At 64.2% G+C, this 56,148-nt stretch carries 57 protein-coding genes, 1 tRNA gene and 1 pseudogene (1 of these 59 only partly in view); 25 read left to right on the top strand and 34 right to left on the bottom strand.

Going from position 1 to position 56,148, the window contains the following annotated elements; all coding sequences use genetic code 11:
- A pseudogene (locus SJH88_RS05015) lies at positions 1–438 on the top strand (DEAD/DEAH box helicase); its annotated part reaches 1,331 nt to the left of the window's first position; the annotation flags it as partial.
- A 367-nt stretch (positions 439–805) separates the two neighbouring features.
- Positions 806–2,587 carry a M14 family zinc carboxypeptidase gene (locus tag SJH88_RS05010; protein ID WP_274753767.1) on the top strand — a complete coding sequence of 594 codons (1,782 nt, stop codon included), beginning with the start codon at positions 806–808 and terminating at the stop codon, positions 2,585–2,587.
- A 176-nt stretch (positions 2,588–2,763) separates the two neighbouring features.
- Here SJH88_RS05010 and SJH88_RS05005 read toward each other — a convergent pair whose 3' ends face one another.
- Positions 2,764–3,144 carry a GGDEF domain-containing protein gene (locus SJH88_RS05005; protein WP_274753783.1) on the bottom strand — a complete coding sequence of 127 codons (381 nt, stop codon included), beginning with the start codon at positions 3,142–3,144 and terminating at the stop codon, positions 2,764–2,766.
- Positions 3,145–4,463: 1,319 nt separating this feature from the next.
- Between SJH88_RS05005 and SJH88_RS05000 the strand changes: the two genes are divergently transcribed.
- The 5 genes from SJH88_RS05000 (at position 4,464) to SJH88_RS04980 (ending at position 7,371) form a co-directional block, all read left to right on the top strand.
- On the top strand, positions 4,464–4,682 hold the full coding sequence (locus tag SJH88_RS05000; RefSeq protein WP_042413326.1) for a hypothetical protein: 219 nt from the start codon (positions 4,464–4,466) through the stop codon (positions 4,680–4,682).
- Between the two features lie 30 nt (positions 4,683–4,712).
- Positions 4,713–4,973: a translation initiation factor IF-1 gene (gene infA / locus SJH88_RS04995; protein ID WP_183301389.1), complete on the top strand. Its 261-nt coding sequence runs from the start codon at positions 4,713–4,715 to the stop codon at positions 4,971–4,973.
- A gap of 279 nt (positions 4,974–5,252) precedes the next feature.
- Positions 5,253–6,038: a YoaK family protein gene (locus SJH88_RS04990; RefSeq protein ID WP_274753766.1), complete on the top strand. Its 786-nt coding sequence runs from the start codon at positions 5,253–5,255 to the stop codon at positions 6,036–6,038.
- A 165-nt stretch (positions 6,039–6,203) separates the two neighbouring features.
- Positions 6,204–6,280: transfer RNA gene (locus SJH88_RS04985), tRNA-Arg, on the top strand.
- 83 nt (positions 6,281–6,363) lie between these two features.
- Entirely contained in the window at positions 6,364–7,371 is a 1,008-nt protein-coding gene (locus SJH88_RS04980; protein WP_274753765.1) for an NAD(P)H-quinone oxidoreductase, read from the top strand.
- Between the two features lie 135 nt (positions 7,372–7,506).
- Here the strand turns inward: SJH88_RS04980 and pbpG are convergent, their stop codons facing one another.
- From pbpG to SJH88_RS04950, 6 genes are all read right to left on the bottom strand, one after another.
- Positions 7,507–8,634 (bottom strand): D-alanyl-D-alanine endopeptidase, encoded by a 1,128-nt coding sequence (gene pbpG, locus SJH88_RS04975; RefSeq protein ID WP_042413339.1) that lies wholly within the window; start codon positions 8,632–8,634, stop codon positions 7,507–7,509.
- A 293-nt stretch (positions 8,635–8,927) separates the two neighbouring features.
- Positions 8,928–10,595 (bottom strand): 2-isopropylmalate synthase, encoded by a 1,668-nt coding sequence (gene leuA / locus SJH88_RS04970; RefSeq protein WP_274753782.1) that lies wholly within the window; start codon positions 10,593–10,595, stop codon positions 8,928–8,930.
- A gap of 228 nt (positions 10,596–10,823) precedes the next feature.
- Positions 10,824–11,660, bottom strand: coding sequence for a CDP-diacylglycerol--serine O-phosphatidyltransferase (gene pssA, locus SJH88_RS04965; protein ID WP_042413346.1), 837 nt, complete (start codon positions 11,658–11,660; stop codon positions 10,824–10,826).
- A gap of 197 nt (positions 11,661–11,857) precedes the next feature.
- Positions 11,858–12,874, bottom strand: a complete 1,017-nt coding sequence (gene ilvC / locus SJH88_RS04960) for a ketol-acid reductoisomerase (RefSeq protein WP_043382180.1) — start codon at positions 12,872–12,874, stop codon at positions 11,858–11,860.
- Positions 12,875–12,956: 82 nt separating this feature from the next.
- Complete coding sequence (ilvN, locus tag SJH88_RS04955) at positions 12,957–13,448, bottom strand: acetolactate synthase small subunit (protein ID WP_042413352.1); 492 nt, start codon at positions 13,446–13,448, stop codon at positions 12,957–12,959.
- Between the two features lie 177 nt (positions 13,449–13,625).
- On the bottom strand, positions 13,626–15,413 hold the full coding sequence (locus SJH88_RS04950; protein ID WP_274753764.1) for an acetolactate synthase 3 catalytic subunit: 1,788 nt from the start codon (positions 15,411–15,413) through the stop codon (positions 13,626–13,628).
- A gap of 296 nt (positions 15,414–15,709) precedes the next feature.
- On the opposite strand from SJH88_RS04950, the gene SJH88_RS04945 reads away from it, so the two are divergent.
- The 5 genes from SJH88_RS04945 to SJH88_RS04925 all read left to right on the top strand — a co-directional run bounded on the left by SJH88_RS04945 (position 15,710) and on the right by SJH88_RS04925 (position 18,944).
- A complete protein-coding gene (locus tag SJH88_RS04945) occupies positions 15,710–16,282 on the top strand; it encodes an RNA polymerase sigma factor (protein ID WP_042413356.1) in 573 nt (190 codons plus the stop codon).
- Positions 16,279–16,749 (top strand): DUF3619 family protein, encoded by a 471-nt coding sequence (locus tag SJH88_RS04940; RefSeq protein WP_274753763.1) that lies wholly within the window; start codon positions 16,279–16,281, stop codon positions 16,747–16,749. Before SJH88_RS04945 ends, SJH88_RS04940 begins: the two co-directional genes overlap by 4 nt.
- 129 nt (positions 16,750–16,878) lie before the next feature.
- Positions 16,879–17,733, top strand: coding sequence for a DUF3106 domain-containing protein (locus tag SJH88_RS04935; RefSeq protein WP_274753781.1), 855 nt, complete (start codon positions 16,879–16,881; stop codon positions 17,731–17,733).
- Between the two features lie 35 nt (positions 17,734–17,768).
- Complete coding sequence (locus tag SJH88_RS04930; protein ID WP_274753762.1) at positions 17,769–18,308, top strand: RDD family protein; 540 nt, start codon at positions 17,769–17,771, stop codon at positions 18,306–18,308.
- A 39-nt stretch (positions 18,309–18,347) separates the two neighbouring features.
- Complete coding sequence (locus SJH88_RS04925; protein ID WP_274753761.1) at positions 18,348–18,944, top strand: LOG family protein; 597 nt, start codon at positions 18,348–18,350, stop codon at positions 18,942–18,944.
- A gap of 77 nt (positions 18,945–19,021) precedes the next feature.
- Here the strand turns inward: SJH88_RS04925 and SJH88_RS04920 are convergent, their stop codons facing one another.
- The 5 genes from SJH88_RS04920 to SJH88_RS04900 form a co-directional block, all read right to left on the bottom strand.
- Positions 19,022–19,360: a P-II family nitrogen regulator gene (locus tag SJH88_RS04920; RefSeq protein ID WP_042413359.1), complete on the bottom strand. Its 339-nt coding sequence runs from the start codon at positions 19,358–19,360 to the stop codon at positions 19,022–19,024.
- Positions 19,361–19,415: 55 nt separating this feature from the next.
- Positions 19,416–21,062 (bottom strand): NAD+ synthase, encoded by a 1,647-nt coding sequence (locus SJH88_RS04915; protein WP_274753760.1) that lies wholly within the window; start codon positions 21,060–21,062, stop codon positions 19,416–19,418.
- A 245-nt stretch (positions 21,063–21,307) separates the two neighbouring features.
- Positions 21,308–23,092, bottom strand: a complete 1,785-nt coding sequence (locus tag SJH88_RS04910; protein ID WP_274753759.1) for a methyl-accepting chemotaxis protein — start codon at positions 23,090–23,092, stop codon at positions 21,308–21,310.
- Between the two features lie 133 nt (positions 23,093–23,225).
- A complete protein-coding gene (gene ppa / locus SJH88_RS04905) occupies positions 23,226–23,756 on the bottom strand; it encodes an inorganic diphosphatase (protein ID WP_042413367.1) in 531 nt (176 codons plus the stop codon).
- A gap of 120 nt (positions 23,757–23,876) precedes the next feature.
- Positions 23,877–24,407 (bottom strand): Mpo1 family 2-hydroxy fatty acid dioxygenase, encoded by a 531-nt coding sequence (locus SJH88_RS04900; RefSeq protein WP_274753758.1) that lies wholly within the window; start codon positions 24,405–24,407, stop codon positions 23,877–23,879.
- Positions 24,408–24,682: 275 nt separating this feature from the next.
- Here SJH88_RS04900 and SJH88_RS04895 point away from each other — a divergent pair, with 275 nt between their 5' ends.
- The 6 genes from SJH88_RS04895 (at position 24,683) to SJH88_RS04870 (ending at position 28,962) form a co-directional block, all read left to right on the top strand.
- The gene (locus SJH88_RS04895; protein WP_274753757.1) at positions 24,683–25,291 is read left to right on the top strand and encodes a DUF2889 domain-containing protein; all 609 of its coding nucleotides are present in this window, start codon (positions 24,683–24,685) and stop codon (positions 25,289–25,291) included.
- 26 nt (positions 25,292–25,317) lie between these two features.
- On the top strand, positions 25,318–26,454 hold the full coding sequence (moaA, locus tag SJH88_RS04890) for a GTP 3',8-cyclase MoaA (protein ID WP_239223359.1): 1,137 nt from the start codon (positions 25,318–25,320) through the stop codon (positions 26,452–26,454).
- A gap of 13 nt (positions 26,455–26,467) precedes the next feature.
- Positions 26,468–27,127: a molybdenum cofactor guanylyltransferase MobA gene (gene mobA, locus SJH88_RS04885; RefSeq protein WP_274753756.1), complete on the top strand. Its 660-nt coding sequence runs from the start codon at positions 26,468–26,470 to the stop codon at positions 27,125–27,127.
- 548 nt (positions 27,128–27,675) lie between these two features.
- Positions 27,676–27,999 carry a thioredoxin family protein gene (locus SJH88_RS04880; RefSeq protein WP_045266519.1) on the top strand — a complete coding sequence of 108 codons (324 nt, stop codon included), beginning with the start codon at positions 27,676–27,678 and terminating at the stop codon, positions 27,997–27,999.
- Positions 28,000–28,162: 163 nt separating this feature from the next.
- Positions 28,163–28,375, top strand: coding sequence for a hypothetical protein (locus tag SJH88_RS04875; protein ID WP_042413400.1), 213 nt, complete (start codon positions 28,163–28,165; stop codon positions 28,373–28,375).
- Positions 28,372–28,962: a cell division protein ZapA gene (locus SJH88_RS04870; protein ID WP_274753755.1), complete on the top strand. Its 591-nt coding sequence runs from the start codon at positions 28,372–28,374 to the stop codon at positions 28,960–28,962. The genes SJH88_RS04875 and SJH88_RS04870 overlap by 4 nt, the downstream gene beginning before the upstream one ends.
- A 330-nt stretch (positions 28,963–29,292) precedes the next feature.
- Here SJH88_RS04870 and SJH88_RS04865 read toward each other — a convergent pair whose 3' ends face one another.
- Together SJH88_RS04865 and hemN are read right to left on the bottom strand one after the other, a co-directional pair.
- Positions 29,293–30,012, bottom strand: a complete 720-nt coding sequence (locus tag SJH88_RS04865; protein WP_274753754.1) for a sulfite exporter TauE/SafE family protein — start codon at positions 30,010–30,012, stop codon at positions 29,293–29,295.
- 5 nt (positions 30,013–30,017) lie between these two features.
- Positions 30,018–31,397: an oxygen-independent coproporphyrinogen III oxidase gene (gene hemN / locus SJH88_RS04860; protein WP_274753753.1), complete on the bottom strand. Its 1,380-nt coding sequence runs from the start codon at positions 31,395–31,397 to the stop codon at positions 30,018–30,020.
- A gap of 205 nt (positions 31,398–31,602) precedes the next feature.
- Here hemN and fnr point away from each other — a divergent pair, with 205 nt between their 5' ends.
- Positions 31,603–32,328 carry a fumarate/nitrate reduction transcriptional regulator Fnr gene (gene fnr, locus SJH88_RS04855; protein ID WP_274753752.1) on the top strand — a complete coding sequence of 242 codons (726 nt, stop codon included), beginning with the start codon at positions 31,603–31,605 and terminating at the stop codon, positions 32,326–32,328.
- A gap of 69 nt (positions 32,329–32,397) precedes the next feature.
- Here the strand turns inward: fnr and SJH88_RS04850 are convergent, their stop codons facing one another.
- From SJH88_RS04850 to SJH88_RS04810, 9 genes are all read right to left on the bottom strand, one after another.
- On the bottom strand, positions 32,398–32,703 hold the full coding sequence (locus SJH88_RS04850; protein WP_274753751.1) for a hypothetical protein: 306 nt from the start codon (positions 32,701–32,703) through the stop codon (positions 32,398–32,400).
- Positions 32,704–32,948: 245 nt separating this feature from the next.
- Positions 32,949–33,236: a FixH family protein gene (locus SJH88_RS04845; protein ID WP_042413412.1), complete on the bottom strand. Its 288-nt coding sequence runs from the start codon at positions 33,234–33,236 to the stop codon at positions 32,949–32,951.
- Between the two features lie 75 nt (positions 33,237–33,311).
- Positions 33,312–34,742, bottom strand: a complete 1,431-nt coding sequence (ccoG, locus tag SJH88_RS04840) for a cytochrome c oxidase accessory protein CcoG (protein WP_183301374.1) — start codon at positions 34,740–34,742, stop codon at positions 33,312–33,314.
- A 71-nt stretch (positions 34,743–34,813) separates the two neighbouring features.
- A complete protein-coding gene (gene ccoP, locus SJH88_RS04835; RefSeq protein WP_045266514.1) occupies positions 34,814–35,728 on the bottom strand; it encodes a cytochrome-c oxidase, cbb3-type subunit III in 915 nt (304 codons plus the stop codon).
- A 27-nt stretch (positions 35,729–35,755) separates the two neighbouring features.
- Positions 35,756–35,893, bottom strand: coding sequence for a cbb3-type cytochrome oxidase subunit 3 (locus tag SJH88_RS04830; RefSeq protein WP_081770684.1), 138 nt, complete (start codon positions 35,891–35,893; stop codon positions 35,756–35,758).
- 13 nt (positions 35,894–35,906) lie between these two features.
- Complete coding sequence (gene ccoO, locus SJH88_RS04825) at positions 35,907–36,539, bottom strand: cytochrome-c oxidase, cbb3-type subunit II (RefSeq protein WP_043382217.1); 633 nt, start codon at positions 36,537–36,539, stop codon at positions 35,907–35,909.
- 16 nt (positions 36,540–36,555) lie between these two features.
- Entirely contained in the window at positions 36,556–37,995 is a 1,440-nt protein-coding gene (gene ccoN / locus SJH88_RS04820) for a cytochrome-c oxidase, cbb3-type subunit I (protein ID WP_274753750.1), read from the bottom strand.
- Positions 37,996–38,059: 64 nt separating this feature from the next.
- A complete protein-coding gene (gene ccoS / locus SJH88_RS04815) occupies positions 38,060–38,197 on the bottom strand; it encodes a cbb3-type cytochrome oxidase assembly protein CcoS (protein ID WP_042413423.1) in 138 nt (45 codons plus the stop codon).
- A 12-nt stretch (positions 38,198–38,209) separates the two neighbouring features.
- Complete coding sequence (locus SJH88_RS04810; protein WP_274753749.1) at positions 38,210–40,618, bottom strand: heavy metal translocating P-type ATPase; 2,409 nt, start codon at positions 40,616–40,618, stop codon at positions 38,210–38,212.
- 109 nt (positions 40,619–40,727) lie between these two features.
- Here SJH88_RS04810 and SJH88_RS04805 point away from each other — a divergent pair, with 109 nt between their 5' ends.
- Positions 40,728–41,171, top strand: coding sequence for a universal stress protein (locus SJH88_RS04805; RefSeq protein ID WP_042413426.1), 444 nt, complete (start codon positions 40,728–40,730; stop codon positions 41,169–41,171).
- A 72-nt stretch (positions 41,172–41,243) separates the two neighbouring features.
- On the opposite strand, the gene SJH88_RS04800 is transcribed toward SJH88_RS04805, so the two are convergent.
- The 4 genes from SJH88_RS04800 to lgt all read right to left on the bottom strand — a co-directional run bounded on the left by SJH88_RS04800 (position 41,244) and on the right by lgt (position 44,336).
- Positions 41,244–41,582, bottom strand: a complete 339-nt coding sequence (locus tag SJH88_RS04800; RefSeq protein WP_274753785.1) for a hypothetical protein — start codon at positions 41,580–41,582, stop codon at positions 41,244–41,246.
- A gap of 84 nt (positions 41,583–41,666) precedes the next feature.
- Positions 41,667–42,347, bottom strand: coding sequence for an enoyl-CoA hydratase/isomerase family protein (locus SJH88_RS04795; protein ID WP_420921717.1), 681 nt, complete (start codon positions 42,345–42,347; stop codon positions 41,667–41,669).
- A gap of 28 nt (positions 42,348–42,375) precedes the next feature.
- A complete protein-coding gene (locus tag SJH88_RS04790; RefSeq protein ID WP_274753748.1) occupies positions 42,376–43,458 on the bottom strand; it encodes a Bug family tripartite tricarboxylate transporter substrate binding protein in 1,083 nt (360 codons plus the stop codon).
- A 62-nt stretch (positions 43,459–43,520) separates the two neighbouring features.
- Entirely contained in the window at positions 43,521–44,336 is an 816-nt protein-coding gene (gene lgt / locus SJH88_RS04785; protein ID WP_274753747.1) for a prolipoprotein diacylglyceryl transferase, read from the bottom strand.
- 187 nt (positions 44,337–44,523) lie between these two features.
- Between lgt and bfr the strand changes: the two genes are divergently transcribed.
- Entirely contained in the window at positions 44,524–45,000 is a 477-nt protein-coding gene (gene bfr, locus SJH88_RS04780; RefSeq protein ID WP_042413438.1) for a bacterioferritin, read from the top strand.
- An 80-nt stretch (positions 45,001–45,080) separates the two neighbouring features.
- Here the strand turns inward: bfr and SJH88_RS04775 are convergent, their stop codons facing one another.
- The 3 genes from SJH88_RS04775 to SJH88_RS04765 form a co-directional block, all read right to left on the bottom strand.
- On the bottom strand, positions 45,081–46,034 hold the full coding sequence (locus SJH88_RS04775) for a Bug family tripartite tricarboxylate transporter substrate binding protein (protein ID WP_274753746.1): 954 nt from the start codon (positions 46,032–46,034) through the stop codon (positions 45,081–45,083).
- A 313-nt stretch (positions 46,035–46,347) separates the two neighbouring features.
- The gene (gene ilvD / locus SJH88_RS04770) at positions 46,348–48,207 is read right to left on the bottom strand and encodes a dihydroxy-acid dehydratase (RefSeq protein WP_274753745.1); all 1,860 of its coding nucleotides are present in this window, start codon (positions 48,205–48,207) and stop codon (positions 46,348–46,350) included.
- 138 nt (positions 48,208–48,345) lie between these two features.
- Positions 48,346–48,606, bottom strand: coding sequence for a TIGR04438 family Trp-rich protein (locus tag SJH88_RS04765; RefSeq protein ID WP_042413447.1), 261 nt, complete (start codon positions 48,604–48,606; stop codon positions 48,346–48,348).
- A 104-nt stretch (positions 48,607–48,710) separates the two neighbouring features.
- Here SJH88_RS04765 and SJH88_RS04760 point away from each other — a divergent pair, with 104 nt between their 5' ends.
- Positions 48,711–49,016, top strand: coding sequence for a c-type cytochrome (locus SJH88_RS04760; protein ID WP_043382243.1), 306 nt, complete (start codon positions 48,711–48,713; stop codon positions 49,014–49,016).
- A 47-nt stretch (positions 49,017–49,063) separates the two neighbouring features.
- Here SJH88_RS04760 and SJH88_RS04755 read toward each other — a convergent pair whose 3' ends face one another.
- Positions 49,064–50,581 (bottom strand): tripartite tricarboxylate transporter permease, encoded by a 1,518-nt coding sequence (locus tag SJH88_RS04755; RefSeq protein ID WP_274753744.1) that lies wholly within the window; start codon positions 50,579–50,581, stop codon positions 49,064–49,066.
- A complete protein-coding gene (locus tag SJH88_RS04750) occupies positions 50,572–51,138 on the bottom strand; it encodes a tripartite tricarboxylate transporter TctB family protein (RefSeq protein WP_274753743.1) in 567 nt (188 codons plus the stop codon). Before SJH88_RS04750 ends, SJH88_RS04755 begins: the two co-directional genes overlap by 10 nt.
- A 214-nt stretch (positions 51,139–51,352) precedes the next feature.
- Between SJH88_RS04750 and SJH88_RS04745 the strand changes: the two genes are divergently transcribed.
- Together SJH88_RS04745 and SJH88_RS04740 are read left to right on the top strand one after the other, a co-directional pair.
- Positions 51,353–51,787: an RNA-binding S4 domain-containing protein gene (locus tag SJH88_RS04745; RefSeq protein WP_274753742.1), complete on the top strand. Its 435-nt coding sequence runs from the start codon at positions 51,353–51,355 to the stop codon at positions 51,785–51,787.
- A gap of 181 nt (positions 51,788–51,968) precedes the next feature.
- The gene (locus SJH88_RS04740) at positions 51,969–52,730 is read left to right on the top strand and encodes a DNA/RNA non-specific endonuclease (RefSeq protein ID WP_420921718.1); all 762 of its coding nucleotides are present in this window, start codon (positions 51,969–51,971) and stop codon (positions 52,728–52,730) included.
- 928 nt (positions 52,731–53,658) lie between these two features.
- On the opposite strand, the gene murI is transcribed toward SJH88_RS04740, so the two are convergent.
- Entirely contained in the window at positions 53,659–54,552 is an 894-nt protein-coding gene (murI, locus tag SJH88_RS04735) for a glutamate racemase (protein WP_274753778.1), read from the bottom strand.
- Between the two features lie 132 nt (positions 54,553–54,684).
- Positions 54,685–55,296, bottom strand: a complete 612-nt coding sequence (locus SJH88_RS04730) for a c-type cytochrome (RefSeq protein ID WP_274753741.1) — start codon at positions 55,294–55,296, stop codon at positions 54,685–54,687.
- 450 nt (positions 55,297–55,746) lie between these two features.
- On the opposite strand from SJH88_RS04730, the gene SJH88_RS04725 reads away from it, so the two are divergent.
- A partial coding sequence (locus tag SJH88_RS04725; RefSeq protein ID WP_479680500.1) for an MCP four helix bundle domain-containing protein occupies positions 55,747–56,148 on the top strand: 402 nt, incomplete at its 3' end.

Here is a 56,148-nt window from a genome sequence, read left to right as displayed (position 1 = left end):
CCAGCCAGCCGATGGCGAGGCCGGTGCCTCGCAAGGCGCACGCCGTGGCGGCGCGCGCCGCCCGGCACGCCAGGGCTTTGCCCCCCGCGCAACGCCGGCACCAACTTCGAAGGCCGTGCCGATGGCAACGCCGAGCGCGCGCCCCGTGCCGAAGCCTTGGACCAGGACGGCCAGCCACGCCGCAGCGGCCAGGGTTACAACCGTTCGCGCCAGCGTCCCTCGCGCGACAACCCACGCGGCGCCGAAGCCCCACGCGGCCCGGCCAGCCACGCCAGTGCCGGTGGCCAACCCCGCACAGCCCGCCAGCCTGGCGGCGACAACTACGGCAACAGCCGCTTCGAAGACCAACCCCCGCGCCCCAATGCCCACCTGGGCACGCAGCTGGGCAACCCTGTCTCGCGCGGCCCCCGCGCCGGTGGCTCGGCCCAGCCCGACCCCACCCGCACCAGCATCGACCTGATGATGGAACGCCCACGCCGCGCCGGTGGCGGTGGCTTCCGCGGCAACAATGGCGGCGGCATGGGTGGTGGCGGCAATCGCCGCCGCAGCGGCGGCGGTGGCTTCAACCGCTAAGCCCAGTGGTCCAGCGCTGCGCCGCTGGACACTGCTTGCCCGGCTCCGCCTGCACACACCGGTGCGCACGGCGGCCCGCCACACGGCAAGCGCCTTGCACTGACACGGCAACAGAAAACCTGGGCGTTAACATGCGCCCAGCTTCGGTTTTCACCCTCACGCTGTGCCCCCGGCGGCTGCCACAGCCCGGCGGGCACACACCTCCACTTGGATTTCTGAGGTTCACAGCACTATGACAAAGCCCTTCGCCCCTGTCTTCGCGCCGTACCAGGAACGCCCAGGCACCGCCTTCGCCACCCACGCCGCGCGCGTGGCCCTGGCAGGCACCGCACTCGCCCTGGCAGCCTGCTCCAGCACGCCGCTGCCACCCTGGCCCTCGACCGGCAGCCGCCCGCAGCCTCCTGCAGTGGCCCCAGCTGCCGCGCCGGCTCCGGCAGCCAGCACCCATACTGGCAGCCCCCGTCCTGCAGCCACCAGCGTCACCCCGGTGGCGCCCAGCAACATGCTGGAGGCCCTGCCCTACAGCGCCGCGATTGCCGAGCTGTTCCCCGACCCCGCCGAGCGTTACAGCACCCCGGGCCTGTCCGACGGACGCCGCAGCCTGACCACCAACAGCGAGCTGACCGAGCTGCTGCGCGAGCTGAGCCAGGCCAGCACCAGTGGCGGCCCACGGCTGGGCGTGCTCAACAGCGGCAGCGCGCAAAGTGGCGCCCCCATCCTGGCGCTGATTGCCACGCAGAGCCCCAGCATCTCGCCCCTGGCCCTGGAAGAAAGCGGGCGCCCCAGCGTCATGATCGTGGCCGGCCAGCAAGGCACCGACACCGCCGCCACCGAGGCCGCCCTGGTCCTGGCCAAAGAGCTGGGCACCGGCGGTCTGCTGGCGCCACTGCTGGACAAGATCAACATCATCCTGGTGCCACGCGCCAACCCCGACGGCTTTGACCAGGGCCGCGCCACCACCGCCGATGGCACGGACCTGCGTTTTGACCACCTGCTGCTCAAGACACCGGAAGCGCGCTTCTTGGCCAAGCTGGCGCGCGACTACCGCCCGGCCATCGTGCTGGATGCCGGCGAATTCGCCGCCATCGAACCCACGCTGCAGCGCTTTGCTGCCGTGCGCGCCAACGACATGGGCCTGCAGTACGGCATCACGCCGAATGCCCACGAGTTCGTGACCAAGGCCGCGCGCGAGTGGCTGCACGAACCCGTGGTGCAAGCCCTCAGCCAGGCGCGGCTGCGTGCCGACTGGGCGTTCACGGCCACCGGCAGCGATGCCGCCGCCGGCTTTGCCATGGGCGGCCTGGCCCCCACCACGCTGCGCAACGCCTCCAGCCTGAAGAACATGGCCAGCATGGAAACCCTGAGCCGCGGCAGCGACCTGGGCCGCACCCACATCCAGCGCCGCGTGCACAGCCAGGTCAAGGCGATGATGGCGGTGCTGCAGAACGCCGCCCAACGCGCCGACAACCTGCGCCAGGTGAGCGCCTTCGTGGCGCGCGATGTCGCCTCCAAGGCCTGCCGCAGCACGCTGACCGTGCAGGCGCAGCCGCGCCAGGAACAGCGCGAAGTGACGCTGGTGGACGCCCAGACCGCCCAGTTGGTGCAAAAGCCCGTGGCCTGGACCAGCGGCATGAGCATGGTGCAGCCACGCCAGCGCCACCAGGCCTGCGGCTACTGGCTGTCGCCGAATGCCGTGCAGGCCACCGAGCGCCTGAGCATGCTGGGCGTGATCGTGCAACGCGTGGGCGAACTCTCGCCCATGCAGGTAGAGACCTACCAGGCCGCCACACCCGGCACCAGCACGCCCACGGCGAATGTCACGCTGGCCCGCACGGCCATGGAGGCCACGCCCGGCAGCTACTACGTCAGCATGAACCAGCCTCTGGCCTACCTGGCGGCGGCAGCCCTGGAGCCCGACACCCCGTACAGCTACATGAGCCACGGCGTGCTGGGCGGTCTGGGCGACGTGGCGCGGGTGGTGACACGGCCCAACATCGTGTTCGACGAGGATTGAGCCCCCGCGCGACAAGGTCCGCCATGCCGCACCCGCAGCGGCGCTCAACAAAAAGCCCCGTACTGGTATCCAGTGCGGGGCTTTTTTACACTACATCAACGATAGCAATCAGCGCTCACTGCACCTGGGCTGCAGCCACTTTGGACTCATAGACGGCCACCACAGCGCCCGATGGTTCAACCCTGCACCACGGCCGGTGCCACAGTGGCGGGCGACAGCGCCGCCATGCTGCTGACCACGCGGTTGCGCCCGGCCCGCTTGGCCTCGTACAACAGGGTATCCGCATGCCGCAGCAGCGTCTGCAGCGAAGCCATGGCATCGCACATCACCACCCCGAAGCTGGCGGTCAACGGCTGGGGCAGCAGGCGCAGCGACTCCAGGGCCAGCTGCTCGCGCATGCGCTGCACCACCGCCACCGCGCCCTCCAGGTCCGTGCAGCGCAGCATCAGCACAAACTCCTCGCCCCCGAAGCGCACCACCAGATCGTCCTGGCGCACATGGTGCACCAGCACCTGTGCCACCAGCTTCAGCACCTCGTCGCCCATGCCATGGCCCAGGCTGGCGCATGCGCGACGGGGCCTGCTCGAAGAAGGCGCGGCGGTTGAGCAGTTGGGTCAGCGCATCGCGGTCCCGCTCGTGCTTCAGGATCACAAACATCTCGCGCACACTGACGGCCAGCAGCACGGCGATGAACCACAGGCTCAGCAGCAGGTTGACCGCCAGCATCAGCAGCCACAGGGGCGAGCTCGACAGCTCCGGCAGCGGACCCTCCCAGAGGAACACAGCCACGATCGCCGGGCGCAGCACCGAATACGCCACGAATACCAGGTAGGAGGCACGCAGCAGGCGCTCCAGCCCATGCACCGGCCGGCGCTGCCGGCACACGGCCATCACCCCCAGCAACAACAGCAGCACCATGGCCAAGTTCAGCACCAGGATGCGGATGCGCAACTGGTCGGTGACCTGCGAGAAGTAATACAGCAGCCCCAGCGCCAGCACGCCCACGACCGCCGCCAGCCTGGGGTGGGCCGCGCCCCCGTACTTGAGCGCCATGCCCTGGGCCATGGCCCACAGGCCGGACAGGTAAAACGCCCCCAGCAGCACGGCCGTGCGTGCCAGATGCTCGTTGCTCATCAGGGTCTGCGCCGCCAGCGGCACTGCGGGCAGGATGTAAGCCGCCGCCAGCCACAGCAGGTAGCGATGCTGACGCAGCACTGTCCAGCAGGCGACCAAGGCCAAGCCGAGCAGCACCCCACACACAGGCACGATCAATGAGAAATACAGGCTGGCTTGCAAAAATGGCTCTCGAATATCAAGGGCAATCGCAAAGTCTAACGCTGGCCTCATTTGGCAAGCAGTTTTCCTGCATGAACGGGAGGATTCTCCGCATCAGGTACCCCGTGCTCTGGAGGCGGTGGTGTGCCGGGGTTGGGGCGCACACGCCAGGATTGCTCTTTTTTCATGAGCATCCATCGGATTATGGGTAAGCGCTACATCCATTTTCAGCATCCATCAAACTTCCTTCCAACCCCAAGCCTGCATCCCCTCCCAAGTCATTCCTTCTTCCGACGGAAAACCCGCAGGCACCTGCCTTCCACCTGCACCACCCAAGCGGCGCGGCATTTTATGCGACTTGCATATAAAGCAAGTTTCTTTTATAATCCATGGTTTTCAGGAGCTGGGCTTGTGGCTCCTGGGCAGCGCCTCCGCACCGCGCTGCCGCACCCAAGGCTTCGCCCCAGCAAGACATTGCCATCCCCACAAGCCGCCGCCCGCCCCCGGGCCGTTGCCCTTCGCCGACTCCGAAGGGATATTTTTTAACCATTCTTTTCTGCCTGGCTGCCACCCGCTCAGGGTCTGCGCCAGCTTCGACACCATGCACCATGCTTCGATCACCGAGCGTGTTGGCCACTATGTGGTCACCCCGCTCACCCACACCACCGCCAGCGGCAAAGTGTCTGCGGCGGTCTCCATCCGCCGCGGCGTCTATGACCGCGTCTTCCGTTTCATCGACCAGTTCGACTCGCGCGCCAGCGCCACCCGCTACGCCTTGCAAGAAGGCCGCAGCATGGTGCTGTGCAACCAGCTGAGCTGACCCCCACCACCACAGAGGAGTGAAATCACATTGGCCAAAGAAGAACTGATTGAAATGCAAGGCCGGGTGGACGAAGTGCTGCCCGATGCCCGTTTTCGCGTCACCCTGGACAACGGACACCAACTGATCGCCTACTCCGGCGGCAAGATGCGCAAGCACCGCATCCGCGTGCTGGCCGGCGACAAGGTCAGCCTGGAAATGTCTCCCTACGACCTGGACAAGGGCCGCCTGACATTCCGGCACATCGAACAACGCAGCGGCAGCGCCCCCGCCCCGCAGCGCCGTCGCTGAACGTCCCGGCGATTGCCACTTTCTCAGCCCGCCCTGCAGCGGGCTTTGTTTTGTGTGCCATGCCCCTTCACGGGCATCTTGAAAGCATAGCGCGCTGCGCTTGCCAGGCCATGGTCTGCAGGGGATTCATGCTGCAAACACTGCCCCATCCATCTCGGTGCGCCCGTCTCGCAGCAGCGGCGCGGCCCCGCCTGCACCCTCGTAGGATTTGACCGACAATTCCAGGCGACATGCAAGGGTGGCCACCCCGGCCGCCCCACCAACGTTTGCAGGGATGGAATGCGCAGACTTCGCCACCTGACCAACCGACACCGGGCGCCGTCCACCAACATGGCACTGGGGCTGCTGCTGGCCTTCAATGCCGGCGCCGTGAATGCGGGCGGCTTCCTCATCCTCGGCATGTACACCTCGCACATGACCGGCTTTGCCTCGCAACTGGCCGATGGCCTGGTCCTGGGCAACGGCAAGCTGCTGCTCAATGCCCTGGGCGCCATCCTGGCCTTCATGACCGGTGCCGCTGTGTGCGCCGTGCTGGTCAACTGGGGGCGCCAGCGCCAGCTGTACAGCGTCTACGCCCTGCCCCTGATGCTGGAGGCGCTGATGCTCTTTCCCTTCGGCCTGATGGGCACCGTCACCCTGAACTGGAACACCCCGTTCGCCGTACCACTGACCGTGCTGCTGCTGTCTTTCATGATGGGCCTGCAAAATGCCGTCGGCTCCAAGACCTCGGGGGGCAGCACGCGCACCACGCACATGACCGGCAACTTCACCGACCTCGGCATGGAACTGGGCAAGGCCCTGTTCTGGCTCCGCCAGCGCCGGCAGTCCGTCCCGGCCCTGCCCGCCGTGCAGCACGACTGGCGCCGCATGCGCATGACGGCCGGGCTGATCGCGATGTTCGTGCTGGGCGGCATCACCGGGGCCCTGGGCTTCAAGCACATTGGCTTTTTCTGCGTGGTGCCGCTGGCACTGCTGCTGCTGGCCCTGTCCGTGCCGCCGTTTCTGCGCGATGCCGCACACTCCACGGAACTGCAGGCCCTGTGGCGCAGGTTCCACCAACGCTGAGGCTGCGGCGCCCGGCCCCATGCCCTGTTGCAGGCCGCGGGGCGCCAAATCGGGGCATAATGACGCCCAGTCATGAAGATGGCGTTTTACAAATGCGGAGCGCTCCGCATTCGATCAATCAAACGCTACTCTTTATGAAGCTACAGGCACAGATACACAAACGCGGTGGCGTTAGCTCAGTTGGATAGAGCAACAGCCTTCTAAGCTGTGGGTCACTGGTTCGATTCCAGTACGCCGCGCCATCTCTGCACCAGCACCTATAAGCCGTCCGATGCCTGCATCGCACGGCTTTTTTGTTTTCTGCAACCACCATAACGAGACAGCCATGCCCACCCTGCCCACCACCATGCTGGCCGCCGCCCACCACGGGTTCGGCGGCCCCGAGGTCCTGCAGCCGACCACGATGCCACTGCCCAGCCTGCGCCCCAACGACCTGCTGGTGCGCGTGCGCGCGGCCGGTCTGAACCGTGCCGAGATGAACTGGCGCCAGGGCAAGTACGGCGAGCAGCCCGGCTTTGGCGACAGCGACGCGGTGATCGGCCTGGAGATGGCCGGCGAGGTGGTGGCCATCGGTCCCGAGGCCCAGGGCTTTGCCATCGGCGACCGCGTCATGGGCATTGTCGGCGGCGGCGCCTATGCCGAATACGCCCGCATCGACGCCGGCATGGCCATGCACACGCCCGACAGCCTGAGCGATGAGGAGGCCGCGTGCATCCCCGAGGCCATGGTCACCGCCCACCACGTGCTGCTGCACCTGGGCGAGATGCAGCCCGGCGCCCGCGTGCTGGTCCACGGCGCGGGCGGCGGCGTCGGCACCTCGCTTATGCAGATGGCGCGCATGGCTGGCGCGCGCACCATCGTCACCACCAGCAGCGCCGGCAAGCACGAACGCCTGCGCAGCCTGGGGGCCGACATCACCATCGACTACGCCAGCCAGGACTTTGCCGAAGTGATTGCCCGCGACGTCCCCGGCGGGCGCGTGGATGTGGTGATCTGCAACATGGGCGCTCCTTACCTGGAACGCAACCTGCGCAGCCTGGAAGCCGGGGGCCGCCTGATCCAGCTGGGCCTGCAAGGTGGCGCCCAGGGCAGCCTGCCCATGGATGTGCTGATGACGCGCCGGCTGCGCATCGAAGGCACGGTGATGAAATCCCTGACCCCGGTGCAGAAGGCGGCCATGACCCAGCGCTTTGCCCAGCGCTGGCTGCCGGTGATTGCCCAGCGCCAGTTGCTGCCGCTGATCGAGCGCAGCTACCCGCTGCGCGAAGCGGCCCAGGCACACCGCCATTTCGAGCAGCAACCACCCTTCGGCAAGCTGCTGCTGCGCTGCTGAACGCCGCAGCCCACAAAAAAAGAGAGCTGTCAGCGCTCGCTGTGATTGGGTTTCAGGGCGTTTTTTATCCTGAACCTACACACAACAAGCGCCAGCAGCTCTCTTTTTAGATGAGTTCTGGAAGCGTCGGAAGACTTACTTGCTGGCGGCCAGCAGGCTGTGGCCACCGGCCTCCACCCAGCTGCGCACACGCTCGGCGTCGCCCAGTCGGCTGTACTTGCCCACCGAATCCAGGAACACCATGATGATCTTGCGGCCCGCCACCTCGGCCTGCATCACCAGGCAACGACCGGCTTCGGAGATGTAGCCAGTCTTTTGCAAGCCGATCTCCCAGTGGTCGCTCTTGACCAGGCGGTTGGTGTTGTTGAACTGCAGGGTGCGGTTGCCCACGGCCACTTCGTAGCTGGGCGAGGTCGAGAATTCGCGCACCAGCGCGTTGGAATGCGCCACGTTCACCAGGGTCGCCAGATCGTGGGCGCTGGACTGGTTGCGGCTGGACAGGCCGGTGGGCTCGACAAACTGGGTTTCCGACATGCCCAGCAGCTTGGCCTTCATGTTCATCAGCTGCACAAAGTGCTGCAGGCCACCGGGGTAGGTACGGCCCAGCGCATGCGCAGCGCGGTTCTCGCTGGACATCAGCGCCAGGTGCAGCATCTCGCCACGGGTCAGCGTGGTGCCCACGCGCAGGCGCGAGCTGCTGTTCTTTTCAGTGTCCACGTCTTCCTGCGTGATGGTGATCATTTCATCCATCGGCAGTTTGGCCTCGGCCACCAGCAGGCCGGTCATCAGCTTGGTGATCGATGCGATCGGCAGCACGGCGTGGTCGTTCTTGCGCAGCAGGACCTCGCTGGTTTCCTGGTCCATGACCAGGGCCACACTGGATTTCAGGTCCAGCGGATCGGACACTTGGTGCAAGCCGGCCAACTGGCCAAACGAAGGACGCGCCACCACGGCGGCGGCCGCAGCGGCACCGGCCGCCGCCGCGGCGACCGTGCGACGTGCAGCGGGCTTGGCCGCGACCTTGGTCTGCTGGGCCTTGGCCGGACGCGCCACCGCCACCTTGCGGCTGGAGCTGGCGGGAGACTTCTGGGCCACGGCCTTGCGCACCACGGGCGCTTTTTGCTGCTTGGACGCAGTGGCCGTCTTTTTGGCAGGCGCCGTCTTGGATGCGTAGGCGGCCGGGGTGGCCAATGCGCAACTGAGTGTCAGGAATGCCAGGGCTTTGGCGATGCGCGCATACGCAACAGAGGATCGGTGGTGCATGCAAGTGCTCCAAACAACAGACGACGGTAGAAGTGCCGGTAACCACCAAAAAAGTCGTGCACTCACGCGAATTGCACGACTTTTTGGACAGAAATTAGGGAAATTATAGGACGGCCGCTACCGTTTGTAGCAAGGAGTTAGCACTCAATCGCATTTATTTGAGAGCAAACAATACAGACGGCATCGCAGCTGGCACCTGCGATACCGCCTGTCACGCGACAGATTTCACCATCCGGAAAGTCAGCAGCCCGGCGGCACTTGCGCGCACCGCGCAAGCCCGCCAGAGCGCTGCATCAGGCTGCTGCCGTCTGCACCGCCGGAGCGCGCCGCACACCGGACAAAATCGCACGGATCGACGCCGACACGATGTTCGCATCCATGCCCACACCGAACACCGTGTGGCTGTCGTCCACACGCACTTCCACATAGGCCACGGCCTGGGCGTTGGCGCCCTCGCCCACGGCATGCTCGCTGTAGTTCATCACGCGCACGCTGCGGTCCAGCGACTGCGACAGGGCCTGCACGAAGGCATCGATCGGGCCGGTGCCCTTGCCTTCGAGCACGCGCTCCTGGCCGTCCCAGTGCAGCTTGGCATTGAGCGTGACCTCGCCGTTTTCTTCCGCCAAGCGGTATTGGGGCGCCTGTGCCACGTCCATACCGAATTCCTTGCGGAAGATCTGCCACAGGTGGTTGGCGGTGAACTCGGTGCCCAAGGCATCCATTTCACGCTGCACCACCTGGCTGAATTCGATCTGCAGGCGGCGGGGCAACTGCAAACCGAATTCGGCTTCGAGCAGGTAGGAAATGCCGCCCTTGCCGGACTGGCTGTTGACGCGGATCACGGCTTCGTAGCTGCGGCCCAAGTCCTTGGGGTCGATCGGCAGATAAGGCATGTCCCAGATGTCGCCTTCCTGGCGCGCACTGAAGGCCTTCTTGATCGCGTCCTGGTGCGAACCCGAGAACGAGGTGTAGACCAGTTCGCCCACATAGGGGTGGCGGGGGTGGACAGGCAACTGGTTGCAGTACTCCACCGTGGCACGGATGCCGTCGATGTCCGAGAAATCCAGGCCCGGGTTGATGCCCTGGATGTACATGTTCAAGGCCACGTTCACCACATCCAGGTTGCCGGTGCGCTCGCCATTGCCGAACAGGCAGCCTTCCAAGCGGTCGGCGCCGGCCAGCAAGGCCATTTCCGCGGTGGCCGTGCCCGTGCCACGGTCATTGTGCGGGTGTACCGACAGCACGATGGAGTCGCGGCGGTTCACATGGCGGTGGGTCCACTCCACCATGTCAGCAAAGATGTTGGGGCTGGAGTGCTCCACCGTGGTGGGCAGGTTGATGATGCACTTCTTCTGCGGCGTGGGCTGCCAGACATCGGTCACGGCATCGATCACGCGCTTGGAGAACTCCACCTCGGTGTCCGAGTACATCTCGGGCGAGTATTCAAAGGTCCAGTCGGTGTGGGGGTGGTCGGCCGCAATGTCCTTGAACAGTTGGGCATTGCTGCGGGCCAGTTCGACGATCTCGTCCTCGCTCATGCCCAGCACCACGCGGCGCATCACCGGGGCCGTGGCGTTGTAGAGGTGAACGATGGCGCGGGGCACGCCTTCCAAGGCTTCAAAAGTGCGGCGGATCAGGTGTTCGCGCGCCTGGGTCAGCACCTGCACGGTCACATCATCGGGAATGCGCTTTTCCTCGATCAGCTTGCGCATGAAGTCGAATTCGATCTGCGACGCCGAGGGGAAACCGACTTCGATCTCCTTGAAGCCGATCTTCACCAGCTGTTCGAACATGCGAATCTTGCGCTCGATGTCCATGGGCTCAATCAGGGCCTGGTTGCCATCACGCAGGTCCACACTGCACCAGACCGGTGGCTTGGTGATGGTGGCGTCGGGCCAGGTGCGATCGGTCAGGCGCACTGGCACAAAAGGACGGTATTTGCTGGCGGGGTTCTGCAACATCGACATGGGGCGCTCTCTTTCGTGGATCAAGAAAATGTGGCCTGGACTCCAGCAACCCCAAACAAAAAAGGCCCGTCGCTGGAAGCTACGGGCCTGGGAAGTAGGGTGTGTGTACGCGCGCGCTACTAGATCTGCCCGTTGGACATGGTTAGTAGTAGAGCTAGCGACAGGTTTTGCATGCGGACAACTCTAGCACAGTTTCTGGAAAAGTGTTGCTCGCATTTGTGCTCAATCGTGCAAACCGCGTTCTTCCGGCTCTTCCTTGGAAGTGCTGATCACGCTGGTGCGCTGGCCTTTGGACTTGCGCCAGGCGTAGACGGCATAGCCGCTGAAGCCATAGATGGCGAACACGGCGAACAGCACGGTGGGCGTGTGGATATTGATGATAGCGATGCCCAGCACGATCAGCACGATCGCTGCGAACGGCACGCTGCGCTTCATGTTCACGTCCTTGAAGCTGTAGAAAGGCACGTTGGTGACCATCGTCAGGCCCGAGTACAGCGTCAGGAAGAACATTACCCACATCAGTTGCACCCAGGTCAGCACGCCATCCTCACCGCGCACCACGCCGTAGTCGTTCAGCACCCACATGAAGCCCACGACCAACGCCGCCGCTGCGGGCGAAGGCAAGCCCTGGAACCAGCGCTTGTCCACCACGCCGGTGTTGACGTTGAAACGTGCCAGACGCAGCGCTGCGCACGAGCAATAGACGAAGGCAGCAATCCAGCCCCAGCGCCCCAGACCCTTGAGCGCCCATTCATAGGCAACCAGCGCTGGCGCCACGCCAAACGAGACCATGTCGCACAACGAATCCATCTGCTCGCCAAACGCGCTTTGCGTGTTGGTCATGCGGGCCACGCGGCCATCCAGGCTGTCCAGCACCATGGCGCAGAAAACGCCAATCGCTGCCAAATCGAAGCGGCCATTCATCGCCATCACGATGGCATAGAAGCCGCCGAACAAGGCGGCCAACGTGAACAGGTTGGGCAGGATGTAAATGCCCTTGCGGCGCTTGCGAACCACCACACCGGCGTCGCCCGCTTGGGCGTCGTTGCTGTCATGCATGTAATGCACCTCCAGAGCGCTGCCGCAAGCATCCGCGGCAGCTATTAAAACCATAGTATTTTAAGCAGATGGCTTGCACCATCTGGATGACAGCCAGTGTAGCGGCGTTGGCTTTGCCCCCAACAAAGAAAAAGGCCACTGCACAGGCAGCGGCCTTGGGCTGCCGCAGCCAGGCTGCGGCAGGGGATGCACCAGCATCAGTTGCGGGTCTGGTCCACCAGCTTGTTCTTGGCGATCCAAGGCATCATGGAACGCAGCTGGCCACCGACCTGCTCGATGGCGTGCTCGGCGTTCTGGCGACGGCGGGCGGTCATCGAGGGGTAGTTCAGACGGCCTTCGCTGATGAACATCTTGGCGTATTCACCGCTCTGGATGCGCTTCAGGGCGTTGCGCATGGCCTTGCGGGATTCTTCGTTGATGACTTCGGGGCCGGTCACGTACTCGCCATACTCCGCGTTGTTGGAGATGGAGTAGTTCATGTTGGCGATACCACCTTCGTACATCAGGTCCACGATCAGCTTCAGCTCGTGCAGGCACTCGAAGTAAGCCATTTCGGGGGCGTAGCCCGCTTCGGTCAGGGTCTCGAAGCCCATCTTCACCAGCTCCACGGCACCGCCGCACAGCACGGCCTGCTCGCCGAACAGGTCAGTCTCGGTTTCTTCCTTGAAGTTGGTTTCGATGATGCCGCCCTTGCCGCCGCCGTTGGCGGAAGCATAGGACAGGGCCACGTCACGGGCCTTGCCGGACTTGTCCTGGTAGATGGCGATCAGGGAAGGCACGCCGCCTCCCTTCAGGTATTCGGAGCGCACGGTATGGCCGGGGCCCTTGGGGGCGACCATGATCACGTCCAGATCGGCGCGGGGCACAACCTGGTTGTAGTGCACGTTGAAACCGTGGGCGAACGCCAGGGTGGCACCCTGCTTGATGTTGGGCGCCACGTTGTTGTTGTACACCTCGGGGATGTTCTCGTCGGGCAGCAGGATCATGACCACGTCGGCCGCCTTGACCGCGTCGTTCACTTCCATCACGGTCAGGCCAGCCTTGCCGACCTTGTCCCAGGAAGAGCCGCCCTTGCGCAGACCGACAATGACCTTCACGCCGCTGTCATTCAGGTTCTGGGCGTGGGCGTGGCCTTGGCTGCCGTAGCCGATGATGGCCACGGTCTTGCCCTTGATCAGGCTCAGGTCACAGTCTTTATCGTAGAAAACTTTCATGGTTGGCTCCAGTGGTTTGTTGGGGTGTTGAAACTTGGGAATTCAAAAAATCAGTGTACGCGGCAAACGACGGGGTTCTGCCTCAGACACGCAAAATGCGCTCGCCGCGGCCGATGCCCGAGGCACCGGTGCGCACGGTCTCCAGGATGGCGGTGCGGTCGATGGCCTGCAAAAAGGCATCGTTCTTGGATTGGTCGCCGGTCAGCTCGATGGTGTAGCTTTTTTCGGTCACATCGATGATGCGACCACGGAAGATGTCGGCCATGCGCTTCATCTCCTCGCGCTCCTTGCCCACGGCGCGCACCTTGACCATCATGAGTTCACGCTCGGTGTAGGCGCCCTCGGTCAGATCGACCACCTTCACAACTTCGATCAGGCGGTTCAGGTGCTTGGTGATCTGCTCGATGATGTCGTCCGAACCGGTGGTCTGGATGGTCATGCGCGACAGCGACGGGTCTTCCGTCGGCGCCACGGTGAGCGACTCGATGTTGTAGCCGCGGGCCGAGAACAGGCCGACCACACGCGACAGGGCTCCGGGCTCGTTTTCGAGCAGCACGGCAATGATGTGTTTCATGGTGAAGGATTCCTCTTTTCGCTGCCCTCCCCTGCGACCGGTAAGCCGCAGGCTTGGCAGACAATAGATTCGTCAAAGTTCGGAGCACCGTGCGCAAGCCATGCTTGCGGTTGCGACTCCTATCACTTGGAAACATAGTGCTGGCATGCGCCAACAGCTATGTTTTCACAAGCATGCTCAGAGGTCGTCCGGCCCCAGCAGCATTTCGGTGATGCCCTTGCCCGCCTGCACCATGGGGAACACGTTCTCCGTGGGGTCGGTGCGGAAGTCCAGGAACACGCACTTGTTCTCTTCGCGGGCAATCCGGCGCGCTTCCTTCAAGGCCGCTTCGACCTGGGAAGGGTCCTCGATCAAGATACCGGCGTGGCCGTAGGCTTCGGCCAGCTTCACGAAGTCGGGCAGCGAATCCATGTAGCTGCTGGAATAGCGGCCCGAGTATTCGATCTCCTGCCACTGCCGCACCATGCCCAGGTAGCGGTTGTTCAGCGCACAGATGATCACCGGGGTGTTGTACTGGCGGCAGGTGGCCAGCTCCTGGATGTTCATCTGGATCGAGCCTTCGCCCGTGATGCAAAAGACTTCCGCCTGTGGCTTGGCCAGCTTGATGCCCATGGCATAGGGCAGGCCCACGCCCATGGTGCCCAGCCCACCGGAGTTGATCCAGCGGCGGGGCTCGTCAAAGCGGTAGTACTGCGCGGCCCACATCTGGTGCTGGCCCACATCGGAGGTGATGTAGACGTCTTCGCCCTGGGTCATGTTGAACAAGGTGTCCACCACGTACTGGGGCTTGATGACGTCCTTGTTGTCGCGGTCGAACTGCAGGCAGTCGCGGCTGCGCCAGGCTTCGATCTGCGTCCACCACTGGGCCAGGGCCCCGTCGTCGGGCTTGGTCGTGGTTTCACGCACCATGGCGATCAGCTCGGTCAGCACCTCTTTCACATCGCCCACGATGGGCACATCCACCTTCACGCGCTTGGAGATGGAGGAAGGATCGATGTCGATGTGGATGATCTTGCGCTCCACCGACATGAAGTGCTTGGGGTTGCCCACCACACGGTCATCAAAACGCGCGCCCACAGCCAGCAGCACATCGCAGTTCTGCATGGCGTTGTTGGCTTCGATCGTGCCGTGCATGCCCAGCATGCCCAGGTACTTGCGATCGCTGGCCGGGTAGGCACCCAGGCCCATCAGCGTGTGCGTGACGGGATAGCCCAGCATGTCCACCAGGGTGCGCAGTTCAGGGCAGGCATTGCCCAGCAGCACGCCACCGCCGGTATAGATATAGGGACGCTTGGCGCTCAGCAGCAGCTGCAGGGCCTTGCGGATCTGGCCGGAGTGGCCCTTCTTGGCCGGGTTGTACGAACGCATTTCCACGCTTTGTGGATAGCCGCTGTACGCCGCCTTCTTGAAGGACACGTCCTTGGGAATATCGACCACCACCGGGCCGGGTCGGCCGGTGCGCGCCACATGAAAAGCCTTTTTCATGGTGATCGCCAGGTCGCGCACATCCTTGACCAGGAAGTTGTGCTTGACGATGGGGCGGGTGATGCCCACGGTGTCACATTCCTGGAAGGCGTCGGTGCCGATGGCGGCCACCGAAGTCTGCCCGCTGATGACCACCAGCGGAATCGAATCGGTATAGGCCGTGGCAATGCCAGTCACGGCGTTGGTCAGGCCAGGGCCGGACGTGACCAGTGCCACACCCACTTCACCAGTGGCACGGGCAAAGCCGTCGGCAGCGTGCACGGCCGCCTGCTCATGGCGTACCAGCACATGTTCGATGCTGTCTTGCTTGTACAGCGCATCGTAGATATAGAGCACCGCGCCACCTGGGTAGCCCCACAGGTGCTTCACACCTTCAGCTTGCAGTGACTTGACGAGGATTTCGGCACCCATCAGTTCCTGGGTACCAGCTTGCGAAGAGGCCGCCGCCGCGTTGGCGTGCTCTGCTTTGGAGATTTCCATGATCCACCTTTGTGAATTTCTCTAACGAAAAACCTTGGGTGCCCCTCGCCAGCGTCCTTGTGGGACAGGTTCAGGACTTAAGGCCAAAGGACATGGGCGTGAGGGTGTACGCCGGACCTTGACCCGTTTGCCTTGTTGAATTGCAAGCAGCCATTATGGCACTGCAACATACGGTTTGGCGAACGCTTTTCGGCAGTTTGCCAACGCGATGCGATAATCAGGGTCTTTGCCGCAAGATGCATCCAGTTACAGCTGCATGGATTTTGTGCGTTATCGACTTACCGGGCACTTCTGTCTTGGCCACCGAACAAGAGCTATCTGACTTCCTGAAAGGCGTGGAGAAACGAGCGTTCAAACGCTCGGTTTACCACGTCCGCGACGAGGAGGCCGCCTTGGACATCGTGCAAGACAGCATGCTGAAACTGGCGCAGCATTACGGCGACAAACCCGCCCAGGAACTGCCCATGCTGTTCCACCGCATCCTGTCCAACTGCACCCTGGACTGGTTCCGGCGACAGAAAACCCGCAACGCGTTGTTTACCAATATGGAAGACCTCGCGCATGGAGATGATCCGGACGACGAACGGTTTGATTGGATGCAGACCTATGCCTCCGACGAGCAGCAAGAAGCCAGCCAGAGCGCCGAAGCCCTCACCCAGCGCGCGCAATTGTTACAAAGTATTGAAAATGAAATTCAAGCTTTGCCTGCGCGTCAACGGGAAGCGTTTTTGCTGCGTTACTGGGAAGACATGGACGTGGCGGAAACCGCCGCCGCCATGGGCTGCTCAGAGGGCAGCGTGAAAACCCACTGTTTTCGCGCCATCCAATCGCTGAGCAAAGCGCTCAAAGCCAAAGGAATCGAGTTATGACCACACCTTCGCACCATGATGAACTTGCGGCCGACACCTTCGCCCGCAAGCTGGCTGCGCACCTGTCTTCTGCAGATGCCAACCTGCCGTATGTGGTCACCGAGCGCCTGCGTGCAGCCCGCGTCCAAGCCGTATCCCTGCGCAAACGCAGCTCGGCGCCGCTGCGCGCCCTGCATACGGAGTCGGCTCCCACCCTGCTGGGTACGCAGAACGGAACCGCCATTCTGGGAACTCGCGGCGACCAAGGTGACTCTACGCCCCTGTGGCTGCAACGCCTGCTGACGGCCCTGCCGCTGGTGGCACTGGTGGCGGGTCTGGCATTCATCGGCGCCGAGCAGGACAGCCGCGCCACCGTGGATGTGGCCGAAGTGGATGCTGCCTTGCTCACCAGCGAGCTGCCTCCAGCCGCATTTACCGATCCGGGATTTCAGCAATACTTGCAGACCACCGTGTCTGACACCCCCTAAGAAACCGCTCCCTGCCGCACCAAGCCCCTGGGGCTGGTGTGCAGTTGTTACACTCGGCCCTACATGCCACTGACCTCTGCTCCCTCAACAATTTCACGCTCGTCCTGGATCGCTGTTGGCTTGGCGAGCGTGCTGTTGCTGGGCTTGGCCGCAGGGGGCATCTGGAGCAGCTACCAAGTCACCATGGTGCCCAGTGCCGTGCCGCCGGGCATGGCCGTGGAAGAGCAAGGGGATGGCGCCTCCCTGACCACCGACACCCACTCGCGCTTGCGTCTGAGCGCAGCCGGCCCCAGCTGGCGCGAAATCAGCGAAGCGCAACGCCAGGCGCTCATGCCCTTGCGCGATCGCTGGAACACCATGGGCGCCCTCGCCAAGCGCCGCTGGCTGGTGCTCGCAGACCGTTATCCCACCATGGATGAGGCCGAGCGCAATCGCCTGGTCAGCCGCATGACCACCTGGGCCAACCTGAGCGTCCAGCAGCGCAACCAGGCTCGTATCAATTTTGAGAGCGTAAAACGCTTGTCTGCAGAGGAACTGCAGTCAAAATGGGATGCCTACCAGGCCCTGAGCGAAGCCGAAAAGCAGCACCTGGCCGAGCAGGCCCGCAAGGCCAGAGCAGCCAAGAAATCCAAGCGCCGACTGGCCCAGGTGCCGCCCCCCGCGCCGCCGGCCGTCAAGGACGACAAACCGGTCAAGACGGCCCCGCTGCCCCCCGTCATCACCCAGCCCGTGGCCACACCTTCGGTGGTGGAAAGCGTGCCGGTGTTCACCCCCCAAGCCGCCCCGGCGGTGCAGCTGACACCCCTGGAACAGAAAAGCGCCAAGCCCGAAGCCCCGGCAGCGGCCAGCCAACCCGTGGCCGTCCCACAAGCAGCCCCGGCGCTGGTGCTTCCGCCCCTGCACCCCGCCACGGACCCCCACCAACCGGCCACTGCAACGCAGCCGCCTGCTGCGCACCCCCCAGCTCCCGCCGCGGCACAATAATCCCCTTCAGCACGGAAGCTGCCCATCGAGCCTGCATGCCCCCATCCGCCCCCTCCCCGTTGTCGATCGCCCCGCTGCAAGCGCCCAGCCTGCGCCGGCGCATGGCCTGCTGGCTGTACGAAAGCCTGCTGCTGTTTGGCGTCGTGTTCGTCGGCGGGCTGGTGCTGGGCAGCGCAGGCGTCCTGTTTGGTCACCCCCTGTCGCCCAAGACACTGCAGGCCCTGTTGTTTGTGGTGCTCGGCATTTACTTTGCGTGGTTCTGGAGCAAGGGCCAAACCCTGGCCATGAAGACCTGGCACATCCGCGTCGTGGACCAGCAAGGCCGCCCACTGACACGCGTGCGCGCGCTGGCGCGGTACGCCCTGTGCTGGCTGTGGTTGCTGCCCCCGCTGGCATTGCTGGCGCCGTTTCACCTGCCCTGGGGCGAAGTCGCCGTGCTCACCACGGGCTGGGTCGCCGTGTGGGCCTTGCTCAGCCGCTTTCACCCCCAGCGCCAGTTTTTGCACGATGTGCTGGCCGGCACCCGTCTGGTGGCCGAGCCCGCCGCATTGACCACGCCCCGCCCTCAACCCTGAGGATTGCGCACGTTGGCGGCCACCACCAAGGATTTTCCCATGCACCAGCCCCCTGCTTTTTCCATCTGCGTTTACTGCGGCTCGCGCCCCGGCGAAGCTGCTGCCTATGAAGCTGCGGCACGCGCCGTCGGCACATGGATTGGCCTGCGCGGGGGGCAACTGGTGTACGGCGGTGGGAAAACTGGCCTGATGGGCATGGTGGCCGAGGCCACCAAGGCAGCCGGTGGCCGCGTGGTCGGCATCATTCCCCAGGCGCTGGTCGACAAGGAGCTGGCGAACGCCGCGTGCGATGAGCTGCACATCGTCACCACCATGCATGAGCGCAAGGCGATGATGGCCGAGCGCAGCAATGCTTTCCTGGCCCTGCCCGGCGGGATCGGCACCTTCGAGGAGCTGTTTGAAGTCTGGACATGGCGCCAGCTGGGGTACCACGACAAGCCCATTGGCCTGCTGAATGTCGAGGGTTACTACACCAACCTGCTGGCCTTCCTGGAGTCCACCGTGCACCAGGGCTTCATGGGCGCCTGGCAAATGGACCTGATCCGCAGCAGCGACAGCCCGGCCGAATTGCTGGAGTTCCTGGTCGAATCGGCCGGCACAGCCCCCGAAAGCCAAAACCTGCGCGCAGTGATCTGACCTCCCGGCTCGGCCATCTGGCCTGGGCACAAAAAAAGCGATCTTTCCAGATCGCTTTTTTTCATGTGCGGCGCCACTCAGATCGCCGCGCTGTCCAAGTCACCGGTGCGGATGCGCACCACTTTTTCCACGGCAGTGACGAAGATCTTGCCATCCCCGATCTTGCCCGTCCGTGCGGCCGCCACGATCGCATCGACACAGCGGTCCGCATCTTCCGTCGCCACGGCCACTTCAATCTTCACCTTGGGCAGGAAGTCCACCACATATTCCGCGCCACGGTACAGCTCCGTGTGACCCTTCTGCCGGCCAAAGCCTTTCACTTCCGTCACGGTCAGGCCCGTCACGCCGCACTCAGCCAGAGCTTCGCGCACCTCTTCGAGCTTGAAAGGCTTGATGATAGCAGTGATCATTTTCATGGTGAGGACTCCAATTTGAATTGCAAAACTAAGACACAGGGGCAGCCAGCAGGCACTAGCGCCTGAAGCCGTTGGTGATCGGGCAGCGCCAGTCTTTGCCAAAACTGCGCGGCGACAGACGCGGGCCCACGGGGGCTTGCCGGCGTTTGTATTCATTGATGCGGATCAGACGCACCACACGCTCCACATTTTCGGGTGTGTGCCCCTGGGCCAGGATGGTCTCGATGGGCTCGTCATTTTCCACATAACGGCGCACGATGTCGTCGAGCACCGGGTACGGCGGCAAACTGTCCTCATCCTTCTGGTCGGGACGCAACTCAGCACTGGGCGGACGGGTGATGATGCGCTCGGGGATGGGGTGCAGCCCGGTCCCGAAGGGATCGTTGGCATTGCGCCAGCGCGCCAGCGCAAACACCCGGGTCTTCAGCACGTCCTTGATCACGGCAAAGCCGCCGGCCATGTCGCCGTACAGTGTGCAGTAGCCCGTGGCCATTTCGCTCTTGTTCCCGGTGGTCAGCACCACGGCGCCAAACTTGTTGGACAGCGCCATCAACAGCGTGCCGCGGATGCGCGCCTGCAAATTCTCTTCGGTGGTGTCTTCGGCCCGCCCCTGAAACTGGGTGGACAGGGCAGCCTTGTAGGCTTCGAACTGCGGCGCAATGTCGATCACCTCATGGTGCACGCCCACGCGATCGGCCATTTCCTGCGCATCTTTCCAGCTGATGTCCGCGGTATAGGGCGAGGGCATCATGACCGTGCGCACACGATCCTTGCCCAGCGCATCCACGGCAATCGCCAGCACCAAGGCGGAGTCGATGCCACCCGACAAGCCCAGCAAGGCCCCCGGAAACCCATTCTTGCCGACGTAATCCCGCACGGCCAGCACCAGGGCATCCCACAGGGCGGCGTTGTCGTCCTGGACGGGGGTAATCTGGCCCGCCAGATGCACGGCATCGGCCTGCGGCCGGACTGCCACCTGCGCCAGCACCTGCTGGAACGCAGGCGCCCGCATGGCCACGGTGCCATCGGCCTGCAAGGCAAAGCTGCCCCCATCGAACACCAGCTCGTCCTGTCCACCCACCATGTGGGCATACACCACGGGCAAGCCGGTTTCCATGGCACGCTGCGCCAGCACGGCCTCGCGCTCGGACTGTTTGCCCAGGTGGTAGGGCGAGGCATTCAGCACCAGCAGCATCTGTGCCCCGGCAGCCTTGGCCGCCTGCGCGGGACCGGTGACCCAGGCATCCTCACAAATCAGCACCCCAGCCTTGACACCCCCCACCTCCACCACGCAGGCCTGCTGGCCCGGCGTGAAATAGCGCAGCTCATCGAACACGCCATAGTTGGGCAGCGCATGCTTGACATACTGCCCCAACACCCGGCCCTGACCAATCCAGACCGCTGTGTTCTGGCGGTGCAGGGTGCCCGGTACCGCCTGGGTACAGCCCACCAGCAGGCGCAGGTCTGGCCAGGCGGCGCTGGCGGCAACGACCTGCTGCAGCGCAGCATCGCTGGCCTGCTGGAACGAAGGGCGCAGGAACAGATCCTCGGCCGCATAACCACACAAAGCCAGCTCCGGCGTCATCAGCAAGGCAGCGCCCTGGGCATGGGCTTGCTGGGCGGCTTCGATAATTTTTTGTGCGTTACCGCTCAAGTCTCCGACCGTGAAATTGAGCTGAGCAATGCAGATGGAAGTGGTCATGAAAATTAAAGCCCGCAGGCCTGCCAAAACACCAAGCGTTGCTGCCTGTGCGCCTTGTCACACACCCTGGCAGGCAAAGAAAGCGATTATCACTCCCTCACAGGATTGCGACGGCCGCAAGGAAATTGCAGGCCATCCCTGCGCTTCGGTGCGCACCAACGCAGCCATACCAAGGAACAGGCCAATCCCCCAAGGCAGAAGGCTTGGCGATGGCGGCCTACCCAGCACGCCACCCGGCATGTGCCTCAGAAGGACTCCCAGTCATCCTCACGCGCCGTGACGGCCAGGGCCGATTTGGCCGCTGGGACAGGCGCCGCGTCGGCCACGGCCCGGGTACGGCCTCCAGGTGCTGCGGGCGCAGCGGATGCAAGCGCCACCGAATCGGTCCGTGGCACGGCCTGCGCTGGCTGGGCGACCGGCCGTGCCGCGGTGTGCGACAGCACGGCGGCCTGCGCCGACTTGACCTTGAAGCTGGACACCGCATCCACCAACTGCTGGGCCTGGTGCTGCAGGCCCAGCGCGGCGGCCGCGCTTTCCTCGACCAGGGCGGCATTCTGCTGGGTCACCTGATCCATCTGCGCAATCGCATCACTCACCTGCCCCACGCCCTGGCTTTGCTCCTTGCTGGCGGCGCTGATCTCGCCCACCAGATCGGAGACATGGCGGATGGCCGTGACCACCTCCTGCATCGTGGCACCGGCCTCGGCCACCAGATGACTGCCCTGCCCCACGCGATCCACGCTTTCGGTGATCAGCAACTTGATTTCCTTGGCCGCGTCGGCGCTGCGGCCCGCCAGGGCGCGCACCTCACCGGCGACCACAGCAAAGCCGCGGCCCTGCTCGCCCGCGCGGGCGGCTTCCACCGCCGCATTCAGCGCCAGGATATTGGTCTGGAAGGCGATGCCGTCGATCACGCCGATGATGTCGGCAATCTTCTGGCTGCTGGCATCAATGCCTTTCATCGTGTCCACCACCCGCGCCACGACATCACCGCCACGGGCGGCGACCTGCGAGGCGTTCATGGCCAGCTGGTTGGCCTGGGCCGCGCTGTCCGCGTTGTGCCGCACGGTGGAAGACATCTGCTCCATGGACGCTGCCGTCTGCTGCAAGGCGCTGGCCTGTTCCTCGGTGCGGCCGGACAGGTCGGCATTGCCCGAGGCGATCTGCTCGCTCGAGCTCAGCACGCCCTGGGCATTGGTGCGCACATGGCTGACCACCCGTTCCAGCTTGTCGCGCATGGACACCAGCTCCTGCAGCAGCACGCCCATTTCATCGCGTCCGCCGCGGGGAATGTCCTGGGTCAGATCGCCTTCGGCAATCTGCAAGGCCGCATGCACCGCCTGCTTCACCGGCACGGTCACCGTGCGGGTGATCCACCATCCCCAGACCAGGGCCACCGCGGCGCTCAGCCCCATGCCTAGCAGCACCCAGGTCACCGCAAACTGGTAGCTGCGCGCTGCCTCCTGGGCGGTCTGGTCGGCCTGCTCGCGGTTGACGCTGGACAGCTGGCCCAGCGCATCCAGCAGGTTCACGAATGCGGGCTCTGCCGTGCCCACGTAGAAGTTCGTCACGGCATCGCCCAGCAGCAGATCGCCTTCAGGCTGGCTGTAGTCCTTGTCGCGTGCCTGCTGCACAAAGCTGGCATGCGTCTGGGCATACTGGCCACGCAGTTGCTGGTAGCGCTCCCAGAGCTGCTGCTCCTGCGGCTGGCGCGCCAAGGATTCATAGCTGCGCTCATGCGCCTGGATCTCTTCCTGCACCCGCGTGATCTGGGCCACATAGCCGTCCACTTCGGCCACGCTGTTCACATTCAGGATGCCGGCTTCCGCACGGCGCAGGCGGCTCCACAGCTCGCGCAGGCTGCTGACATCGACCACGCTGGGCATGGCGTGCTGCACCACGGCCCGGGTGCTGGCATCCATCTGCCGCATCTGCCACAAAGAAATGCTGCCCAGCGCCAGCGTGAGCAAGGTGACCAGCGCAAACCCGGCCCCCAGCTTGGTGGCCATCCGCATATTTGCCAAAAACATCTCGTCTCCAAGTGGACGCGGGCCGAACAAGGGCAAAAAAAATGCAGACCCCGCCAAGGGTCTGCACATTAACAAACAATTACAAAGGTTTTTGTATTCCATTTGCGAAAACCAGGTTTCGCAAATGAAATTTTTAGGCCTTGTTGTAGTTGGCGATGCCGTCCACAATTTCCTTGTGGGCCTCGTCCACGCCCTTCCAACCCAGCACCTTCACCCACTTGCCCTTTTCCAGGTCCTTGTAGTGTTCGAAGAAGTGGGCGATCTGGTTCAGGGTCAGCTCGTGCACGTCGGCCAGGCTTTCGATCTTCTCGTAGGCAGGCAGGATCTTCTTGGTGGGCACGGCCAACACCTTGCCGTCCACGCCGCCTTCATCTTCCATGTGCAGGATGCCGATGGCACGGCAGGGCACGACCACGCCGGAGGGCAGCGGGAAGGGGGTCATCACCAGCACGTCCACGGGGTCACCGTCACCTGCCAGGGTCTGGGGCACATAGCCGTAGTTCACGGGGTAGTGCATGGCGGTGCCCATGAAACGGTCCACGAACACGCAGCCGGTTTCCTTGTCCACTTCGTACTTCACGGGATCGGAGTTGGCGGCGATCTCGATCACCACGTTGAAGGTTTCAGGGGCGTTCTTGCCGGGTGTCAGCTTTTCGAAGGACATGATGTTTGATCAGGTTGTGAAACAAAACCCCGCGAGGGGCAACCCGAGGATTTTAGAGGCATGCCCTTGCTGACTTCTTGCAGTGCGCTGGAATATCCGCGCCACCCGGCCTTGCGCCGCTCACAGTGAGGCGGGACGCGCGCCATGGCGCACCGGGCCGGAGCGCGCCTCGATAGCCTGCTGCACCTCCTTGCGCAGCCCCAGCGCAAAGCCCATTTCCGCCAGCACGAACAGCGGCCCGATCAGCAGGCCGACGATGTCGTCCATGAAGGCCGGCTTGCGCCCTTCCCAGTAATGGCCCACGAACTGGATGACCCAGCCCACCACAAACAGCCCCACGCCCCAACCCAGCCACAACACCGTGGTCTGCTGGGCCAGCCACACGCCCACGGACAACATGCCCCCCAGCACCACGGCCAGGGCGATGCCGTAGTGGGTGTCCAGCAGCATGTAGTACACCGAGGCGGCCAGGGCCGCCAGCACCGCAGGGCTGACGACCAGGCCGCTGTCCCCCCAGGCCCAGCCGGGGCGCGACAGCAGGATCACCACGGCGAACAGAATCATCGGCACGCCCACAAAATGCGTCAGGATGTTGCGCCCATCGCGGTGGTACTCCGCGTACTGTGCCAACTGGTCCACCAAGGTTTTCATCACGGCCTCCCGGGCAACGCTAAGACCCTTGCATGCTGGTGGAGGGGCCACGCGCTGTCTATACAGGGCTTGCCCTTAGAAAATTAGATAGCTGAATGCGCAGGCTGCATGGGCGCTACAGGCCTTTTTATCTCACAAGGCGTAGCCTGGGTGACTGCACGCTGGCGCCCAACTGCCGACAATCGCCACCACGTTGTGGCAGCGCGGCGGGGGATGCGGAGTGCCCAAGCCCCCCCTGGCCGGACACGCGCTGCTAGCCCCACCCCACCAAGCCTATGCCCCTTTCCACCCCCACGATTTCACGCACCCCCCAGCACATCCGCCAGGTCCACTACCGCAGCTTCGAGCGCGCAGACGGCCTGTGGGACATCGAAGGCGAGCTGCTGGACACCAAGGCCATCGACCTGCCGCGCCCCAATGGCAGCGGCGTGCGCAAGGCCGGTGACCCCATCCACCACATGCGGATCCGCGTCACCGTGGACACCCGATTGGTGGTGCAGGCCATCGAGGCCTCGCTGGAAGCGCACCCGGTGCAAGGCTGCCCCGGCGCCCTGGCCGGCATGCAGCGCATGGTGGGCTGCAGCATGGCGCGCGGCTGGCGCAAAGCGATTGACACGCACCTGGCCGGCATCGCGGGCTGCACCCACCTGCGCGAGCTGCTGAACAACATGGCGACCGCCGCGTTCCAGAGCATCGTGTCGGCCTTCAGCACCACGCCCGACCAGCCCCCGGCCTATCTGGGACGCTGCACGGGCTGGGACTTCCACGGCCCCGCCGTGCTCCAGTACTACCCCCAATTCGCCGGCTGGCGCCTGCCCGAAGGCAAGGGCCCGGCCCTGCCCCCCGCCACGGCTGTTACAAACCCCACAACCCCGCACGGCTGAACACCATCGGGCACAATCGCTGGCCTATGGTAGATCGCGTGATTCCCCTGGTCGAGCAACGGTATGGCCTGCTGCAGGCCCCCCTGAACGCCGCGCCGATTGTCCCCACCGGGCAATTGCAGGATAGCCGCGCGCGGCCGCTGCGCGACCTGCGCATCAGCGTCACCGACCGCTGCAACTTCCGCTGCGCGTACTGCATGCCCAAGGAAGTCTTCGGCAAGGACTACGCCTACCTGCCGCACAAGGCCCTGCTGAGCTTCGAGGAGATCACGCGGCTGGCCCGCCTCTTCACCCAGCACGGCGTGCGCAAGCTGCGCCTGACCGGCGGCGAACCCCTGCTGCGCAAGGACCTGGAGCGCCTGATCACCCAGCTGTCGGCCCTGCGCACACCCGAAGGCCAGGCCCTGGACATCACCCTCACCACCAACGGCTCGCTGCTGCGCCGCAAGGCCCAGTCCCTGAAGGACGCCGGCCTGCAGCGTGTCACGGTCAGCCTGGACGGTCTGGACGATGCCGTGTTCCGCCGCATGAACGATGTGGACTTCCCCGTCTCCGATGTGCTCGATGGCATCGAGGCCGCCCGCACGGCGGGGCTGTCGCACATCAAGGTCAACATGGTGGTCAAGCGCAGCACCAATGTGGACCAGATCCTGCCCATGGCGCGCCACTTCCGCGGCACGGGCGTGACGCTGCGCTTCATCGAATACATGGACGTGGGCGCCACCAACGGCTGGTGCATGGACGACGTGCTGCCCTCGGCCGACGTGGTGCGGCTGATCGATGCCGACATGCCCCTGGTGCCGCTGGAGCCCACGGCCGTCGGCGAGACCGCCCAACGCTGGGGCTACGCCGGGGCCGATGGCCGCCACGATCCCAGCCTGGGCGAGATCGGTGTCATCAGCAGCGTGACCCAGGCCTTTTGCGGCGACTGCAACCGCGCCCGCCTGTCCACCGAAGGCCGCCTGTACCTGTGCCTGTTCGCCAACCAGGGCTGGGACCTGCGCGAGCTGCTGCGCAACGCCTCCGACGATGCCACCATCAGCAATGCGATCGCCCACATCTGGGGCCAGCGTGATGACCGCTATTCGGAACTGCGCGCCAACCTGCCGCCCGACACCGCCGCCGGCCGCAAGCGGGTGGAAATGAGCTACATCGGTGGCTGATCGGCAAACGCCCATGGACTCCTGCCCTCCTCAAGCCCCAAGCGCCCTACTGCCTGCCGCGGACATCACCGGCATGGTGCTGGCCGGTGGCCGCGGCAGCCGCATGGGCGGCGTGGACAAGGGCCTGCAAGCCTTTCTCGGCCAGCCCCTGGCCCTGCACGCCCTGCAGCGCCTGCAACCCCAGGTGGGCGCGTGCATGCTCAATGCCAACCGCCACCTGGAGGTCTACCAGGGCTTCCATGTGCCGGTGCACTCCGATGTGCTGCCCGACTACGCCGGACCCCTGGCCGGTTTTCTGACCGGCCTGACGCACTGCACCACCCCCTGGATGCTGACCGTGCCCTGCGACAGCCCGCGCTTTCCGCGCGATCTGGCGGCGCGCATGGCCGCCACCGCCCTGCGCGAGCACGCCCAGATCGTGCTGGCCGCAGGCCCCGAAGCCGGGCGTGACGGGACGCTGCAGCTGCGCCCCCAGCCCGTGTTCGCCCTGCTGCACCGCAGCCTGCTACCCAGCCTGCAGGACTTTGTGCAGCAGGGGGGCCGCAAGATCGACGCCTGGACCGCACAGCATGCCCAGGCCCTGTGCCGCTTCGATGCGGCGGGCGACGACGTGCATGCCTTCGCCAATGCCAACACCCTGCAGGAACTGCGCCTGCTGGAAGACTCGGTCTAAGCCCTGGCACCCCTGCGCGGGCGATTACTGCCGCCCTGCGCACCTTTGCTCATCCGCCCCTGCCACCAGGACCATGCCGCCTTGCTTACGGCCCCAATGCACTGAGTGAGCACTGAGCACTGACCGTGGCCAGGCAGGGCCGACACCAAGCAGGCCGCACATGGCTCCCAACTTCATGCAGGCTTGACTGCCGGCCTAGCTCGCACGGCTTCGCACGTCTGCCAGGCCTCGACTCCGGCCCCGCTCTCTCATGCATCAAATCAGCCTGCAACGTAGATGCAGTAAGCGCCAACAGCTCTCAAAACTGCACTGACCACGAAACAGACCGGCTGTGCGCCCTCCGCACTGGCGCACAGCCCAGCGCCCTCCGCAAACCGATGCCGCCTGACCGCCGTATGCCAAGCGGCGGGCCGCTGCGATCCCGCCATCGCACCACCTCCAGGCGAATGCGCACCCAGGTGACAAGGACAAGCGCCCAGGGTTTGACGGCACCCGCCGCTTGCAGCGACGATGTGCGCTTTGCTGCCCCACCACCCTAGGAGTCCCGCATGCCTTTTGCCACCGCCTTCACCGATCCCGCCCCAGCGCCCGAGGACCTGGCCGACCTGCCGGGCACCGTCGCTGTGGAGTTTGGTGTCGACTGGTGCCCGCACTGCCAGGCCGCCCAGCCGTTTTTGCGCGAGGCGCTGCACGAACGCCGCGACATCACACACATCAAGATCGAAGATGGCCAGGGCCGCAAGCTGGGCCGCCACTTCAAGGTCAAGCTCTGGCCCACCCTGGTCGTGCTGCGCCACGGTCAGGAAATCGGCCGCGTCACCCGCCCGCAATCGGCCCAGGAAGTCGAAGAACAACTGCCTGTCGCCGTCTGACTGTCCCTGGCCACCGGGGCCACACAGGCATCTGTCGGACACGCGCAGAACCGCCTGCCCCGGACAATTGACAGCTTGATACAAGCAGGAAGCCCCAGACCGCTGCACTTGCGGTGAATTTGCCATCCACGGCCAAGGGGGCGTCCTACAATTGAGGCCATCCATGACGACACCATCCATTCTTGACCCCGTGGCCGAGCGCATCGAGCTTCTGCTGGAGAAGTACGAAGCGCTGCAACATGCCAACCGCCTGCTGAGCGCAGAGGTACATGCGCTGCAGCAAGAGCGCGACTCGCTGCGCTCACGCCTGAAGGCGGCACGCGCCCGGGTGGATGCGTTGATCGAACGCCTGCCTGCGAATCAAGAAGCGCCATGAGCCAGATCGAAATCCAGATCCTGCACCAGGACTACCTGCTCACCTGCCCAGACGGCCAGGAAAACCAGTTGCTGGAAGCCGTGGAACGCGTCGACCAGCAGTTCCAGCACATGCGCAACACCAGCAAGCTGCGCTCGCGCGAACGCGTGGGGGTGCTGCTGGCCGTGAACCTGGCCTACGAAAACCTGGAATTGCGCAAACAGTTGCAGGCCCTGCAGCAACAGCTGGCCGATGTGCAAGAACTGGGGGATGCCGGATTGCCCGACATCGCCGAACCCGATCCTTTGCTACTCGCGCTGCAGGCCCAGGCCGAACACGACGCCCACCTGGCCGCGCAGCTGCTGCACCGGCTGGACACGGCCCTGGCGCCGGCACCCGAGGCCGAACCTGACGCACCGTCCTACCCCGCACAACTGCAAGTCCAGGCCATGGCCGCAGCGCCGCAGGTTGCACAGGCTGAAATCGCCTTTCAAACCATCCCGGACAGCCTGCCGGTTGCAGCGACCTTGGACACCACCGCAAGCGCTGCCGATTTAGACAATGACATTCGCGTGGAATTGCCACCCGCCGGTTCACAAGCCCTGTAAAATCACAACCGTCTGCAATCCTCCGGGCTTTATATTGCCTTGAACCAATGCTCTGTGAGCACGGGCTTGATACATTGCCTAGCAAGCGTGATCGTCTCGCGTCAGATGAACCCAATGCTAGGTTGCTCTCGCCCACCTGAACCCCCGGTTCAGGTTGACGGCCCGGCGGCTTTGCAGACACCTTCACCGCCTTGACGCAGGCACCTCCCCCCAAAAAACCAACCGCATGCTTTGCCAGGCAGATTGAATTGGCGCCCGAGCAGGTTTGAGTCCACAGGTACAGTGCCCCCACAGCAGTCGCAACACGGCGCCGGAGGCGCCGTATGCCACCTAGCGGCACCACATGGCAGGGGTAAAGATCAAATCCATCCAGAGCGCCCACAGCGACACCGCCACCAGCATCAGACCGGCCACGCGTGTACCCCACTCTGCCCGCCAGCGGCGCACCCGCCCGCTGAGCCAGCGCCACGCGTACGGTGCCGACCACAGCCACAGCCCGCCCCCCACGGCAAACGCCACCATGCTGCCAGCCCCTGCTACAGCACCTCCACTCAGGGCGGCTACCAGCACGGCAGAGTAAAGCAGGCCGCATGGCATCAGCGCCCACCCGATGCCCGCCAGCAGCCCCCCGCCGGGCAACGCCAGCACCGGTTGGACCTTGGCCCAGGCCGCGCGACCTGCGCGCTCCAGCCATGCCGGCTGCTGCCCCTGGAACACCATGAGCAAGCCCCAGGCCAGAATCAGCAGATGCATCAGCACCCACACCGGGTGCAGCAAGGAGGTACGGTCAGAAAACCAGGCCACCTGCTCCATCGCCAGGGCAGCCACCGCTCCCAGCATGCCGTAGCCCAGCAAGCGCCCACTGTGGAATTGCAGGGCCGCCCAGCCAGGCACGCCGCGGGGCGCTGTTGCAGCGGCGCCGGCATGCAGGCGCACGGCATGGGCCTGCCCCTGGATGACGGCATGGCAGGGTGCGGCACACATGGCAAGACAATGGGGCCCACCCACGAGCCCCATGAAAAATGCCGTCCAAAGCAGAGAAAGCGCCATAGGGATCAGATGATCCGCGAAAACCTGGCCCGGTTGCGATCTGCCTGCAAATAACGGTCAAACACCAGGGCGACGCCGCGCACGAAGAACCAGCCCTTCTCGGTCACCTTGATGCAGTCGTCCTGGATTTCCACTAGGCCTTCTTCCTGCTGGCTTTCGAGTGCAGCGATTTCCGCCGCGAAATACTGCGGGAAGTCGATCAGCCATGCGTTGTTGATCGACTCGAAGAGCACCTCGCCCTGGCACATGATGGTCATGATCACAGCACGGCGGATCAAGTCATCGCGCGTCAGCGCCAGACCGCGCACCACGGGCAGGCGCCCCTGGTCCAGCAGGTCGTAATACTCTTCCAGCGTCTTGGCGTTCTGGCTGTAGGTGGCCCCCACGCGGCCGATCGCCGAAACCCCCAGCGCAATCAGATCGCAATCCGGCTGGGTGCTGTAACCCTGGAAGTTGCGATGCAAGCGCCCCTGGCGCTTGGCCACTGCCAGCGCATCCTCGGGCAAGGCAAAGTGGTCCATGCCCACATACACGTAGCCCGCGTCGATGAAACTCGCGATGGCCGCCGACAGCATGTTCACTTTGTCTGCCGCAGGCGGCAAGTCCTGCTGCAGGATGCGGCGCTGGGCCTTGAAACGCTCGGGCAAGTGGGCGTAGGCATACAAGGCAATACGGTCCGGGCGCAGTTGCGCCACCTGTTGCAGCGTGCGCGCAAACGATTGCGCATTCTGCTTGGGCAGGCCATAAATCAGGTCCACATTGATGGACTGGAATCCCAGTTCGCGCGCAGCGGCCACCAGATCAAACACCTGCTCGGCGGGCTGCTCGCGGTGCACGGCCTTTTGCACATCGGGATCGAAGTCCTGCACGCCGAAACTCAGGCGGTTGAAGCCAACTTCCTTGAGCACAGCCAGGCGCTCGCGCGTCACCGTGCGCGGGTCCACCTCGATGGAATACTCGCCAGCAGGATCAAAGGCGAAACGCTCGCGCAGCATCTGCCACAGCTCACGCAACTCGTCATCGGACAGGAACGTGGGCGTTCCTCCGCCGACATGGAACTGGCTGACCACCTGCCCCCGCCCGCAGTGCTGCAGGTGCAGATCGACCTCGCGCTCCAGATAGCGCATGTACGTGGCCGCACGCTCATGGTGCTTGGTCACGATCTTGTTGCACGCGCAGTAATAGCACAGCGATTCGCAAAACGGGATGTGCACATACAGCGACATCGGCTGCTTGGCAGCCGCAGCGACTTTGCGTTGCTTCAGAGCCAAGATATAGTCGCTATCACCAAACGCTTCCACAAACCTGTCTGCTGTGGGGTAAGAGGTATAGCGTGGACCAGGTACGTCGTAACGACGCAGGAGTTCGGGTGTGACGACAGTCATGAATCTTTTTTCCTTGATTGTTAGACTGTGCACCAATGGCCCGCAACCATCCTTGACGTGAATCAAGAGGTCTGCGATCAAGCAATGCCACAATTTTGACAAGCATCATTCACCGCAATCCCAGTTGTAACAGCTTCTTTTTTTACCGACTTTTAACGCACCGCGTGACCCGCAAGATCGCCTGCACCACGCCGCGTCCGAGTACATGACCCCTCCAACCATCAAAGTAACCTGTTCCAACTGCAACCTGCGCGAGCTGTGCATGCCCGCGGGGCTGAGTGAGCAGCAGTTGCAGCGCATCGACGAAATTGTGGCCACCCGCCGCAAGGTCAAGCGCGGCGGCACGCTGTTCCGCAACGGGGAGCCCTTCACATCGCTGTATGCCATCCGCACAGGCTTTTTCAAGACCTGCGTGGCTACCGAAGATGGTCGCGACCAGGTGACAGGCTTTCAGATGGCCGGCGAGATCATTGGTCTGGATGGCATCGTGCATGACCACCACACCTGCGATGCAGTGGCCCTGGAAGATGCCGAAGTGTGCGTGATGCCGTTTGACGGGCTGGAGGAGGTGTCGCGCGAAGTGACGGCCCTGCAGACCCACGTGCACAAGGTCATGAGCCGCGAGATCGTGCGCGAGCACGGCGTGATGCTGCTGCTGGGCAGCATGCGCGCTGAGGAACGCCTGGCGGCCTTCATCCTGAATCTGGTGCAGCGTCTGCACGCACGCGGCTTCTCGTCGTCGGAACTGGTGCTGCGCATGACGCGCGAAGAGATCGGCAGCTACCTGGGCCTGAAGCTGGAGACGGTCAGCCGCACTTTCTCGAAGTTCGTCGAAGAAGGTATGGTGGAGGTCAAACAACGCCACGTGCGCATTCTTGATACCGCCGCGCTGCAACGCCTGGTTAACAGCCACCAAGACTGCAACAAATAACCACTGCCGCTGCCTCAGAGCAGGTCCACGAAAAAAGCCTTCCTGCATCAACAGGAAGGCTTTTTTCATTCAAGCGTTGTTGGGATAGCAGGCTTGCAGCCGCTCGGGGTCGCCAAGCCCAGTCGACGGCGCCTGGGCTTGGGCATTGACCGCTGCGCTGGGCAGGGCCAGCACCATGGTCATCCAGCCGGCCACGGCGAAGACCGCCCAGAACGCAAAGAATGCCAGGGTGTAGATGGCCGTGCGCGACAGCTCCACCGTCTGCCCCATCCACAGCATGTCGTGCGGGTCAAACGCCGCAAAGACCAGCATCTCCATCACGCCGGCCGCCACAAAGGCCGGCCAGCCAATCCACATCCAGCGTCGTGTCCACATAAAAGCACTCCTTCGCAAGAGGTTGTACCTAAATTGTGTCCACAGCCGCTGAACCATGCTTGTGGGACAAACACTGAATAAAAAAACATAGCTGCCAGCGCTTGATTCCATTGAATTTCAAATAGTTTTCTATTTGAAACCTACTGATTACATGCGCCAGCAGCTATGTTTTAAGCCAATCCCCTCTGCGCGGTCATGCCCCCGTGCTGCCGAGAACAGCACAAACGGCCTGTCAGCGCGCCGCATCACTTGGGTGCCAGGTTGGGCAAATCGTCCGCAGGGGTGGCGGCGTGGTTGCGCACCGCGTGCGCAGGCGCATGGCTTTTGTCCGGGTTGCGCAATTGCTCGTTGATGTTCACGCCCTTCTGGTAATAGTCGGGGTCCACAACCGGATCCGCGCCACGCGTGGCAATGACCAAGGTGACAATGCCCGCCACCACCACGATGGCAGGACCTGCCAGCACCAGCCACACATGGCCGAACTTCCACCAGGGAGCGGTCGAGACTTCGGGCTTCATTTCAGCTTGAGACATCCTAGACTTTCTGAGAAATAAACAAACACCGCGCACAGTGCCCGAGGGGGCCGTGCGCCAGACCCGCATCCACGGTCAACGCGGCACCAGGAACACGGATTTTTCGGACACCCGGCCCTCACCGCTGCGCGCGTCGATGTCGAACACGATGTGGTGCGAGCCGGGCTCCGCCGCACCGTAGGGAATCTGCACCCGCACGGCCACGCCGCGCGTCTGGGCGGGCAGCACTTCGACCTCGCCCCCTTCGACCAGTTCGATCCCGTTGAGCCCATGCACCTGCACATGGTAGGTCTGGGTGGCCTCGGTGGCGTTCATGACCTGCAGCCGATAGACATTCTCCAGCTTGCCACCGGCCACGATCCGGGCCAGCGAGGCACGGTCGCGGATCACGTCCACCTTCAACGGCTCACGCAGCGCCATGCTCACCACCATCGCCACCGACAGACCGACTAGGACGGCCCCGTAAATCAGCACCCGGGGGCGGGCGATGCGCCGCAGGATCTGGGAGCGCTGCCAGCGCTGGGTGACGGCGTTTTGCGTCGTCAAGCGGATCAGGCCCCGCGGGTAATGCATGTTGTCCATCACGTTGTTGCACGCATCGATGCACAAGCCACAGCCGATGCACTCGTACTGCAGGCCGTTGCGGATGTCGATGCCCACCGGACAGACCTGGACGCAGAGCTTGCAGTCGATGCAGTCGCCCAGCCCCTGGGCCTTGTAATCCGCATCCTTCTTGCGCGGACCGCGTGCTTCGCCGCGCACGGTGTCATAGCTGACCACCAGCGTGTCCTTGTCAAACATCGCGCTCTGGAAGCGCGCGTAGGGGCACATGTACTTGCAGACCTGCTCGCGCATGTAGCCGGCATTGCCATAGGTGGCAAAACCGTAGAACAGCACCCAGAAGATCTGCCAGCCACCTTGCAAGGCCAGCAGTTCGCTGCCCAGCTCGCGGATGGGTACAAAGTAGCCCACGAAGGTGAAGCCCGTCCACAAGGCAAACACCACCCACAGCAACTGCTTGAGCGATTTTTTCCAGACCTTCTCCCAGGTCCAGCCGGCCTGGTCCAGACGGATGCGCGCACTGCGATCGCCTTCGACCTTGTGCTCGATCCACATGAAAATTTCCGTGTACACCGTCTGCGGGCAGGTGAAGCCGCACCACAGGCGCCCGGCCACGGCCGTGAACAGGAACAGGGCCAGCGCGCTGATGATCAGCAGCCCCGTGAGGTAAATGAAGTCCTGCGGGTACAGCACATAGCCGAACAGGTAAAAGCGCCGCGCGCCCAGATCGAACAGCACCATCTGGCGCTGCCCCCAATCCAGCCAGGGCAGGCCGTAGAACAGCAACTGCGTGGCCCACACCATCAGCCAGCGCCAGCGCATGAAGGTCCCGCTGATGGAGCGCGGATAGATTTTCTTATGCGCTTCGTAAAACGAGACAGATTTTTCCTGGCTTTCCGCTTTGATAGGAATGACTTTTTGCGGTTTCTTTTGCTCGGAACTCATGAATTACGCTCCCCTAATCGCACCAAATAAAAAGGCGGCACACAGTGCCGCCTTTGGGATCGCCACAACGATCAGTTAGCCGCTGCGGGCTTGTGCGACAAACCCCAGACATAGGCGGTCAGAACGTCGATCTGGGCAGGGGTCAGCTTCTTGTCCTGCGCAGGCATTTCGTTCATCTTGCCATTGTTGATCATGTCCACAATCGCCTGTTCACCCCAGCCGTGAAGCCAGATGTCATCGGTCAGGTTAGGCGCGCCGAGCATGGTGTTGCCCTTGCCGTCCATGCCGTGGCAGGCTGCGCAAGCGGTGAACTTGGACTTGCCCAGCGAAGCCTTCAGCGAGTCATGGGGACTGCCGGACAGGCTCAGGACATAGTGGGCCAGGTTGCGCACATCGTCGGGAGAACCCACGGCTTCGGCCTGGGGCGGCATCATGCCGATACGACCCTGGGTGATGGTTTGCTTGATGTTCTCAGGCGCGCCACCGTGCAGCCAATCGTTGTCGGCCAGGTTCGGGAAGCTCTTGCTGCCGCGGGCATCAGAGCCGTGGCATTGCGCGCAGTTGTTCATGAACAAACGCTCGCCGATGGCCATGGCCTGGCTGTCCTTGGACACATCTTCCGTGCTCATGGCCGTAAAGCGTGCATACATCGGCTCCAGCTCGGCCTTGGCTTTTTCCACCTCGGCTTCGTAGGCGCCCACCTGGCTCCATTGCAGCTTGCCGGCATAAGTACCCAGACCAGGGTAGGCCGTCAGATACAGCAGACCAAAGATGATGGTGATCACGAACATCCAGACCCACCAGCGTGGCATGGGGTTGTTCAATTCACGCAGGTCTTCGTCCCAGACGTGGCCGGTGGTGTTTTCCTCATCGGAAACCACCTTCTTGCGGGCGGTAATGACCAGGAGCACCAAGCAGCCGACGATGCCGGCTAAGGTAATGCCTGCGACATAGACCGACCAGAAATTGTTTATGAAATCGCTCATGGGATGTTCTCGTTCTGGTGGAGAGAATCAGTCTTGTTGGAAAGGCAGCTGCGCCGCCTCATCAAAGCGGGCCTGGTTACGGCGGGCATACGCCCACCACCAGATGCCTAGAAAACACGCCAGCGATGCCAACGTCGCAACAATGCGCATGGTGGTGATATCCATAACCCGCTCCTTCTTACTTCAGCGCAGTGCCCAGACCCTGCAGGTAAGCAATCAATGCTTCCATTTCGGTCTTGCCCTTGATCTGCTCCGCTGCACCGGCGATTTGCTCGTCGGTATAGGGAACACCCACTGTCCGCAGCGCAGACATGCGCTGGGCCACCACGGTGTGATCCACCAGGTTCTTTTGCAGCCATGGGTACTCGGGCATGTTGGACTCGGGCACCAGATCACGAGGGTTGTTCAAGTGGATACGGTGCCATTCATCGCTGTACTTGCCGCCCACGCGGTGCAGGTCAGGACCGGTACGCTTGGAGCCCCACTGGAAGGGGTGGTCGTACACGAACTCACCCGCCACCGAGTAGTGGCCGTAGCGCATGGTTTCTGCGCGGAAAGGACGGATCATCTGGGAGTGGCAGTTGTAGCAACCCTCACGCAGATAGACGTCGCGCCCCATCAGTTGCAGTGGAGGGTAGGGCTCCACGCCCTGCACCGCCTCGGTCGTCGACTTTTGGAAGAACAGGGGAACGATTTCCACCAGCCCCCCCACAGCCACCACCAGCAAGATCAAGACGATCATCAAGAAATTGCTGGTTTCCACTTTCTCGTGGGTGAAGCCACCAGAGGCCTTGTTGTTGTTTGCAGACATTTCAGACTCCTAGTACTCAGGCGTGGGCAGGATGCACTGCAGGCACAGCCACCTTCACGGCGCGGCCAGACGCAGCGGTCTTCAACACGTTCCAGGCCATGATCAACATGCCGACCAAGTACAGAAGGCCACCGATCGTACGAATCACATAGAAGGGATACGTCGCCTTCACGCTTTCCACAAAGGTGTAGGTCAAAGTACCGTCGGGATTCACAGCGCGCCACATCAGGCCCTGCATCACACCGGCAATCCACATCGCAGCGATGTACAGCACGATGCCGATGGTGGCCATCCAGAAGTGCAGCTCGATCGCCGACTTGGAGTGCATTTCCTTCTTGCCGAACAGGCGAGGAATCAGGTAGTACAGCGAACCCATGGTGATCAGACCCACCCAGCCCAGAGCACCGGAGTGCACGTGACCCACGGTCCAGTCGGTGTAGTGGCTCAGCGCATTCACGGTCTTGATGGACATCATCGGACCTTCGAACGTGGACATGCCGTAGAACGACAGGGACACGATCAGGAAACGCAGCACAGGGTCATCACGCAGTTTGTGCCAGGCGCCGGACAGGGTCATGATGCCGTTGATCATGCCGCCCCAGGACGGTGCCAGCAGAATCAGCGAGAACACCATACCAACCGACTGCGTCCAGTTGGGCAGTGCCGTGAAGTGCAGGTGGTGAGGGCCCGCCCACATGTAGGTGAAGATCAGTGCCCAGAAGTGCACGATCGACAGGCGGTAGGAGTACACCGGACGGCCCGCCTGCTTGGGAATGAAGTAGTACATCATGCCCAGGAAGCCTGCGGTTAGGAAGAAGCCCACCGCATTGTGGCCGTACCACCACTGGATCATGGCATCTTGCACGCCAGCATAGGCCGAGTAGCTCTTCATCAGGCCAGCAGGCACAGCAGCGCTGTTGACCACGTGCAGCAGTGCCACCGCGATGATGAAGGCGCCGAAGAACCAGTTGGCCACATAGATGTGCTTGACCTTGCGCGTACCGATCGTTCCGAAGAACACAATCGCGTAGGACACCCACACCAGGGTGATCAGGATGTCGATGGGCCATTCCAGCTCAGCGTATTCCTTGCCCGAGGTAAAGCCCAGTGGCAGAGAAATGGCTGCAGCCACAATCACCAGCTGCCAACCCCAGAAGGTGAAGGCTGCCAGCTTGGGCAGGAACAATGTGGTTTGGCAGGTACGCTGCACCACGTAGTAGCTCGTTGCGAACAAGGCGCATCCGCCGAACGCAAAAATCACCGCGTTTGTATGCAATGGACGCAGACGCCCAAAGCTAAGCCAAGAAATTCCGAAGTTGAGTTCGGGCCAAGCCAATTGGGCGGCGATAAAAACGCCGACCAACATGCCTACTACCCCCCACACGACGGCCATGATTGAAAACTGTCGCACTACGGTGTCGTTGTAGTGTGCAGCACTGGTTTTTAGAGAATCCATCGGGCACCTCTTAATATGCAGTCGAAAGTGTTCACTGTTATGGTCTGGGTGTTGTTGACAAACATCAATCGTCTCGAAGAATGCGTTCAGCCTCCTGCTCGACGCTCTCAAACTGCCCGCGGTAAATCGCCCACCACAGCCCCCCAGCGATCAGCAGCACCAGCACCACGGACAAGGGAATCAGCAAATACAGAATTTCCATGAAAACAACCGCCTAGGCCGTGGCCGGCATTGAGGGAGAAACCGGCGACACCTGCGGCGCAGCCGGCTGCAACGACACAGGCTTGGCCAGGCGCGCGGCATTCAGCACCACCAGCAGCGAGCTCAATGCCATGCCCAGGCCCGCAAGCCATGCGGGCATCCATCCCACCATGGCCAGCGGGATCGACAGTGCGTTGTACAAGGCCGAACCCAGCAGATTCTGGCGCACGATGCGCAGCGTCTTGCGCGCCAGCAAAACCGCCTGCCACACCAGCTCCAGGTTGTCGCTCAGCACCACAAAGTCCGAGCGCGCCTGCGCCAGAGGTACGGCACGCCCAAAAGCGAACGACACATTGGCCCCCGCCAGCACCGGTCCGTCGTTCAGGCCGTCTCCCACCATCGCAATATGCCGCCCATCCTCTTGCATTGCGCGGATATGTGCAAGCTTGGACTGTGGCGAGCACTCCGCCACAAAATCGCCAATCCCCACCTCCTGCGCGATCCGGGCCACAGCCTGCGGCCCATCGCCGGACAGCAGTTGCACATGCAGGCCACTGCGCTGCATCGCGGCGACGACAGCTGCGGCTTCTGCGCGCAGGCCTTCGCTCAACTCAAAGACAGCGAGCGGCGTCAATAAGGGTGACTGTGCCTCTTGTGCAAGATAGACAGCCTGCACGGCCTGCACCACCCCGGGAGCCCCGGCATAGGCGTGCGAGCCCAGGCGCACCCACATCGCAGGCTGCGCGGCACCGACGGGTTGCACACAGGCACGCAAGCCCTGCCCTGCCAGCTCTTCCACCTCCAGCACCTGCCACTTGTGCGCCCAGGCTTGACCAAAACTTGCCACAGCCCTGGAGACGGGGTGGCGTGATTGCAGCGCCACCGCGGCCGCCAGGCCCTGCAAGGCGCGCCCATCGCCAGCTGCACCCACCTCCATGCGCGCCACCTGCAGGCCATCACGCGTCAACGTGCCCGTCTTGTCGAAAACCAAGGTATCGGCCGTCGCCAGCGCTTCAATCCCCTGGAGGTTGCGCACCAAAATCCCATGGCGCGCCAGGGTCCCCGCTGCCGTGAGCATGGCCACGGGCGTCGCCAGCGAGAGGGCGCAGGGGCACGTCACGATCAGCACGGCCGCCGCGATCATCAGGGCATGCCCCGGATCGGTGGGCCACCAGTACACAGCGGACAGCAAGGCCAAGCCCAGGACCACCACCAGGAACGGCGCAGCCACCTTGTCGGCCAGTTGCGCCAAGCGCGGCTTTTGCGTGGAGGCGCTCTCCATCAACTCGACAATTTGGGCAAACTTGGTCTGCGCCCCGACGCAGTCAACGCGCAACTCGACCGGCGCAGTCAGGTTGTAGCTCCCGGCAATCACACGCTCGCCCTCGGCGCGCGACACGGGCCGCGACTCCCCGGTCAGCAAGGCCTCATCCGCCTGGGTGCGCCCCCGCACAATGACGCCGTCCACCGGAAAGGCCTCGCCCGGCAGAATGCGCAGCACATCCCCCGCGGCAATGCGGCGCAGCGCCACGCGCTCAAAACTGCCATCGGCCTGGCGCTGCTCGACACTGTCCGGCAAACGGTTCAGTACCGCATCCAAGGCCCCGGCGGTGCGATCACGCAGGCGCACTTCCAGCCAACGCCCGGCCAGCAAAAAGCTGACGAACATGGTCAGGGAGTCGTAGAACACCTCTTGACCAAAAATCCCTTCCGGCGCGAAGGTACCGATCGTGCTGACGATGAACGTGATGATCATGCCCAGCGCCACGGGCAAGTCCATGCTCACGCGCCGCCGACGAAGGTCCCGCCAGGCACCGCTGAAGAAGGGCCCACAGGCAAAAATCAGCATGGGAATGCAAATCACCCAGGAAGCCCAGCGCAGCAGACGCTCGAACTCCATCAACAAATCGCCGGGCTGCGCGTCGTAGGCCGGCCATGCGTACATCATGACCTGCATCATGCAAAAGGTGGCCAGCAACCAGCGCCACAAGGCCTTGCGGTGCTGTGCCAGCCGGATCTCGCGCGCCACCGCATCACGGGCAGGAAAAGCCTTGTACCCCGCCTTCTGCACCGCGGCCATCCATTGCGAAGGCAGCACCAGGGCTGGGCGCCACACCACGCGGGCACGCTTGGCGGCGGCGCTCACTTCGGCACGTTCCACGCCCGGCACGGCCCGCAGCGCATCTTCGATGGTCAGCGCGCAGGTCGCGCAGTACATGCCATCCAGGGCGATGTGCGAGTCCCAGACCTCCACATCCTGCGGCACGTAGGACTGGCCCGGCACAGCTGCCAGCGGCTTGCCAAAGCTGTCCCATTCCGCAGGATCGTCCAGCAAATGGAGTTCACCGACAACAGCAGGAAAGTCGCGACTGGGCGCCGTTTCTTCCGGTTCGGAAGCTGGCCGAGGATGCTCTTGGGACATGGTGCGAGAGTATCCATGAACACCCTTACACACATTGACTTACATCAAGGCCTAACCTGTGGCAAAAACTATGCTGGAAACTATCCACACGACAACTTGGAGATAAGCAATGTACGAACGCATTCTGGTCGCAACCGATGGCTCCCCCCTGTCCGACAAGGCGGTCAGCCACGCCCTGTCCATCGCCAAGATGAACCAGGCCACCCTCATCGCCCTCAAGGTGGTGCCGCGCTATCCCCGCAGCTACCTGGAAGGCGGCGCCACTGTGGATCCCTCGGAAATCAAGCGCATCGAAGCACAATGGACCGAGCAGGCCCAGGCCGTGCTGAACAAGATCAAAACCGACGGCAAGGCAATTGGCGTCACCGTCAAGACCAGCGTGGCCAAATCCGACCTGATTGCAGAATCCATCATCTCGGCCGCCGCCAAGCAAAATGCCGATTTGATCGTCATGGCTTCGCATGGCCGCAAAGGCCTTAAGCGCTTGCTGCTGGGCAGCGAGACACAGCACGTACTCACCCACTCCGAAGTGCCGGTGCTGGTGCTGCGCTGAGCTGCGGCCCCTGCGCCACCCACAAAAAAGGGATCCCCGGGGATCCCTTTTTTACATCCATGCGGCCTGCGTTCAGGTCCCAGCCGCCGTGACGAAGTGCGCGGCACGGTCCAGCAAGGTTCCCGCGCCATCTTCCCCACAGGTGTAGACGGCACGGCAGCCCTGCAAGAACGCGAGCTTGGACACCCAGCCAAATACCTCGGGCGGACAGACCACCACCGCAGGCGAGGCCTGTGCCAGCGCATCGCGCACCTCCTCCTGCCGCAACACCTCGGGGCCATCAATGGCGTGCAAGCCCGCATGCCGCACAGCCGCGTGGATCACGGCACGCATGGTCGGTGACGGCAGCATCACCCACACCGCCGCGCCGGGCACATCTGCAAACTGGGCCAGCAACCGCCCTATGGGCATCTCCCACGCCGTTGAAAGGCCAGATTCCGAACCATTCCGCATCACGTCAAGCGCTTTCTGGGCCTTGCCCCAACAGACCCTGGCCTAGCCAAAATTCGGCACCCGCTTGGCCAGGAAAGCGGTGATGCCTTCCTGGTGCTCGGCGCTTGCGGCGTACGCATAGGGTGAGGGCACGACTTCACCACACACCAGGCTGCGCAGGGTCTGCTTGTTCAGGCGCGCAGCCTGGGGGGCCAGGCTGGCAATACGCTGGGCAGTGCGCTGCACCAGCTGCGGCAGCTGCTCCACCGGGACTGGCGGGGCCATAAAACCCACAGCAGCCACCTCGTGTGCATTCAGCACCGCCGCCTCCAGCAGCATGCGCCTGGCCGTGTGCATGCCCAGGGCCGCCAACACCAACTGTGCCTCCTTGGGCGCCATGGGAAAGCCCAGCTTGGCGATCGGTGCACCGAATTTCGCGTTGTCGGCGGCCAGGCGTACATCGCAGCAGCTGGCAATCTCCACCCCGGCACCCATGCAGGCCCCGGCAATGCTAGCCACGATGGGCACATCACACGCCAGCATCGCCTGCAAACCGCCCCAGACCTCCTCTTCGTGGAAGACCTCCAGCTGCACCGGATCGAACCGGAATGCCGGATATTCGGAAATGTCCCCACCGGCGCAGAAGGCCTCGCCCGCGCCTTGCACCACGACACAACGCACCCGCGGGTTGTGCTGCAGCCGTTCAAAAACTTCGCGCAGCTGGCGCCACATCGCGCGTGTCATCGCATTGAGCTTGCCTGGATGGCAGATCTCAACCTGCCAGATCCCGGTGCTGTTGCCCGCTGCATCCTGCAGCGGCTGTGCCTGAATATGCCCCACGGTGTTCAGCCCTCTTCCGGATTTTTTGCAAAATGTTCTGCAGCCCCAAGGCCTTCATGCGCTGGGCCCACTCCAGGGTCTGTTCTTTCACCATGGATTCAAAAGCCTCGCCGTACAGCCCGCCCCAGCCAATACCCAGATCGGCCAGGCTCGACTTCAGTTGCGGATCGGCACCCAGCTGCCGCAGCACGTCCACAATCGCGGCCGCGCGGCTGTCCGGCAGTTGCTTGGGCGCGAAAAGGCCATACCAGGCCACACGGTCCATGGCATGCACCCCCAATTCGGTCGCACAGGGCACATCGGGCAGGGAGGCGACCCGTTCATTGCCCGACACCATCAAGGCCTTCAAACGGCCGCTGCGCACATGCGGCAGGCAGGACACCACACCATCGATCATCATGTCCACCGAGCCGGCCAGCAAATCCTGCAAGGCAGGTCCGGCCCCTCGGAAATGCACGAACTTGAAACGCAAGGCCTCCTGCTGGCGCAAGATTTCAGCATAGACATGGCTGGAAGAGCCCTGGCCGGCCGAGGCCATGCGGTAGTACATCGGCTTGCGCCCCAGGTCTGACAACCACTCCATCGCAGTCCGCGAACGCATGCGACCCGGATTGACCAGCAACACCAGCGGAACGCGCGCCACCAGCGCCAGCGGGCGCAGGTCCTCCATCAGGTCGAAGTCTTCATCGCCAGCCAAGGCGCGGGCCACGGCCAGGTTGCTGCCCCCCATCAGCAGGTGCTTGCCATCCGGCGGTGCACTGGCGGCATATGCCGCTCCTTGCACCCCTGCAGCGCCGCTTTGGTACTGCAGGCGCAAGCTCTGCTGGGTGTGTTGCTGAAAGGGTTTGACCAGTTGCTTGGCCAGCAAGGCCGTGGTGCCGCCGGCAGGGAAGGGAACCACCAGGGTCACCGGGGCCGTCGGCCAGACAGCAGGGCCCTTGCGCGCCACGGCGGCCGTCTGTGCCCAGGGCTCGCGCACGGACGGCCATGCCGCCAGGGCTGCCGTCCACTGCAAACACGTACGCCTGTCTGGCAAACCGGACTCTCTTTCTGCAGGTTAATCGACCGCGCGCAGGTTCAGGCCTGGGGCTTGCGCTGTGCAGCCCAGACCCACAGGATTGCGCCCCCCAGCACCATGGGCACGCACAGCCACTGCCCCATGCTCATGCCCAGGGACAGAATGCCCAGGTAGGCATCGGGCTCGCGGAAATATTCGGCAATAAAACGGAAGGCGCCGTAGCCCATCAGGAACACCGCAGCCACCTGGCCTGGCTTGCGCTCTTTCTGCGCGTACAGCCACAGCAGCACAAACAGCAGCAAGCCTTCCAGCAGGAACTGGTAGATCTGCGAGGGATGGCGCGGCAGCATGGAGCCGCTTTGCGGAAACACCATCGCCCAAGGCAGCTCGGGACTGGCAAAGCGCCCCCAGAGCTCCCCATTGATGAAGTTGCCGATCCGCCCGGCCGCCAGGCCCGTGGGCACACACGGTGCCACGAAGTCGGCCACCTGGAACCAGGAGCGCTTGCGCTGGTAGGCGAACCACAGCATGGCGGCAATCACGCCCAGCAGGCCACCATGGAAGCTCATGCCGCCTTCCCAGACCGCGAAAACTTCCAGCGGATGGCTGAGGTAGTAGGCAGGCTTGTAGAACAGGCAATACCCCAGGCGCCCCCCGATGATGACGCCCACCACCCCCTGGAACAGCAGATCCTCCACGTCCCGGCGTGTCCAGGCCGTGGGCCCTTGCATGCGGTTGAACGGCGGGTGCTGCAGACGGCGCACGCCCAGCCAGAGAAACAATCCGAATGCGGCCAGGTACGTCAGGCCATACCAGTGGATGGCAACCGGACCCAATTGCAGGGCCACGGGATCAATCTGTGGGTACATCAACATGCCATGCATTGTGCCGCAGGCAGAGACCACCAAAAGACGCAGAGGCGGCAGCCGGCACCATCGCGAATGATTCTGCGTTTCGCATGCATGCAATCCGCTACAGCGGGGGATTAGCGTCCGGCCATTTGGCAGCCGGTGGGGTTGCCGCCATACTGCGGCCATCGCTCACTTTTGAAGAACAAGAACCATGCAAGGCCATCCCGACGTCATCTCCTGCCTCAACGCGCTGCTGCGCGGCGAACTGGCAGCCCGCGACCAGTACTTCATCCATTCGCGCCAGTACGAAGACCAGGGCTTCATGCGCCTGTACGAACGCATCCACCACGAAATGGAAGAGGAAACCGTCCACGCCGATGTCATCCTGCGCCGCATCCTGTTCCTCGGCGGCAAGCCCGACATGCGCCCCCATGCCTTCGAGCCCGGCGACACGGTCGAAGCCATGCTGCGCAAGGATCTAGCGGTGGAATACCAGGTGCGTGACAACCTGCGCGCCGCCATGGTGCTGTGCGAGCAGCACCACGACTTCCAGACCCGCGACCTGCTGCTGGCCCAGCTCAAGGACACCGAGGAAGACCACGCCTACTGGCTGGAAAAGCAGCTGGGCCTGATCGACAAGATCGGCCTGCCCAACTACCTGCAGGCCCAGATGGGTGCCGCAGCCTGACGGCCTGCCCCCACTCTTTCGCATCGGCGCCCCTTGTGGGCGCTTTTTTCATGGGTGCCAGGCTGTTGGAGCGCCGTGCTTCACGGCGATCCGTCGCTGATGCCGCGTTGCTGCACCAGCGCCCGCACCTGGGCCGTGGTCTGGGCCACCAGGTGCTCCAGGTGGATGGGCGTGCCCCCCAGCGGTGTCACCCCCAGCTGCGCCAGGCGGGCGCGCAAAGCGGGCTGCTGCAGCGCCTGGTTGGCCGCCCGGTTCAGGCGCTGCACCACGGGCGCTGGCGTGCCGGCAGGTACGACCAGGCCAAACCAGGTGATGGCCAGCGCATTGAGTTCGGGGTAGCCCAGTTCTGCCAGCGTCGGCACCTGCGGCAGATCGGCCAGGCGCTCCCTGGCCGCCACGGCCACAGGGACCAGCCGGCCCGTCTGGATGTGCGGTGCCGAAGACGGGTACTGGTCGCTGAGCACCTGGGTCTGCCCGGCCAGCGTGCTGTTGATCACCGGCCCCATACCCTTGAACGGGATGTGGCGCAGCTGCAACCCCAGGTCGGCGTTCAAGGCCTCCAGGATGACGTGGCCTACCGACCCGACGCCCGAAGACCCCGCCGCCCAGCCATCGCCCTGCAGGCGCGCCTGTTTGAGGAACTGCGCAAAGTCGTGCACCTGCAGGCTGGCAGGCACGGAGAACACCGAGGCAATCGACGCCAGCGGCACCACCATGGCGAAGTCCTGCAGCGGCTGCACCCGCGATGCCTTGAGCACCACCGGATTGACCGCCAGGGTGCTGATGGAGCCCAGGCCCAGGGTGTAGCCGTCGGGCATGGAGCGGGCCACCGCCTCGGCCCCCAGCACGCCACCGGCGCCGGCCTTGTTCTCCACGTACACCGGCTGGCCCAGCGGCCCCTGCAGGGCATCGGCCACCAGCCGCGCCACGATGTCGGTAGAACCCGCCGCTGCAAACGGCACCACCAGCTTGACGGGCCTGTGCGGAAATTCCTGGGCCAGCGCCGGCACAGTGCCCACCGCCCATGCCAGCATGCCGGCCATCACTGCCCGCCACCCGCGGCGACGCCCTCTGACCCCCAACCTGCAACACGCTGCCTTCAGCCCCGACACCGATTCATAAAACATAGCTGCAAACGTATTCAAAACAACGATTTGAAAGTGCTTTCATTACCAATCCCTTTTTACATATGCGCAAATAGCTACGTTTAAATGAGCTATCCACGCCCCCGAAAGATGGCCCCCGCGTGACCTGACTGGCGTTGTGCCCCCCACCTGCCCTGGCGGCCGGCGATGAAAAAAAGCCGCTGGTTCACAGCGGCTTGTGCAGACCCGGCGCCGAGGCGCCTCAGTCGTCCAGCAGGGACAAATCGCGCACCGCGCCCGTGTCGGCGCTGGTGACCAGCTTGGCGTAGGCCTTGAGCGCCGCGGAAATCTTGCGCGGACGTGGGTTGGCGGGCTTCCAGCCCTTGGCGTTCTGCAGCTCGCGGCGGCGGGCCAGCTCTTCGTCGCTGACCAGGGCGTTGATGGTGCGGTTGGGGATGTCGATGCGGATCTTGTCGCCGTTCTGCACCAGGCCGATGGCGCCACCGGCCGCCGCTTCGGGCGAGCAGTGACCAATCGACAGGCCCGAGGTCCCGCCGGAGAAACGGCCGTCCGTCAGCAGCGCGCAGGCCTTGCCCAGGCCCTTGGACTTGAGGTAGCTGGTGGGGTAGAGCATTTCCTGCATGCCGGGGCCGCCCTTGGGGCCTTCGTAGCGCACGATGACCACATCGCCGGCCTTGACCTTGTCGGCCAGGATGTTCTCCACGGCTTCGTCCTGCGACTCGACCACGTGGGCCGTGCCTTCAAACACCAAGATGGATTCGTCCACGCCGGCGGACTTCACCACGCAGCCGTTCAAGGCGATGTTGCCCGTCAGCACGGCCAAGCCGCCTTCCTTGCTGAACGCATGCTCATAAGAGCGGATGCAGCCTTCGGCGCGATCCAGGTCCAGGCTGGGCCAGCGGGTGTTCTGGCTGAACGCCACTTGCGTGGGGATACCGGCAGGGCCAGCCATGTAGAACTTGCGCACGGCTTCGTCTTGCGAGACGGTGATGTCCCACTTGGCCAGCACCTCGGCCATGCTGCCACCGGCCACCGAGGGCACATCGGTGTGCAGCTTGCCGGCGCGGGCCAGCTCTCCCAGGATGGCCATGATGCCGCCCGCGCGGTGCACGTCTTCGATGTGGTACTTGGCGGTGTTGGGCGCCACCTTGCACAGCTGCGGCACGACGCGCGAGAGGCGGTCGATGTCGGCCATGGTGAAGTCGATACCGGCTTCCTGGGCGATGGCCAGCAGGTGCAGGATGGTGTTGGTGGAGCCGCCCATGGCGATGTCGAGCGTGATGGCGTTCTCAAAGGCCTTGAAGCCCACGGCGCGCGGCAGCACGGATGCATCGTCTTTTTCGTAGTACTGGCGGGCCAGTTCCACAATGCGACGGCCGGCGCTCAGGAACAGCGCTTCGCGGTCGGCGTGCGTGGCCACCACGGTGCCGTTGCCGGGCAGGGACAGGCCCAGTGCCTCGGTCAGGCAGTTCATGGAGTTGGCGGTGAACATGCCCGAGCAGGAACCGCAAGTGGGGCAGGCCGAGCGCTCCACTTCGGCCACTTCGGCGTCGGAATAGCGCTGGTCCGCAGCAATCACCATGGCGTCCACCAGATCCAGCTTCTTGAACTCGATGACCTTGGTGTCGGGGTTGGCCAGCTTGGTCTTGCCGGCTTCCATAGGGCCGCCGGAGACGAAGATCACCGGAATGTTCAGGCGCATGGCGGCCATCAGCATGCCGGGAGTGATCTTGTCGCAATTGGAGATGCACACCAGCGCGTCGGCGCAGTGGGCGTTGACCATGTACTCGACCGAGTCGGCGATCAGGTCACGGCTGGGCAGTGAATACAGCATGCCGTCGTGGCCCATGGCGATGCCGTCGTCCACAGCGATGGTGTTGAACTCCTTGGCCACGCCGCCGGCCTTCTCGATCTCGCGCGCCACCAGCTGACCCAGGTCCTTCAGGTGCACGTGGCCGGGCACGAACTGCGTGAACGAATTGGCAATGGCGATGATGGGCTTGTCGAAGTCGCCATCTTTCATGCCAGTGGCACGCCACAGGGCGCGGGCACCGGCCATGTTACGGCCGCCGGTGGAAGTCTTGGAACGGTATGCGGGCATGGTGGAGCGGGTCGTTGGTTGGTGTCTCAAGGCTGTCGAAAGCCTATCGCACCATTATCGCCCACCACCGTCCATCGACAGGTACGTGATGCCCCGCAGGCCAGCGGCCCCAGGCGTCGCGATTTGCGACCCCTGCCCTCAGCGCTTGCGCCGCGTGCGGTTGCGCAGCAGGTCGCGCTGCGCCTCCAGGCGGTCCTGCTTGCGCCGTGCCAGTTGCTCCATGGCCTTGCGGCTGCTCAGCCCGGAATGGTCGGCGTAGGCAAACCAGGCCGCGGTCAGCACGAACGCGCCGATCACCCACCACCACGACAGGGCGACCAGCCACGCCACCTCCAGCATCCCCAGGAACGCCAGCACCTTGCACACCGCCAGCACCGCCGCAATTGTTAACAGCCACATGTTTTGTCACTCCTGTTCACCGCGCGTTCACACACGGCAGCCCCACCCGGATGACGCTGCACCTAAAATGGACAGCACCCCTCCAACCAGAAGAAAGTGTAGCGATGAAGCGTTCTTTGATCACCCTGGCGATGACTCTGGCGGTGGCCGCCCCCGCGCTGGCCGATCAGGCACTGGCCACGGCCAAGAACTGCATGGCCTGCCATGCGGTGGAGAAGAAGCTGGTGGGGCCGTCGTACAAGGACGTGGCCAACAAATACGCCGGCCAGGGCGATGCCGTGAACAAGCTGGCCGCCAAGATCGTCAAGGGCGGCAGCGGCGTCTGGGGCCCCATCCCCATGCCGGCCAACAACCAGGTCAGCGAGGCCGAGGCGCAGAAGCTGGCCACCTGGATCTTGGGCCTGAAATAAGCCCGGGCCACACCCGCACAGAAAGCCACCGCCAGCGGTGGCTTTTTTCATTCCAGCTCGCGCGCCTGGGCCATGCGCCGCTGGGCCCAGCCTTGCAGCAGGCGCGGCATGACGACCAGCAGCAACGCAATCACCAGCAGCGCCAGCGAACCGGGGCGCGTCACAAAGATGCTGAAGCTGCCATGCCCCACGGCCAGGGCCTGTCGCAACTGCACTTCGGCCTGTGGCCCCAGGGCCAGCCCCACCACCAGGGGGGTGAAGGGAAAGTCGAAGCGCCGCATGACCACCCCCAGCAGGCCAAAGCCGAACAGCAGCAGCAAGTCGACCGTGCTGTGCCGCATGCCATACACCCCGGCGGCGGCCAGCACCAGCATGGTGGCATACAGCTGGGGCCGCGGAATGCGCAGCATCCAGGTCCACATGCGCACCATGGGCAGATTCAGCACCAGCAGCATCAGGTTGCCGATGAACAGGGAGCCAATCAGCGTCCACACCAGCACCTGGCCGCTACCGAACAGCTGGTGCCCGGGGAACACGCCGTAGTTGTTGAAGGCCCCGAGCATCACCGCCGTGGTGTTGCTGGTGGGAATGCCCATGGTCAGCAGCGGAATCAGCGCCGCCGTCACCGTGGCGTTGTTGGCGGCCTCGGGCCCGGCCACCCCCTCGATCGCCCCTTCGCGCCCGAACTCCTCGCGGTAAGCCGGGCGCACCATGTAGCGCTCGGCGGCGTAGCTCACATAGGTTGGCATGTCGATGCCCCCCACGGGCACGCAGCCAAACGGTGTGCCGATCACCGTACCGCGCAGCCAGGGGCGCCAGGAGCGCTTCCAGTCCAGGCGGGACATGCGCAAGCGCCCCACGGTGTTGAGGGTGGTGTGCACCCGCCGCTCGTACAGGGCCGAATACAGCACCTCCCCCACGACAAACAGGCCCACCGCCACCAGCACCATGTCCACCCCGTCCGTCAGTGCCGACCAGCCACCGGTCAGCCGCTCCACGCCACTGACAGATTCCACACCCACACAGGCCAGCGCCAGCCCCACAAACAAGGCCGTCACCCCACGCAGCGTGCTCTTGCCGACGGCCGCGCTGACTGCCCCGAAGGCCAGCACCATCAGCATGAAGGTCTCGGCATGGCCCAGCCCCTGGGCCACCCCGGCCACCCAGGGCGCCACCCACACCACCAGCAGCGACGCCAGGGTGCCGGCAATGAACGAGCCGATCGCCGCCGTGGCCAGCGCCACGCCCGCGCGGCCATTCAGGGCCATGCGGTGCCCTTCCATGGCCGTCACCATGCTGGCGCTTTCCCCGGGGGTATTGAGCAGGATGGAGGCCGTGGAGCCGCCGTACATGCCCCCGCAGGCAATCGCGATGAAGAAGATGAAGGCCTCGGTGATGCCCACATGGAAGGTCATGGGCAGCAGCAGCGCCACCGCCACCGAGGGGCCGAACCCCGGCAGCACCCCCAGGGCCGTGCCCAGCAGGCAGCCCGCCAGGGCGAACATCAGGTGCTCCGGCGTGCTGGCCAGCACCAGGCCTTGCCACAAGGCGTGCATCACATCCATGGCCAGCTCCCGCCCGGCAGCGTCACGCCCAGCACGCGGGTGAACAGCAGATAGACACCGCCTGCCACCACCACGCCCCCGCCCAGGTCCGCCGCCAGGCGCCGGGCCTGCAGCCCTTCACCCTGCCGGTCGGCACGGCGCAGGCCCTGCACCGCCAGCACATAGCCCAGCGCCGCAGCCGGCACAAACCCGGTCTGCGTGATCAGCTGGGCCGGCAGCAGCAGCCCGGCCACCACCCAGACCGCCGCGGTGATCTGCGGGCGCCCGCCACTGGACGGTGGCATCTGGCGCCAGCCCCCCTGCCAGGCCTCCCACACCAGCCACAGGCCGCACAGCAGCAGCACGCCGGCACACAGCCAGGGCAGCAAGCGCGGCCCGCCATCGTCGCCCGCCTGGGCCACGGCAGGCAATGCCCCACCGCCCCAGGCCAATGCCAGGGCAAGCAGCGCCACCGCGCCCCCTACGGCCACCTGTCCCACCTCCACCTGCCGGCGGGCACCCTGCGGCGCACCGTCCGACCCAGGCTGTGCCACTGGCACAGCACCCTCTTGTGTCATATCAAAGCCTCTGATCTTGGTTCCACCGCCCAGCCTACGCCCGCCCACAGGCTGCCACCAGCGGGCACCCGGGATTCTGCGCAGGATCAAGCTTGCGGGGCTGCCGCATCATCCCGTCCATCGGCCCCGGCACAGCCGGTACAAACCCGGATTGCCACGCACGGCGGGTCTGACCGCCCTCCCCAGCCCACACGGTATCCCCGACAATCAACGCATGAGTGAAATTTCTTCCATGCGACTGGACAAATGGCTGTGGGCAGCGCGTTTTTACAAGACCCGCAGCCTGGCCGTGGAACAGATCAGCAAGGGCCGCGTGACGGTGAACCTGGCGGCGGCCAAGGCCTCGCGCGAAGTGCGCGTGGGCGACACCATTGCCCTGCGCCAGGGGCAGGTGCCCCGCACGGTGCAGGTGCTGGGCCTGAGCGCGATGCGCGGGCCGGCCCCGGTGGCGCAACAGCTGTACCGTGAAACCGCCGACAGCCTGGCCGAGCGCGCACGCCTGGCCGAAGAACGCCGCCTGGCGCCCGAGCCGGCCGCCAGCATTGCCCAGCACCACGACGGACGCCCCACCAAGCGTGACCGCCGCGATATCGAACGCGCGCGCCACAGCTGGGACGACCGCTGGAGCGCCAGCTGGGATGGCAATTAATCCGCGGTCCCTGCCCCACCGATAACCATTCATCGGAACCTTTTGTCGAAAACTGCTCCAATCCTTGCTATTGATAGATGAACACCTGCCTTAGGGGCAGCAAGGGATTCCAGTGATTTTCGACAAGTTTTCGGCGCGCAGTGCACGCGCCTGGGCCACCTCCGTGCTGGGGGCAGCCCTGCTGACCGCCTGTCTGGGCAACTCTTCCCCCACCGCCAGCCAGGCCCCTGCGCCCGCCCGCCCGGGATCGGCCGCCCCGGCCCCCGCGGCCCAGGCCACCCGCGCCGGCTTTCAGGACTGCCGACAGTTCTTTGCCGCCGGCCAGCCACCGGCCGTCGCGACCCAGCCCAAGCTGCGCGACCTGTGCTACGACGCGTTTGCCATCCTGCACAACGGCAACACCCGCACCCCGATGTTCGTGGCCCAGCGCATGAACCGCTCCCTGGTGGACGATGCCGACGAAAAGCGCACCAACAAGTTCTTTGCCGACGCCCGCCTGCCCCGGGCCGAGCGCGCCGAGCTGAACGACTACAAGGGCTCCGGCTATTCGCGCGGCCACATGGCCCCGGCGGCCGACATGCCCACAGCCCAGGCCATGGCGCAAAGCTTTTCGCTGGCCAACATGGTGCCCCAGTCCATCAAGCAGAACAGCGGCCCCTGGGCCCGGATTGAAAAGGACACGCGCCAGTACGCCAGCCGCGCCCAGGGCGATGTCTTCATCATCACCGGCCCGGTGTACGAGGGGCAGCCCGGCACCGTGGGCGACAACCACGTGGCCGTGCCCAGCTACCTGTACAAGCTGGTCTACGACGCCAGCACCAACCGCGCCTGGGCCCACTGGCAGGCCAACCGCGACGACGCCCGTGTGAGCAAGCCCATCAGCTACGCCGAGCTGGTGCAGCGCACCGGCATCGACTTCCTGCCCGGCGTGCACCCCCAGTGAGCCAGAGCCGGCTCCGCTGTCCGCTGTGCTTGGGAGCAAAAACTGCCTCCAACCTTTATTTAGCAAGCGCTGACAGCTCTGCTTTTTGAGAACCTAAGAGCACTCAGTCCCACCGGGGTCTGCAGAGGTTGAAAATCAAAACTAGCTCTAGCGCGCATGCAGCAAGCGCTGGTAGCTCTGCTTTTTTGAAAACCCAGGAAGGCAACTGGTGCAGGCACCCACAGCACAACGGGCGCGGTCAGGTGCGGCACCCCCATGCTGGCGCAGCAGCTGGCGGGCAACGCCAGCCAGCGGGCGGCGGCGCCCTGCAAAAAGGGCAGGCTGCCCATGGTCATCCGCCGGCCCTGCTGGTGCTTGCATGGATTGAGGGTGAAAACCACCTCCAGCCATGATGGATTCAGCGCTGCCAGCTCTGTTTTTTAAGAACCAGGAAGACAGCCGGCCCCAGCAGCTACAGCACGGCGGGTGCGGCCAAATCCAGCACCGCCACGCTGGTACAACAGCTAGCGGCAGCGCCAGCCAGCGCGTGCAGCGGTCTGCACAACGGGCAGGCTGCCCGTGGTCATCAGTCGACCCTGCAGGTGCTTGCACGGATTGAGGGTAAAAACCACCTCCAGCCCTCATAGAAACAGCACTGACAGCTCTACTTTTGAGAACACAGCAAGGCAGTCGGTCCAGGCACTTACAGCGCCGCTGGTGCGGTCAAATCCGGCACTGCCACGCTCGCACAACAGTTGGCGGGCAGCGCCAGCTAGCCAGCCAGCCAGCGGGCGACGGCGGCCTGCAAAACGGACAGACTGCCCGTGGTCATCAGCCGCCCCTGCTGGCGCCTGCATGGATTGAGTAAAAACCACCTCCAGCGCTGATGGGGCCAGCGCTGGCAGCTCTGCTTTTTGAAAACCCAGCAAGACAGCCGAAGCAGGCGCACCTACAGCGCCGCAGGCACGGTCAAATCCGGCACCGCCACACTGGCACAGCAGCTGGCGGGCAGCGCCAGCCAACGTGCGGCAGCGGCCTGCAAGGCGGGCAGGCTGCCCGTGGTCATCAGCTGAATCTGTTCGGCCCCCGCCAGGGCTGCAGCCTCGCCAGGCTCGGCACGCAGGTGGCCGGCCTGGGCCAGCAGGCGGCGGGTCTGCCGCGCCACGGGGGCGCCGGTGTCGATCAACTGCACATCAGGGCCCAGCAGGGCGCGCAGCTCGTCCTTGATGAAGATGTAGTGGGTGCAGCCCAGCACCAGGGTGTCCATCTCACCCGTTTTCAGGCCGAAATGCCCCAAAGCCTTGGTGTAGCGGGCGCACAGTGCTTCAATTTCTGAAGTCTCGCCATCCACCGCTGCAGGGGTTTGCAGCGCGCTTTGCTCGATCGCACGCGCCAGCCCATCGCAGGCCTGCACCTGGAATTGCACCCCTTGGCCGTGCTCCTGCAGCAGCTTGTGAAAACGCCGGCTTTCCACCGTGCCGCGCGTGGCCATCACCCCCACCTGGTGGGTCTGGCTGGACAGCGCCGCCGGCTTGATGGCCGGCTCCACGCCGATCAACGGCAGGTCCGGCATGGCCATGCGCAGCGACTCGACCGCCGCCGCCGTGGCGGTGTTGCAGGCAATCACCAGGGCCTTGATGCCATGGCGCTCGCGCAGGTACTGGGCGATGGCGTGCGTGCGCGCCTGCACAAAGGCATCGCCGCGCTCGCCATAGGGTGCGTTGCCGCTGTCGGCCAGGTAGACAAAATGCTCGTGCGGCAACTCGTGGCGCAGCGCTTGCAGCACGCTGAGACCCCCGATCCCGCTGTCAAAAACGCCAATCGGCGCAGCAGCCACTGTCATGGAAAGTTCGGACACAAATCAGATGGGTGCCCAGTATGCACCCGCTGTGCCCGGCCGCGCCGCAGCGCAGGGCCACAAGCCCCTGCGGCCAGTGCGCACCGCGGCGGACAGGGTCTGCAAGCAAACCCGTGGCTAGGGCATGGTCGCCAGGTAGGACGCCACGGCCCGGATGTCCTGGTCGCTCATGCCCTTGGTCACGAAGGCCATGTTCGGGTCCGAGCGCACGCGGCTGCCTTCGCGGTAGCGCGTCAGCGTCATCTGCACATAGCCGGTGTGCTGGCCGGCGATGCGCGGCAGGCGCTCGTTGCCACGCCCGTCGGTGCCATGGCAGTTGACGCAGATGCGTTCGAAGTAGGCCTTGCCCTGGGCCACCAGGGCCGCGTCCTTGGGTGGCCGCGCCGGCAGGGGCTCTTTTTCGTAGAACAGCACCATGCCCACCATCTCGTCGCGGCTCATGGCTTTCAGGATGCCTTCCATGAAGGTGTTCTTGCGCAGCCCCTGGGAGAACTGGCGGATCTGCTCGACCAGGTAGGCGGGGTTCTGCCCATCCAGATAAGGCACTTCCAGAATCGCCTTGCCGTTCTGGTCGGCGTGGCAATTCGCACACACCGCCGCCACCTTGCGGCCCAGCGTGTAGAGCTTGTGCCCCAGTTCCGGCTGGGCCTTGGCCTCCTGCAAACGGGCCTGCAGCTCGTCCTGGGTGATGGGCTTCGCGGGCTGCGCCTGCACCGCCGTTGCAACCACGGCACAGAGGCAGGCAGCACGCAGGACAAGCTTGAGACAGACGTGCAATGGGGCGAGAAAGCGCAAATGCATGGGTGGATCCACAGCGGGCATCGGGATGGGATGCGGCCCATTATCTGCACATCCCCGGGCGAAAACCGTCTGCGCCACAAGCTGCGCAAAGCTTGATTTCGGGGCTTGCCAAACCCCACCCCAGGCGTTCTCGCCACCCAACCGGCGGTGCCAGCAATGCGCGTATGTCCCAATACGAAAGCATTAACATCTGGTTTCAACTAGCGTTTCGCACGGTCGTGCTTTTTAACCACTGCAGCCGCCCAGCACCCCTGGCGCAGCCTGCCGGCGCCACCGCCCACCCGCGCCGTGCGCACGGCACGACCTCCCCCGCAACGCCAACCATCACGTGGCCCCGCCCTGCGACGGCCACCCCACGACCAGACCCAAGGGGCTGCAATGAAGCACATCGGTGTGACTCAGAAGCTATGGCTCGGTGTTGCCAGCATCGTGCTGGGCGCCATCCTCATCGTCGGCCATGCCGGCTACAACTCGGCCGCCCACCAGCGCCGCTTCAACCAGCAGGACAGCCTGCTGTCACAGCGCCTGGACCAGGCCTCGCAATGGAGCGCACTCTCCCAGGTCAACATCGTGCGCACCCAGGCGGCGCTGCTCAGCAGCGAGGCCCAGGATGCGGCCGACCTGGGCGCGCACATCGCCGCCACCCACCAGGCCATTGACGGCCTGCAGCAGGCCCTGCAGGCCAGCAGCCTGGACCGCCAGGACCAGGCCGCCTTGCAGCAGCTGGCCCAACTGCGCCAGGCGCTGCAGGCCGCAGGCGACCAGGCGCGGCAGCTGCGC

This window comes from Comamonas sp. GCA5 (genome assembly GCF_036541385.1).
Lineage (GTDB): Bacteria > Pseudomonadota > Gammaproteobacteria > Burkholderiales > Burkholderiaceae_C > Comamonas > Comamonas aquatica.
The sequence above is the reverse complement of the archived record's forward strand: the minus strand, read 5'-3'. Positions and strand labels throughout refer to the sequence as shown.

Coding starts and splice junctions, on each gene's coding strand:
- SJH88_RS04865 (WP_274753754.1), bottom strand. CDS start 30,012: ATGGCGCTTTCTCTGCTTTGGACGGCATTTTTCATGGGGCTCGTGGGT.
- SJH88_RS04875 (WP_042413400.1), top strand. CDS start 28,163: ATGACGACACCATCCATTCTTGACCCCGTGGCCGAGCGCATCGAGCTT.
- murI (WP_274753778.1), bottom strand. CDS start 54,552: ATGACAGTGGCTGCTGCGCCGATTGGCGTTTTTGACAGCGGGATCGGG.
- SJH88_RS04930 (WP_274753762.1), top strand. CDS start 17,769: ATGCCCCCATCCGCCCCCTCCCCGTTGTCGATCGCCCCGCTGCAAGCG.
- SJH88_RS04940 (WP_274753763.1), top strand. CDS start 16,279: ATGACCACACCTTCGCACCATGATGAACTTGCGGCCGACACCTTCGCC.
- bfr (WP_042413438.1), top strand. CDS start 44,524: ATGCAAGGCCATCCCGACGTCATCTCCTGCCTCAACGCGCTGCTGCGC.
- leuA (WP_274753782.1), bottom strand. CDS start 10,595: ATGTTGCAGAACCCCGCCAGCAAATACCGTCCTTTTGTGCCAGTGCGC.
- SJH88_RS04920 (WP_042413359.1), bottom strand. CDS start 19,360: ATGAAAATGATCACTGCTATCATCAAGCCTTTCAAGCTCGAAGAGGTG.
- SJH88_RS04915 (WP_274753760.1), bottom strand. CDS start 21,062: ATGACCACTTCCATCTGCATTGCTCAGCTCAATTTCACGGTCGGAGAC.
- ilvN (WP_042413352.1), bottom strand. CDS start 13,448: ATGAAACACATCATTGCCGTGCTGCTCGAAAACGAGCCCGGAGCCCTG.
- ccoO (WP_043382217.1), bottom strand. CDS start 36,539: ATGTCTGCAAACAACAACAAGGCCTCTGGTGGCTTCACCCACGAGAAA.
- SJH88_RS04830 (WP_081770684.1), bottom strand. CDS start 35,893: ATGGATATCACCACCATGCGCATTGTTGCGACGTTGGCATCGCTGGCG.
- fnr (WP_274753752.1), top strand. CDS start 31,603: ATGACCCCTCCAACCATCAAAGTAACCTGTTCCAACTGCAACCTGCGC.
- SJH88_RS04880 (WP_045266519.1), top strand. CDS start 27,676: ATGCCTTTTGCCACCGCCTTCACCGATCCCGCCCCAGCGCCCGAGGAC.
- ccoS (WP_042413423.1), bottom strand. CDS start 38,197: ATGGAAATTCTGTATTTGCTGATTCCCTTGTCCGTGGTGCTGGTGCTG.
- ccoG (WP_183301374.1), bottom strand. CDS start 34,742: ATGAGTTCCGAGCAAAAGAAACCGCAAAAAGTCATTCCTATCAAAGCG.
- SJH88_RS04990 (WP_274753766.1), top strand. CDS start 5,253: ATGCGCAGACTTCGCCACCTGACCAACCGACACCGGGCGCCGTCCACC.
- SJH88_RS04895 (WP_274753757.1), top strand. CDS start 24,683: ATGCCCCTTTCCACCCCCACGATTTCACGCACCCCCCAGCACATCCGC.
- SJH88_RS04845 (WP_042413412.1), bottom strand. CDS start 33,236: ATGTCTCAAGCTGAAATGAAGCCCGAAGTCTCGACCGCTCCCTGGTGG.
- ccoN (WP_274753750.1), bottom strand. CDS start 37,995: ATGGATTCTCTAAAAACCAGTGCTGCACACTACAACGACACCGTAGTG.
- SJH88_RS04775 (WP_274753746.1), bottom strand. CDS start 46,034: ATGCTGGCATGGGCGGTGGGCACTGTGCCGGCGCTGGCCCAGGAATTT.
- SJH88_RS04755 (WP_274753744.1), bottom strand. CDS start 50,581: ATGGATGTGATGCACGCCTTGTGGCAAGGCCTGGTGCTGGCCAGCACG.
- pssA (WP_042413346.1), bottom strand. CDS start 11,660: ATGCATGACAGCAACGACGCCCAAGCGGGCGACGCCGGTGTGGTGGTT.
- SJH88_RS04925 (WP_274753761.1), top strand. CDS start 18,348: ATGCACCAGCCCCCTGCTTTTTCCATCTGCGTTTACTGCGGCTCGCGC.
- SJH88_RS04950 (WP_274753764.1), bottom strand. CDS start 15,413: ATGGAAATCTCCAAAGCAGAGCACGCCAACGCGGCGGCGGCCTCTTCG.
- SJH88_RS04870 (WP_274753755.1), top strand. CDS start 28,372: ATGAGCCAGATCGAAATCCAGATCCTGCACCAGGACTACCTGCTCACC.
- SJH88_RS04800 (WP_274753785.1), bottom strand. CDS start 41,582: ATGCCCATAGGGCGGTTGCTGGCCCAGTTTGCAGATGTGCCCGGCGCG.
- SJH88_RS04745 (WP_274753742.1), top strand. CDS start 51,353: ATGAGTGAAATTTCTTCCATGCGACTGGACAAATGGCTGTGGGCAGCG.
- moaA (WP_239223359.1), top strand. CDS start 25,318: ATGGTAGATCGCGTGATTCCCCTGGTCGAGCAACGGTATGGCCTGCTG.
- SJH88_RS04850 (WP_274753751.1), bottom strand. CDS start 32,703: ATGTGGACACGACGCTGGATGTGGATTGGCTGGCCGGCCTTTGTGGCG.
- mobA (WP_274753756.1), top strand. CDS start 26,468: ATGGACTCCTGCCCTCCTCAAGCCCCAAGCGCCCTACTGCCTGCCGCG.
- ilvD (WP_274753745.1), bottom strand. CDS start 48,207: ATGCCCGCATACCGTTCCAAGACTTCCACCGGCGGCCGTAACATGGCC.
- SJH88_RS04900 (WP_274753758.1), bottom strand. CDS start 24,407: ATGAAAACCTTGGTGGACCAGTTGGCACAGTACGCGGAGTACCACCGC.
- SJH88_RS04760 (WP_043382243.1), top strand. CDS start 48,711: ATGAAGCGTTCTTTGATCACCCTGGCGATGACTCTGGCGGTGGCCGCC.
- ilvC (WP_043382180.1), bottom strand. CDS start 12,874: ATGAAAGTTTTCTACGATAAAGACTGTGACCTGAGCCTGATCAAGGGC.
- SJH88_RS04805 (WP_042413426.1), top strand. CDS start 40,728: ATGTACGAACGCATTCTGGTCGCAACCGATGGCTCCCCCCTGTCCGAC.
- hemN (WP_274753753.1), bottom strand. CDS start 31,397: ATGACTGTCGTCACACCCGAACTCCTGCGTCGTTACGACGTACCTGGT.
- pbpG (WP_042413339.1), bottom strand. CDS start 8,634: ATGCACCACCGATCCTCTGTTGCGTATGCGCGCATCGCCAAAGCCCTG.
- SJH88_RS04810 (WP_274753749.1), bottom strand. CDS start 40,618: ATGTCCCAAGAGCATCCTCGGCCAGCTTCCGAACCGGAAGAAACGGCG.
- SJH88_RS04910 (WP_274753759.1), bottom strand. CDS start 23,092: ATGTTTTTGGCAAATATGCGGATGGCCACCAAGCTGGGGGCCGGGTTT.
- SJH88_RS05000 (WP_042413326.1), top strand. CDS start 4,464: ATGCACCATGCTTCGATCACCGAGCGTGTTGGCCACTATGTGGTCACC.
- SJH88_RS04795 (WP_420921717.1), bottom strand. CDS start 42,347: ATGACACGCGCGATGTGGCGCCAGCTGCGCGAAGTTTTTGAACGGCTG.
- ccoP (WP_045266514.1), bottom strand. CDS start 35,728: ATGAGCGATTTCATAAACAATTTCTGGTCGGTCTATGTCGCAGGCATT.
- SJH88_RS05010 (WP_274753767.1), top strand. CDS start 806: ATGACAAAGCCCTTCGCCCCTGTCTTCGCGCCGTACCAGGAACGCCCA.
- SJH88_RS04765 (WP_042413447.1), bottom strand. CDS start 48,606: ATGTGGCTGTTAACAATTGCGGCGGTGCTGGCGGTGTGCAAGGTGCTG.
- lgt (WP_274753747.1), bottom strand. CDS start 44,336: ATGTTGATGTACCCACAGATTGATCCCGTGGCCCTGCAATTGGGTCCG.
- SJH88_RS04980 (WP_274753765.1), top strand. CDS start 6,364: ATGCCCACCCTGCCCACCACCATGCTGGCCGCCGCCCACCACGGGTTC.
- SJH88_RS04750 (WP_274753743.1), bottom strand. CDS start 51,138: ATGACACAAGAGGGTGCTGTGCCAGTGGCACAGCCTGGGTCGGACGGT.
- ppa (WP_042413367.1), bottom strand. CDS start 23,756: ATGTCCTTCGAAAAGCTGACACCCGGCAAGAACGCCCCTGAAACCTTC.